General features: G+C 66.7%; 51 protein-coding genes (1 of these 51 only partly in view). 26 read left to right on the top strand and 25 right to left on the bottom strand.

Annotated features, from left to right (window positions below; translation table 11 throughout):
- Positions 1-811: the 3' portion of an aldose 1-epimerase family protein gene (locus tag CFB24_RS00485; protein WP_088518613.1), read on the top strand. 56 nt of this gene lie to the left of the window's left edge; 811 of the gene's 867 nt are visible here — the last part of the coding sequence; its start codon lies off the left edge, out of view; the stop codon is at positions 809-811.
- On the opposite strand, the gene CFB24_RS00480 is transcribed toward CFB24_RS00485, so the two are convergent.
- The 3 genes from CFB24_RS00480 to CFB24_RS00470 are packed head-to-tail and all read right to left on the bottom strand — an operon-like array spanning position 808 to position 4,377.
- Positions 808-2,304, bottom strand: a complete 1,497-nt coding sequence (locus tag CFB24_RS00480) for a malonate--CoA ligase (protein ID WP_088518612.1) — start codon at positions 2,302-2,304, stop codon at positions 808-810. The two genes, CFB24_RS00485 and CFB24_RS00480, sit on opposite strands and share 4 nt — an antisense overlap.
- Positions 2,305-2,342: 38 nt before the next feature.
- Positions 2,343-3,122 carry an exodeoxyribonuclease III gene (xth, locus tag CFB24_RS00475; protein WP_088518611.1) on the bottom strand — a complete coding sequence of 260 codons (780 nt, stop codon included), beginning with the start codon at positions 3,120-3,122 and terminating at the stop codon, positions 2,343-2,345.
- Between the two features lies 1 nt (position 3,123).
- Positions 3,124-4,377 carry an FAD-dependent monooxygenase gene (locus CFB24_RS00470; RefSeq protein ID WP_088518610.1) on the bottom strand — a complete coding sequence of 418 codons (1,254 nt, stop codon included), beginning with the start codon at positions 4,375-4,377 and terminating at the stop codon, positions 3,124-3,126.
- Between the two features lie 129 nt (positions 4,378-4,506).
- Here CFB24_RS00470 and CFB24_RS00465 point away from each other — a divergent pair, with 129 nt between their 5' ends.
- The 3 genes from CFB24_RS00465 (at position 4,507) to CFB24_RS00455 (ending at position 6,449) form a co-directional block, all read left to right on the top strand.
- Positions 4,507-5,058, top strand: a complete 552-nt coding sequence (locus CFB24_RS00465) for a redoxin family protein (RefSeq protein WP_088518609.1) — start codon at positions 4,507-4,509, stop codon at positions 5,056-5,058.
- Between the two features lie 149 nt (positions 5,059-5,207).
- Positions 5,208-5,504 (top strand): glycine zipper domain-containing protein, encoded by a 297-nt coding sequence (locus CFB24_RS00460; RefSeq protein WP_176440401.1) that lies wholly within the window; start codon positions 5,208-5,210, stop codon positions 5,502-5,504.
- Positions 5,505-5,591: 87 nt separating this feature from the next.
- Entirely contained in the window at positions 5,592-6,449 is an 858-nt protein-coding gene (locus tag CFB24_RS00455) for an N-acetylmuramoyl-L-alanine amidase (RefSeq protein WP_088518608.1), read from the top strand.
- Here the strand turns inward: CFB24_RS00455 and CFB24_RS00450 are convergent.
- Positions 6,374-6,979: a helix-turn-helix domain-containing protein gene (locus CFB24_RS00450; RefSeq protein WP_141098300.1), complete on the bottom strand. Its 606-nt coding sequence runs from the start codon at positions 6,977-6,979 to the stop codon at positions 6,374-6,376. The two genes, CFB24_RS00455 and CFB24_RS00450, sit on opposite strands and share 76 nt — an antisense overlap.
- A gap of 62 nt (positions 6,980-7,041) precedes the next feature.
- Positions 7,042-7,797, bottom strand: a complete 756-nt coding sequence (locus CFB24_RS00445; RefSeq protein WP_088518606.1) for a DsbA family protein — start codon at positions 7,795-7,797, stop codon at positions 7,042-7,044.
- Positions 7,798-7,869: 72 nt separating this feature from the next.
- On the opposite strand from CFB24_RS00445, the gene CFB24_RS00440 reads away from it, so the two are divergent.
- Positions 7,870-9,024 (top strand): pyridoxal phosphate-dependent aminotransferase, encoded by a 1,155-nt coding sequence (locus tag CFB24_RS00440; RefSeq protein ID WP_088518605.1) that lies wholly within the window; start codon positions 7,870-7,872, stop codon positions 9,022-9,024.
- A gap of 9 nt (positions 9,025-9,033) precedes the next feature.
- Here CFB24_RS00440 and CFB24_RS00435 read toward each other — a convergent pair whose 3' ends face one another.
- Both CFB24_RS00435 and CFB24_RS00430 read right to left on the bottom strand, forming a co-directional pair.
- On the bottom strand, positions 9,034-9,336 hold the full coding sequence (locus CFB24_RS00435) for a hypothetical protein (protein WP_088518604.1): 303 nt from the start codon (positions 9,334-9,336) through the stop codon (positions 9,034-9,036).
- A 327-nt stretch (positions 9,337-9,663) separates the two neighbouring features.
- On the bottom strand, positions 9,664-11,130 hold the full coding sequence (locus CFB24_RS00430) for a hypothetical protein (protein ID WP_088518603.1): 1,467 nt from the start codon (positions 11,128-11,130) through the stop codon (positions 9,664-9,666).
- A 389-nt stretch (positions 11,131-11,519) separates the two neighbouring features.
- On the opposite strand from CFB24_RS00430, the gene CFB24_RS00425 reads away from it, so the two are divergent.
- Together CFB24_RS00425 and CFB24_RS00420 are read left to right on the top strand one after the other, a co-directional pair.
- A complete protein-coding gene (locus CFB24_RS00425; protein WP_088519459.1) occupies positions 11,520-12,194 on the top strand; it encodes a PhoH family protein in 675 nt (224 codons plus the stop codon).
- An 81-nt stretch (positions 12,195-12,275) separates the two neighbouring features.
- On the top strand, positions 12,276-12,932 hold the full coding sequence (locus CFB24_RS00420) for a peroxiredoxin (protein ID WP_088518602.1): 657 nt from the start codon (positions 12,276-12,278) through the stop codon (positions 12,930-12,932).
- On the opposite strand, the gene CFB24_RS22365 is transcribed toward CFB24_RS00420, so the two are convergent.
- Positions 12,903-13,244 (bottom strand): hypothetical protein, encoded by a 342-nt coding sequence (locus tag CFB24_RS22365; RefSeq protein WP_141098299.1) that lies wholly within the window; start codon positions 13,242-13,244, stop codon positions 12,903-12,905. The two genes, CFB24_RS00420 and CFB24_RS22365, sit on opposite strands and share 30 nt — an antisense overlap.
- 6 nt (positions 13,245-13,250) lie before the next feature.
- Between CFB24_RS22365 and CFB24_RS22930 the strand changes: the two genes are divergently transcribed.
- The 3 genes from CFB24_RS22930 (at position 13,251) to CFB24_RS00405 (ending at position 15,341) form a co-directional block, all read left to right on the top strand.
- Positions 13,251-13,784: a hypothetical protein gene (locus tag CFB24_RS22930; protein ID WP_176440400.1), complete on the top strand. Its 534-nt coding sequence runs from the start codon at positions 13,251-13,253 to the stop codon at positions 13,782-13,784.
- 78 nt (positions 13,785-13,862) lie between these two features.
- On the top strand, positions 13,863-14,357 hold the full coding sequence (locus CFB24_RS00410; RefSeq protein WP_141098298.1) for a hypothetical protein: 495 nt from the start codon (positions 13,863-13,865) through the stop codon (positions 14,355-14,357).
- A gap of 111 nt (positions 14,358-14,468) precedes the next feature.
- Positions 14,469-15,341, top strand: a complete 873-nt coding sequence (locus CFB24_RS00405; protein WP_088518599.1) for a M48 family metalloprotease — start codon at positions 14,469-14,471, stop codon at positions 15,339-15,341.
- On the opposite strand, the gene CFB24_RS00400 is transcribed toward CFB24_RS00405, so the two are convergent.
- The gene (locus CFB24_RS00400; protein WP_088518598.1) at positions 15,329-15,817 is read right to left on the bottom strand and encodes a DUF3280 domain-containing protein; all 489 of its coding nucleotides are present in this window, start codon (positions 15,815-15,817) and stop codon (positions 15,329-15,331) included. The two genes, CFB24_RS00405 and CFB24_RS00400, sit on opposite strands and share 13 nt — an antisense overlap.
- 25 nt (positions 15,818-15,842) lie before the next feature.
- Positions 15,843-16,835 carry an N-acetyl-D-Glu racemase DgcA gene (gene dgcA, locus CFB24_RS00395; RefSeq protein ID WP_088518597.1) on the bottom strand — a complete coding sequence of 331 codons (993 nt, stop codon included), beginning with the start codon at positions 16,833-16,835 and terminating at the stop codon, positions 15,843-15,845.
- Between the two features lie 89 nt (positions 16,836-16,924).
- Here dgcA and CFB24_RS00390 point away from each other — a divergent pair, with 89 nt between their 5' ends.
- From CFB24_RS00390 to CFB24_RS00375, 4 genes are read left to right on the top strand one after another with little or no spacing between them, the layout of a single operon-like run.
- Positions 16,925-18,070, top strand: coding sequence for an MlaE family ABC transporter permease (locus CFB24_RS00390; protein ID WP_088518596.1), 1,146 nt, complete (start codon positions 16,925-16,927; stop codon positions 18,068-18,070).
- A gap of 19 nt (positions 18,071-18,089) precedes the next feature.
- Complete coding sequence (locus tag CFB24_RS00385; RefSeq protein WP_088518595.1) at positions 18,090-18,902, top strand: ABC transporter ATP-binding protein; 813 nt, start codon at positions 18,090-18,092, stop codon at positions 18,900-18,902.
- A gap of 22 nt (positions 18,903-18,924) precedes the next feature.
- Positions 18,925-19,821 (top strand): MlaD family protein, encoded by an 897-nt coding sequence (locus CFB24_RS00380; RefSeq protein ID WP_088518594.1) that lies wholly within the window; start codon positions 18,925-18,927, stop codon positions 19,819-19,821.
- Position 19,822: 1 nt separating this feature from the next.
- A complete protein-coding gene (locus CFB24_RS00375) occupies positions 19,823-20,344 on the top strand; it encodes an ABC-type transport auxiliary lipoprotein family protein (protein ID WP_088518593.1) in 522 nt (173 codons plus the stop codon).
- A gap of 281 nt (positions 20,345-20,625) precedes the next feature.
- Here CFB24_RS00375 and uvrA read toward each other — a convergent pair whose 3' ends face one another.
- Entirely contained in the window at positions 20,626-23,565 is a 2,940-nt protein-coding gene (gene uvrA / locus CFB24_RS00370) for an excinuclease ABC subunit UvrA (RefSeq protein ID WP_245295397.1), read from the bottom strand.
- A gap of 254 nt (positions 23,566-23,819) precedes the next feature.
- Between uvrA and ssb the strand changes: the two genes are divergently transcribed.
- Positions 23,820-24,341 carry a single-stranded DNA-binding protein gene (gene ssb / locus CFB24_RS00365; RefSeq protein WP_088518591.1) on the top strand — a complete coding sequence of 174 codons (522 nt, stop codon included), beginning with the start codon at positions 23,820-23,822 and terminating at the stop codon, positions 24,339-24,341.
- Positions 24,342-24,423: 82 nt separating this feature from the next.
- Here ssb and CFB24_RS00360 read toward each other — a convergent pair whose 3' ends face one another.
- Genes CFB24_RS00360 through CFB24_RS00350 form a run of 3 tightly spaced genes read right to left on the bottom strand, consistent with a single transcriptional unit; the run spans position 24,424 to position 28,178 of the window.
- Positions 24,424-25,656 (bottom strand): CaiB/BaiF CoA transferase family protein, encoded by a 1,233-nt coding sequence (locus CFB24_RS00360; protein WP_088518590.1) that lies wholly within the window; start codon positions 25,654-25,656, stop codon positions 24,424-24,426.
- Positions 25,657-25,660: 4 nt separating this feature from the next.
- Complete coding sequence (locus tag CFB24_RS00355) at positions 25,661-26,848, bottom strand: acyl-CoA dehydrogenase (RefSeq protein ID WP_088518589.1); 1,188 nt, start codon at positions 26,846-26,848, stop codon at positions 25,661-25,663.
- Positions 26,849-26,864: 16 nt separating this feature from the next.
- Positions 26,865-28,178, bottom strand: a complete 1,314-nt coding sequence (locus tag CFB24_RS00350) for an MFS transporter (RefSeq protein ID WP_170068163.1) — start codon at positions 28,176-28,178, stop codon at positions 26,865-26,867.
- Between the two features lie 138 nt (positions 28,179-28,316).
- Between CFB24_RS00350 and CFB24_RS00345 the strand changes: the two genes are divergently transcribed.
- Positions 28,317-29,243, top strand: coding sequence for a LysR family transcriptional regulator (locus CFB24_RS00345; protein ID WP_088518587.1), 927 nt, complete (start codon positions 28,317-28,319; stop codon positions 29,241-29,243).
- On the opposite strand, the gene CFB24_RS00340 is transcribed toward CFB24_RS00345, so the two are convergent.
- The 9 genes from CFB24_RS00340 to CFB24_RS00300 all read right to left on the bottom strand — a co-directional run bounded on the left by CFB24_RS00340 (position 29,225) and on the right by CFB24_RS00300 (position 40,734).
- Positions 29,225-30,607 (bottom strand): glutamine synthetase family protein, encoded by a 1,383-nt coding sequence (locus CFB24_RS00340; protein ID WP_088518586.1) that lies wholly within the window; start codon positions 30,605-30,607, stop codon positions 29,225-29,227. The two genes, CFB24_RS00345 and CFB24_RS00340, sit on opposite strands and share 19 nt — an antisense overlap.
- A 471-nt stretch (positions 30,608-31,078) precedes the next feature.
- A complete protein-coding gene (locus tag CFB24_RS00335) occupies positions 31,079-32,608 on the bottom strand; it encodes a sigma 54-interacting transcriptional regulator (RefSeq protein WP_088518585.1) in 1,530 nt (509 codons plus the stop codon).
- Positions 32,609-32,632: 24 nt separating this feature from the next.
- The gene (locus CFB24_RS00330; RefSeq protein WP_088518584.1) at positions 32,633-33,466 is read right to left on the bottom strand and encodes an ABC transporter permease subunit; all 834 of its coding nucleotides are present in this window, start codon (positions 33,464-33,466) and stop codon (positions 32,633-32,635) included.
- A complete protein-coding gene (locus tag CFB24_RS00325; RefSeq protein WP_088518583.1) occupies positions 33,463-34,377 on the bottom strand; it encodes an ABC transporter permease subunit in 915 nt (304 codons plus the stop codon). Before CFB24_RS00325 ends, CFB24_RS00330 begins: the two co-directional genes overlap by 4 nt.
- Positions 34,374-35,507, bottom strand: coding sequence for an ABC transporter ATP-binding protein (locus tag CFB24_RS00320; RefSeq protein WP_176440399.1), 1,134 nt, complete (start codon positions 35,505-35,507; stop codon positions 34,374-34,376). Before CFB24_RS00320 ends, CFB24_RS00325 begins: the two co-directional genes overlap by 4 nt.
- Positions 35,508-35,567: 60 nt before the next feature.
- Positions 35,568-36,671: a polyamine ABC transporter substrate-binding protein gene (locus CFB24_RS00315; protein WP_170068164.1), complete on the bottom strand. Its 1,104-nt coding sequence runs from the start codon at positions 36,669-36,671 to the stop codon at positions 35,568-35,570.
- Between the two features lie 160 nt (positions 36,672-36,831).
- Positions 36,832-38,217, bottom strand: a complete 1,386-nt coding sequence (locus tag CFB24_RS00310; RefSeq protein WP_088518580.1) for an aspartate aminotransferase family protein — start codon at positions 38,215-38,217, stop codon at positions 36,832-36,834.
- A 25-nt stretch (positions 38,218-38,242) separates the two neighbouring features.
- Positions 38,243-39,742 (bottom strand): aldehyde dehydrogenase, encoded by a 1,500-nt coding sequence (locus CFB24_RS00305; RefSeq protein WP_088518579.1) that lies wholly within the window; start codon positions 39,740-39,742, stop codon positions 38,243-38,245.
- 278 nt (positions 39,743-40,020) lie between these two features.
- Entirely contained in the window at positions 40,021-40,734 is a 714-nt protein-coding gene (locus tag CFB24_RS00300; RefSeq protein WP_088518578.1) for a GntR family transcriptional regulator, read from the bottom strand.
- Between the two features lie 280 nt (positions 40,735-41,014).
- Here CFB24_RS00300 and CFB24_RS00295 point away from each other — a divergent pair, with 280 nt between their 5' ends.
- Together CFB24_RS00295 and CFB24_RS00290 are read left to right on the top strand one after the other, a co-directional pair.
- Positions 41,015-42,403: a glutamine synthetase family protein gene (locus CFB24_RS00295; RefSeq protein WP_088518577.1), complete on the top strand. Its 1,389-nt coding sequence runs from the start codon at positions 41,015-41,017 to the stop codon at positions 42,401-42,403.
- Positions 42,400-43,122 (top strand): glutamine amidotransferase-related protein, encoded by a 723-nt coding sequence (locus CFB24_RS00290; protein WP_206605474.1) that lies wholly within the window; start codon positions 42,400-42,402, stop codon positions 43,120-43,122. The genes CFB24_RS00295 and CFB24_RS00290 overlap by 4 nt, the downstream gene beginning before the upstream one ends.
- 316 nt (positions 43,123-43,438) lie before the next feature.
- Here the strand turns inward: CFB24_RS00290 and CFB24_RS00285 are convergent, their stop codons facing one another.
- Positions 43,439-44,908 carry an NAD-dependent succinate-semialdehyde dehydrogenase gene (locus tag CFB24_RS00285; RefSeq protein WP_088518576.1) on the bottom strand — a complete coding sequence of 490 codons (1,470 nt, stop codon included), beginning with the start codon at positions 44,906-44,908 and terminating at the stop codon, positions 43,439-43,441.
- A gap of 77 nt (positions 44,909-44,985) precedes the next feature.
- Positions 44,986-46,287, bottom strand: a complete 1,302-nt coding sequence (gene gabT / locus CFB24_RS00280) for a 4-aminobutyrate--2-oxoglutarate transaminase (RefSeq protein ID WP_088518575.1) — start codon at positions 46,285-46,287, stop codon at positions 44,986-44,988.
- 136 nt (positions 46,288-46,423) lie between these two features.
- Here gabT and pdxR point away from each other — a divergent pair, with 136 nt between their 5' ends.
- The 8 genes from pdxR (at position 46,424) to CFB24_RS00240 (ending at position 55,960) form a co-directional block, all read left to right on the top strand.
- Positions 46,424-47,902, top strand: a complete 1,479-nt coding sequence (gene pdxR / locus CFB24_RS00275; protein WP_088518574.1) for a MocR-like pyridoxine biosynthesis transcription factor PdxR — start codon at positions 46,424-46,426, stop codon at positions 47,900-47,902.
- Between the two features lie 197 nt (positions 47,903-48,099).
- Entirely contained in the window at positions 48,100-49,278 is a 1,179-nt protein-coding gene (gene alr, locus CFB24_RS00270) for an alanine racemase (RefSeq protein ID WP_088518573.1), read from the top strand.
- Complete coding sequence (locus CFB24_RS00265) at positions 49,275-50,531, top strand: D-amino acid dehydrogenase (protein WP_088518572.1); 1,257 nt, start codon at positions 49,275-49,277, stop codon at positions 50,529-50,531. Before alr ends, CFB24_RS00265 begins: the two co-directional genes overlap by 4 nt.
- Before the next feature lie 72 nt (positions 50,532-50,603).
- A complete protein-coding gene (locus CFB24_RS00260; RefSeq protein ID WP_088518571.1) occupies positions 50,604-51,038 on the top strand; it encodes a MarR family winged helix-turn-helix transcriptional regulator in 435 nt (144 codons plus the stop codon).
- Positions 51,035-53,110 (top strand): FUSC family protein, encoded by a 2,076-nt coding sequence (locus CFB24_RS00255; protein ID WP_088518570.1) that lies wholly within the window; start codon positions 51,035-51,037, stop codon positions 53,108-53,110. Before CFB24_RS00260 ends, CFB24_RS00255 begins: the two co-directional genes overlap by 4 nt.
- Positions 53,107-53,319, top strand: coding sequence for a DUF1656 domain-containing protein (locus CFB24_RS00250; protein WP_088518569.1), 213 nt, complete (start codon positions 53,107-53,109; stop codon positions 53,317-53,319). The genes CFB24_RS00255 and CFB24_RS00250 overlap by 4 nt, the downstream gene beginning before the upstream one ends.
- A complete protein-coding gene (locus tag CFB24_RS00245; RefSeq protein ID WP_088518568.1) occupies positions 53,316-54,257 on the top strand; it encodes an efflux RND transporter periplasmic adaptor subunit in 942 nt (313 codons plus the stop codon). Before CFB24_RS00250 ends, CFB24_RS00245 begins: the two co-directional genes overlap by 4 nt.
- Positions 54,258-54,355: 98 nt before the next feature.
- The gene (locus CFB24_RS00240; protein ID WP_088518567.1) at positions 54,356-55,960 is read left to right on the top strand and encodes an inorganic phosphate transporter; all 1,605 of its coding nucleotides are present in this window, start codon (positions 54,356-54,358) and stop codon (positions 55,958-55,960) included.
- Positions 55,961-56,003 lie beyond the last annotated feature (43 nt).

Raw genomic sequence — 56,003 nt, 5'->3', positions numbered from 1 at the left:
CGGCGCCGAACTGGTGCGCCTGCAGGACGCGACCGGCGCCGACTGGCTGCATGACGGCGATCCCGTCTGGTGGAACGGCCGTTCGCCGCTTCTGTTTCCGATGGTGGGGCGCGCGACCGGCGACCGCATCCGCGTCGAGGGCGAGGCTTACGACTTGCCGCAGCACGGTTTCGCGCGGCGCTCGCTGTTCGATGTGGTCGAAGCCGCCCCGCAGCGCGCGCTGTTGCGGCTCGCTGACAGCGAAAACACCCGGCGCGGCTACCCCTTCGCCTTCCGCCTCGATCTCGCCTATGCGCTGGACGCCGCCACGCTGAACGTGGTCGCCACGGTGGTCAATGAAGACGCAAAGCCGCTGCCGTGCGCGTTCGGCTTCCATCCGGCGTTCCGCTGGCCGCTGCCGGGCGGCAAGGGCGCGCATGAGGTCCGGTTCGAGCGGCCGGAGCCGGCGCCGATCCGCCGCCTCGCCGATGGCCTGATCGACCCGCGCGAATTTCCCAACCCCGCCGCGAGCGGAACGCTGGCGCTGAAGCCCGGCCTGTTCGACGCGGGCGCGCTTATCTTCGACAAGCTCGACAGCCGCCGCGTGGCGTTCGGCCCGCCCGGCGGGCCGGAAGTCGCGGTGTCCTTCCCCGGCCTGCCGCATTTCGCGCTCTGGACCAAGCCGGGCGCGCCCTATCTGTGTCTGGAGCCGTGGCAGGGTTTCGCCGCGCCGGTCGGCTATGACGGCGACTTTTCCGAGCGTCCCGGCGTGGTCGTGCTGGCGCCGGGCGAACAGCGCCGCTTCATGATGGACGTCACGCTCAAGCTCTAGGCGTAGCTGTCGCGTAAAATATTCTTTTGCACCTTGCCCATGGCGTTGCGGGGCAGGGCGTCGACGAAATGCACGCGCTTGGGCTGCTTGAATTTGGCGAGTCGGTCCGCCAGCGCGGCGCGAATCTCGTCTTCGCCCAGCGTTGCCCTTTTTTCGCGCACCACCACGGCCACCACGGCTTCGCCGAAATCGGCGTCGGGCACGCCGATCACCGCGCTTTCGACCACGCCGGGCAGGGCGTCGATCTCGCCTTCCACTTCCTTGGGATAGACGTTCAGCCCGCCGGAAATGATCAAATCCTTGCCGCGCCCGACGATCTGCACATAGCCGTTGGCGTCGATGCGGCCGAGATCGCCGGTGATGAAGAAGCCGTCGGCGCGGAACTCGGCCGCCGTCTTGTCCGGCATCTGCCAATAGCCGCGAAACACGTTCGGCCCGCGCACCTCGATCATGCCGATGTCGCCGGCCTCGAGATCTTCGCCGGTGTCGGGATCGACCACGCGCAATTCCACGTCGGGCAGGGGCAGGCCCACCGTGCCGGCGATGCGGTCGCCGTCATAGGGGTTGGACGTGCTCATGTTGGTTTCGGTCATGCCATAGCGTTCGAGAATCGCGTGGCCGGTGCGTTCCCGAAAGGCGCGATGCGTTTCCGCCAGCAGCGGCGCGGAGCCGGACACGAACAGCCGCATGGCCGCGCAAGCCTCGCGGGTCAAACCGGGCTGCTCCAGCAGGCGGGTGTAAAAAGTCGGCACGCCCATCAGCACGGTCGCGCGCGGCAGGGCCTCCAGAATCTTTTCGGCGGAAAATTTCGGCAGGAAGATCATGCGGGCGAACGACAGCAGCGCGCAATGCGTCGCCACGAACAGGCCGTGGGTGTGATAGACGGGCAGCGCGTGGATCAACACGTCCTCGGGCGTGAAGCGCCAGTCATCCACCAGAGTCAGCGCATTGGACGCCAGATTGCCATGAGTGAGCATGGCGCCCTTGGAGCGCCCCGTCGTTCCCGACGTGTAGAGCAGCGCGGCGAGATCGCCTTTTTCGCGCGCCACATTGGCGAAGCCGTCCGCGCAGGCCTTGGCGCGTTCGAACAGCTCGCCGTCCATGCCCGCGCCATGGGTCAGCGCCAGCGCGCCCGCCTTGCGCGCGGCGGGCGCATGGGCCTCCGCCGCAGCGGGATCGCACACGAACACTTTTGGGCGCGCGTCGGACAGGAAATAGCCGACCTCATGCGGCGTATAGGCGGTGTTGAGCGGCAGGAACACCGCCCCGGCCCGGATGCACGCCAGATAGATGAACAGGACGGCCGGCGATTTCTCCATCTGCACGGCGACGCGGTCGCCCGGCGCCACGCCCGCCGCGACCAAGGCGTTGGCGTAGCGGGCGCTGGCCGAGAGCATTTGGCCGTAGGAGATGGTTTCGCCGCGCTCGGTCTCGATGAAAATCTTGTCGGGATCGACAATCCTGCCGGCGATCAGGTCGAATAGATGATTCATGAAAACCTCGATCCAACCCTTTTTCGCCTCGCCGGGATTCAGTCCCGCAACTCCACCCGCACCGGCGTATGGTCCGACGGCTTGTCCTTCGCCCTCATGTCGCGGTCGATCTTCACGCCGACGAGGCGATCGGCGGCTTGCGGCGACAGCAGCAGATGGTCGATGCGCAGGCCCTGATTCTTCGGCCAGCACCCCGCCTGATAATCCCAGAACGTATATTGCTTGGCCTCGTCCGTGGTGGCGCGCAAGGCGTCGGTGAAGCCGAGCGCCAGCAGCTCGCGGAACTTTTGCCGCGTCGGCAGGGCATAGAGCGCGTCGCCGGTCCACAGCGCGGGATCGTAAACGTCGCGCGCGTCGGGGATCACATTGTAATCGCCGGCCAGAACAAAGACTTCCTCATTCTTCAGCATCTCGCGCGCATGAAGAATCAGCCGGTCCATCCAGGCCAGCTTGTACGTATATTTCTCCGTGCCGAGCGGATTGCCGTTGGGCAGATAGAGACAGCCGACCCGCGCCGAGCCGGCGCCAAACGGGATCACCGCTTCAAGGTAGCGCGCCTGTTCGTCGGCCTCGTCGCCCGGCAGCCGGGCGGTCCATTCCATCGGCGCCTTGGAGAGTATGGCGACGCCGTTGTAGCTTTTCTGGCCGTGGACGGCGACATTATAGCCGGCGGTCTCGAACTCGCCGCGCGGAAACGCCTCGTCCTGACACTTGATCTCCTGCAGGCACAGCACGTCCGGCGCGACGTCGCGCAGATAGGCCAGCACATGCTCGACCCGCAGCCGGACCGAATTGATGTTCCAGGTCGCGATCCGCATGTCAGGACTGCGCCGGCGTCGGACGCCGAACCGGCGGCCGTTGGCGCATCAGTTTCGGCGTCGGCCCGTGCGGCGTCACGCCCTCGCGCATCAGCGCGCGGCGCAGCGGCCCGAAGGCCGAGAAGAAATTCAGCGCGAAGGCGCGGGCGAAATCCACCGGCAGCGCGTGAATCAGCAGCGAGCGGTTGAGCACGTCGATGCCGTTGACGCGGAAGCCGATGTCGCGGGCGCGGTCGCGCTCATAGGAGGCCAGCGCCCGCGAAATCACGTCGGCCTCGTCGAGATCGACATTTTCCAGGCAATCGACCAGGCTGGCGATATCGCGCAAGGTGAGGTTGAGCCCCTGCGCGCCGATCGGCGGGAACAGATGCGCCGACTCGCCGATCAGCGCCAGCCGCAGCCCCGTCACCTTGTCGGTCTTGAGCGCCCCCATCGGGAAGGCGCCGACCGGGCCGTCGAGTTCGATGTGGCCGAAACGGTCGTGCGACTGGTCCTGGATTTCGGACGCCAGCTCCTCCGGCGCCAGGGCCTGAAGCCGCACGGCCTCGCGCGGCGCCACCAGCCAGACCATGCTGGAGCGGTGCGGCGCGCCCTCGCGGCCCTGCAGCGGCACGAAGGTGAAGGGCCCCGAACGCTTGTGCCATTCGGTCGAAATATTATGGTGCGGCTTCTCGTGCTTGAGCAGCACGGTAAGCGCGACCTGCGGATAGGTCCAGGTTTTCACCGTGATGCCCGCGACCTGCCGCGCCTGCGAATTGCGGCCCTCGCCGGCGACGATGAATTTGGCGTCGATCCATTCGCCGGTCCCAAGCCGCGCCCGCGCGCCGGAATAGTTCAGCTCGAACCCGTCGAGCAGCCCCTCGATCAGCGTGATGCGCGGATGTTTGCGGGCCGCTTCCGCCAGTTCCGCCACCAGGACGTTGTTTTCGATGTTCTGGCCGAATGCGTCGAGGTCGATCTCGCGCGCGCGGAATTCCTTGGGCTGGGTCGGGAAGATCGAGCCGGTGTCGTCGATCAGGCGAATGCCCTCCATCGGTGAGGCGTGTTTTTCGCAAGCCTTCCAAAGTTTTAACGCGCGGAAGAACCGCAGGCTGCCCTCGAACAGCGCGACGGTGCGCCCCGCGAGGTGGGTTTCGACCTTGCCGACCACAATCACCTTGCGGCCCTGCGCGGCGAAAGCGTGGGCGGCGGCGAGTCCGGCGGCGCCGGCGCCGGCGACCAGCACGTCGCATTGATGGGGTATCGTCTCGCTCATGGCGTCTCGTCCCGAATTTTCCTTGAGCCGCAATGTAGGAGCTTTGCCAATGGGAGTTCAAGACCGCCGCGTTAACGCCGCGCGGATCCCGCACTTGCGCCGGGGCGGCTTTTGCGCGTTGATGGCGCCATGACCAACGTCCTTCTTTCCCGACGGTCCCTGCTCGCCGGCGCGACTCTGGGCGTCGCGGCGGCCGGCGCGCTGGCCTGGCGGCGCTACGACTTGGGCGGCCGGCTGTTCAATCCGCTGACGGCCGATCGCTTCGGCCTGCCGCCGGTTCCCGGCTTGACCGACGCGACGGGACAGCCAATTTCCGGCTTTTCCGCCGCCGACATCGCGGGCAAGGCTTTGTTTCTCAACACGTTCGCCTCGTGGTGCCCGCAATGCCGCGAGGAGCATCAGGCGCTGCTCGATTTCGCCCGCTCCGGGGCGATCATTTATGGCGTCGCCGCCCTCGACGATCCCGCCAACACGCTGGAATTCCTGCGCGCCCACGGCAATCCGTTCACGCGGGTCGGGGTTGATCGCAACGGCTGGCTCAACCGGGCGCTGGGCGCGCGCGGCGTGCCCGCGAGTTTCGTGCTGGCGCCGGCGCCGCGCATCGCGTTCCAGCATTTCGGCCCGATCACCCTGGCCGAGTTGCAGGCGAAAGTCCCGCCGGCCCTGCGGGCGGGCGCCTAAAGTTTGGCTGCTCAAGGCTTGGGCGCTCAAGGCTTGGGCGTTCAAAGCTTGGGCGGGTCTTGGATTCGCCGCCGTTAACCGTTACACGTTTTTGTGAGGACTCGCGCGGCCCGGGCCGGGCGCGCCACACGTCCGATGCGGAGGTCTGAATGAAGAAAGTGTTTCTGCTGGGCGTCGTCTTCGCCGGCGCGCTGACGCTTGGCGGTTGCGGCCACACACGTGACGAGCGCACCGTGAACGGCGCGGCGGTCGGCGCGGCGTCCGGCGCGGTGATCGGCGGCCTCGCCAGCCATAGCGCGGGCGGCGCGGTGGCCGGCGCGCTGCTGGGCGGCGCCGCGGGCGGCATTATCGGCGCCAACAGCAATCCCCCGCCGCCGCGTCGCCGTTGCGCCGAGTGGGAAGAAGATTACTACGGCCGCCGTCACTGCATCGGCTGGTACGATTGATCCGAACGGCCCCGCAAGGGGCCGCTCGCCTGCCTGCACACGCTCGTCTCTCCCGGCCGCAAAGGGAGAGGCGCTGTTCCGGTCGCCATGACGCCTCATCCCGACAGTCCGCTCGCCGAAAAATTCCATCCCTCGCCTAATCACGGCGCGCGTCTGGTCGGCCCGACCGACACGCTGATCCTGCATTACACGGGCATGCCGACCGCCGAGGCGGCGCTGGAACTGCTGGCCACCGAGCGGGGCGGCGTGTCCTGCCATTACTTTGTCTGGGAGGATGGCCGCATCTGGCGACTGGTGGCGGAAGACCGCCGCGCCTGGCACGCCGGCAAGAGCTTTTGGGCCGGCGAAACCGATCTCAACTCCCGCTCCATCGGCATTGAAATCGTCCATCCCGGCCACCCCAATTTAAGCGCGCCGCCCTACGCGACCTTCGGCGGCTGCGCGCCCTTTCCCGAACGCCAGATCGCGGCGGTGGCCGCGCTGTGCCAGGAGATTTGCCAGCGCCGCCACATCGCGCCGCAGCGGGTTCTCGCCCATTCCGACATCGCGCCGGCGCGCAAGGTCGACCCCGGCGAGACTTTTCCCTGGGCGCGGCTGGCCGAATCGGGCGTCGGCTTGTGGGTCGAACCCGCCGCCATTCGCCCCGGCCCGTGTCTGGAGCCGGGCGCGCTGGGACCGCCAGCGGCGGCCTTGCAGCAGATGTTGGCGGCCTATGGCTATGGCGTTGACATCACCGGCGTTTACGACGAGGCGACCCGCAATGTCGTCGCCGCCTTCCAGCGCCATTTCCGGCCGGCGCTGGTGGACGGACGGGCGGACGCCTCGACGGTCGAGACCTTGCAGGCGGTTTTGCGCGCGCGCGATTCGCTTCAAACGTCCGCTGCGCCTGGCGCCAGCCAGGTCGCGATCCGGTCCGCCAGCGCGGCGAGATCGTCCGGGCCATAAGCGGCGTTCTCGATGGCGCGCTGCACCAGATCGCGGAACGCCTCCGGCGATATCCGCACATTGGGCGCGTAATTGAGGGCGCAGGCGCTGACGATGCCGTGGATGATTCGCAGATCGTCGCGGCTGAGCGGCTCTTGCGCCCGTTCGTAGATCGCGACGCGCCCCGAATCTTGTCGGCCCGAATCTTGGCGCCCCAAATCTTGGCGCCCCAAATCTTGGCGTCCCGAATCCCCACGCCCTGCATCCGGCCGCGGGCCGGGTTGGGCGCGGGCGGCGGGTTCGGGGGCGGGCGGCTTTTCGGCGGCGAAAACCTCGGACGTCGCCGTGTCCGGCTCGTCGTCGAGCAGATCGCTCCAATCGATGTCCAGCGCCGGCGCCAGCCGTTGCGCCCAGGCGAGAGTCATCGGCTGCCCGCGGTTGAGCGGCCCTTTGCGCAAACGCCAGATTTCCAGTTCGGGGGCGCTCACCATTTCGGCGAGCGTCCGATCGTTAAGTTCTTTCGCGGCCATCAGCCGAGCAAGCTTCGTCATGCCCGCAAGTTAAGCCAAGGCGCGCGCCGCTTCAATCGGCGCGCGCACCAGCGGGGCGCCGTTTATTTGCGCAGCGCGTCGAGCTTGGCCTTCAGTTCGTCGTAGCCCACGGCCCCGACCACCACTTCGTCGCCGACGACATAGGAGGGCGTGCCGTTGATCGCCAGGGCGTCGCCGAGCTTCAGCACGCCGGCGAGCTTGTCCTTGATCTCGGGATCGGCGGCGTCCTTCTGCAGCTTGGCCATGTCGAGGCCCATCTCCTTGGCCGTCGCCAAAGCCTGATCCTTGCCGATATGGCCCTTGGCGGTCAGCAGCTTCTGATGGAACTCCCAGAATTTCTCGCCGGAAATCTGGTTGCGCGCGGCGGAGGCGATTTGCGCCGCTTCGACCGAATCGGCGCCGAGCACCGGGAAATCCTTGAGCACGATGCGCAGGTCCGGGTTGGCCTTCATCAGATTGGAGAGATCGCCGAGCGCCCGTTTGCAATAGCCGCAATTGTAATCGAAAAATTCGACCAGCGTGACCTTGCCGTTGGGATTGCCGATCACGGCCTGGAAATCGGAATTGAAAATGTCCTTGGCGGCATGGGCGATCACGGCGCGGCGCGCGTCGGTCTCCTCCACCTTCTGCTTGCGCTCAAGCTCGGTCGCCATGTCGCGCAGGATGTCGGGATGGGAGATCAGGTAGTCCTTGACGATGCCCTCGATCTCACTCTTCTGCGCCGGGGAAAATTCCGCCGCGCGCAGCGGCGTGGCGAGGGCCGTGACGGCCAGGACGGCGAGGGCCGCCGCCAAAAAGGTCTTGCGCGGATGCGACATGGACAACTCCAGGGGAAGGAACTAACCCTCCATAGCCTATTCCCGCTTTCGGGTCGACTTGGGTCTCTTTTCATGTCGGATTCGCCGTTTCTCACCCCCGCGCGCCGCGCGGCCATCGCCCCTTTCCTCGCCATGGACGTGATGCGCGAGGCCGCGCAATTGCGCGCGGGCGGCCGCGACATCATCCAGATGGAGGTCGGCGCGCCCTGCGCCGGACCGCCGCGCCGCGCCCGCGAGGCGGTGATGGCCGCGTTGGACGGCCGCGCCATCGGCTATACCGACGCGCTGGGCCAGACTTCGCTGCGGCAGCGAATCGCCCGGCATTATCGCGAAACCTATGGCGTCGAGATCGACCCCGAGCGGGTGGCGGTCACCACGGGATCGTCGGGCGGCTTCATCATGGCCTTTCTCGCCCTGTTCGACGCGGGCGCGCGCGTCGCGATCAACTGCCCGTCCTATCCCTGCTACCGCAACATTCTCGGCGCCTTCGGGGTCGAGACGGTGGAGTTGCGCGGCGTGGAGGGCGTCACGCCCGAACAGGTCGAGGCCGCCGACGACGCGCGGAAACTCGACGGCCTGCTGCTGATGAACCCGTCCAATCCGACCGGCGCGCTGCAAAGCGACGAGTCGATGCGCAAAATCGCGCAGATTTGCGAAAAGCGCGGCATCAAGTTCATTTCCGACGAGATCTACCACGGCCTCACCTACGAGCGCCCGGCGCAGACCGCGCTGGCCTTTTCGCAGGCGGCGGTGGTCGTCAACTCCTTCTCCAAATATTACTGCATGACCGGCTGGCGCGTCGGCTGGCTGGTGGTGCCGCCCGGCTTTTCCCGCGTGATCGAACGGTTGCAGCAATCGCTGGCGATTTCGCCGCCGACCCTGTCGCAAATCGCGGCGGAAGCGGCGTTCGACGCCACCGAGGAGCTGGAGGCGGTCAAGGCCGGCTACGCCCGCAACCGGCGTATTCTGCTCGACGCGCTGACCGGCATGGGGTTCGGCCTCGCGCCCGCCGACGGCGCCTTCTATGTCTATGCCGATCTCAGCCGGTTCTCCGACAATTCCCTGGAATTCTGCAAGAACTTGCTGGAGCGGGCCGGGGTGGCCGCGACGCCCGGCGTGGATTTCGATCCGAGCCAGGGGCGTCGCGCCCTGCGCTTCTCCTACGCCGGCGTCGAAGTGGACATGATCGAGGCGATGCGGCGGCTGAAGACGTTCCTCGGCCGCTGAGTCTTGACGTCAGCGCGGCGGCGGCGGCGGCGGCGGCTCCGCCGGCCCGCCGGGAGGCGCGACAGGCGGCGCAACCGGGCGCCCGCCGCCTTCCGTGCCGAGATCGGCGCCGCCTACGCCGCGCCGCGACGCCTCGCCGGGGCCGGCGCCCGAGCCCGTGTCCGGGCCGCCGGTGCGCGCGCCGCCGCCGCCGACGCGTGGATCGGCCGCGCTGCCGCCGCCGCCCTCGCCTTGGGCGCTTGCGGTCTGAGCCGCCGCCGCCAGCAGCACGCCGGCGGCAAGAGCGACGCTCTTGTATCGTTTGATCGCCATGAGACTCTCCTGCAAAGGCCTTGGGAAGGCCGGTCGGTCTATCGCGACGGGTTGGGGCTGTTCGGCTTTGTTCCAGGCTTGGGCCGGACCCGCTGGTCCGCCGCCGAGCCCGCCGCGAGGAGCGGCCACGGCGCCGGGGCGATGCTTTTCATCGTCATCGCCATGCTTGTCTCCGCATCGCGCGTGGCCATTCCCGAGAGGGGCAACCGCAATGCGGGGGCAACCGTTCCGAATTTCCTGCCACAAATGCAGAAAACGGCTCGGGCTTGTCAGTATAAACCGCTGGCATGGCGAATAGGGCGCGTCACGCAAAGCTTTGTGCGCGCTTCAGCCCAGCAGAGCGCCCCAGGCCGTGAACAATTTCTCCAGATCGGCCCGCAGCGGCCCGAACGCGAAATTCTGGTCGCCGATCTCGCGGTAGCGCCAGGCGAAGTCGACGATTTGCGGCGCGGACAGGCAAAGACGCAGCGCCTCGCGTCCGCCGATCGGCACGGTCTGGCCAAGGTGCAGGCCGCGGCGGCGCAACTTGCGCAGCGCGGCGTCGGCCGCGCCCTTTTCGGCCCCGCGCATCATGATCGGGATCAGCGTGGGCTCGCCGCCGCTCTCGTCCATCTCCAGGCCCGGCGTCATCAGGATCTGGCGGCGCGCCTCGCCCTGAAAACAGGCCTTGGCCATTTCGATCAGCGCGGGGTCGAGGGCGCAATAGGCTTCGAGTTCGGCGAGCGCCGCCGTCCAGCGCAAGCCGAGCCCGGAATTGCAGCGGGCGCCGAATGGGCCGGCGATCCGGTCGCGCAGCAGCGGCGGCCAGTCGAAATAGGCGAAATGATCGGCGAGTCCCTCGGGCCAGGGAATGTCCTGATCGCGCGCGGCCAGCGACTCGGCGAAGCCGCCGGGAACCAGCAGCGCGCCGGAAAAGGCCGGGCCGCCGAGGAATTTCGAGCCGGAAACCATCACCAGAAAGCCGGCGTCGAGATCGGCGCGCACCTGGGCGGGGGCGCAGCGCAACTGGCACGCGTCCACCACGACCGTCACGTCGTCGGGGTTGTCTCGCAGCAGCTTCGTGGCGCAATCGCGCGATATGGCCGAAAGGCCGGTCTTGGAGCTGTCGAGCAGATGCACCAGCGCATGGGCGCCGCGCGCGCGCGCCACGCGCACCAGGGCGCAGACCCGCGCGTCGATCTCGTCGGCGGGCAGCGGCGCGCCCGCGCCATTGCGCAGCGGCAGCGCCGCCAGCGCCGCCGCGCCTTCCCAGCCGTCGAGCGCGAAGCCGGCGCGGCCCGAGCCGAACGGCGCGCTGTTGAGGAAATGCCGGCCCGAGGCGGCGAGGGGCGCGCCGCGTCCGGTCTCCTCCGGCCCGACCAGGATGTTGACGATTTTCTGGCCGGGACGGGCGCGCGCGCCGGCGAGCGCCAGGGCGGCGTATTCGGCCTGGGTGCCCGAGGCGCAGAACACCGCCTGCGCGCCGGGGGGCGCGAGCAGGTTGAGCAGACGGCGGCGCAGGTCGGAAAACCAGTCCTCGCTCTCGCCGGCGCTGAAGGCGAAGGGCAGGGCGGCGCTGGCCGCCTGCCAGCCGCGCCGCGACACGCCCGAGGCGGTCGAGGAGGAAAACCAGATTTCGCCCGCCTCCGGCCGCGCCGAGGCGCCGTAGCGGTTGCGGCCGTCGGGGCCGGCGGCGATGCGCTCGTCGCCGCCGCTCGCCAGCATCATCGCCAGCAGCGGATCGCCCGCCGACGCCTTGAAAAGAGGCGCGAGAGTCGCCGGGCGGCCTGAAGGGCTAGTGTTGGGCTGGCTCATGAACTCCCCGCGATCTCAAAAACTTGCGTCACGTTAAGGCAGGTTCGCCTATTTGACGCGGCCCCTATTTTTTTGCGCGAACCTTGCCCGCAGGCGCCCAACCCGTTCGGTCGCCGAAAATATTTCCTTTCGGTTCATCGAGAATCGCATATCTTCAAGGTCAGCGAGGAGCGGCTCATGACATGCAAGTCTGGCAAAGGCCAAGTCAAAGCTCTCCCCGCGATTCCCTTCATTTTGCGTAAGCCTCCGTCGTGCTCTCCGCCCAAAGGTTCTCCGCCGAAGGGCGGCGGGCGCGCGAAACTCTCATCTTGAGGAGACAGCGCGTGGGTAAGCAACTTGCTCGAAAGCGGAGCCGAGGCTCCCGGGTTCAACAAAGGGACGCTGAAATCATCGAGTTCAAGGGGTCAAAATTTCATCACGACCGTAACCCGCCGCCGATCAAGGCTCTCAATTCCACCCAGGCCGACTATCTGGCCGCACTGACACATTCGCAGCAAATCGTCGTTCTTGGCCCCGCCGGGGCCGGCAAGACCTGGATCGCCGCCACTTACGCCGCCGATCTGTTCCGTCAGGGCCGCATCGAGCGCATCGTGCTCACCCGTCCCAACGTCCCCTGCGGCCGCTCGCTCGGCTTCTTCCCCGGCACATTGCAGGAAAAATTCGCGCCCTGGGCCGTTCCGATCGCCGAGGCGATCAAGGAGCGGATCGGCGAGGGCGCCTTCGACGTCGCCGTCAAGCGCGGCGACATTGAAATGGTGCCGTTCGAGGTGATGCGCGGGCGCACCTGGAAGAACGCCTTCGTGCTGCTCGACGAGGCGCAGAACACCTCGGTCATGGAGATCAAGACCTTCCTCACCCGCATCGGCGAGGATTGCATCTCGGTGGTCAACGGCGACGTCAGCCAGTCCGACATCCGCGAAGCCTCCGGCCTGCGCAAGATGATCGAACTGATCCGCAGCCATGGCCTGCCGGTGCCGGTGATCGAATTCACCCTCGACGACATCGTCCGCTCCGGCCTTTGCGCCATGTGGGCGCGGGCGTTCGAGGGCGAAGCCCGGATGTGAGCGGCGGCTTCAACAAGAGTTGATCGCGGCGCAGCTTTGCAACGTCCTCCGCCGCCGCCAGATGGGGCGGAGGAGGCGGCTATGGCTCTGAATATCAACGAGATCGCACCGGACTTCACGCAGGACTCCACGCAAGGACCCATCCATTTCCACGACTGGGCCGCGGGCGCCTGGGTGGTGCTGTTTTCCCATCCCAAGGATTTCACGCCGGTCTGCACCACCGAACTCGGCGCCGTCGCCCGATTTTCGCAACGCTTCGCCGAGCGCGGCGTCAAGGTTCTCGGCCTCTCGGTCGATCCGCTCGACGATCACGCCCGTTGGGCCGCCGACATCGCCGAAACCCAGGGCGCGGCGCCCGACTTTCCCATTCTCGCCGACGCCGACGCCAAGGTGGCGAAGCTCTACGACATGCTGCCGGCCACCATTTCAGGCGATCCCGCGCGCCGCACGCCGGCCGACAACCAGACCGTGCGCAACGTGTTCATCATCGACCCGCAAATGAGAATCCGGCTGGTGCTCATCTATCCGATGGCGGTCGGCCGCAATTTCGATGAAATCCTGCGCGCCATCGATGCGCTGCAACTCAGCGATTCTCACAAAGTGGCCACGCCGGCGGACTGGCGTCCCGGCGACGACGTCATCATCCAGAACAGCGTATCGGACGAGGAAGCCGGCAAGATGTTCCCGAAAGGCTTTGTCGCAAAAAAGTCATATATGCGCATGACGCCGCAGCCATGATTCGCGCCGAAAACTGGACCAAGAAGTAAAAAATGGGGTCGTCAGAACAAAATTTGTTGATTCGCGGACAAGCGTGACAATCACCTTTCGGACACTTTCTCTCTCTATTTCATGCGTCCCGCCGTTGGCGGCGTCGAGAAGAGAGGAAAGATCGTCATGATACATTCCGAACACTCGCAATCGAACGCATTCCAGAACCCGATACAGCAGAACCCACAGCTTTTGCAAAGTATAGCGCAGGCGTTGGCGCAGCAGTCCCAGAACCCGCAGGGCTTCGGGGCCGTTGGCCAGGGCCAAGGCGGCGTGGGGCAAGGAAGTTTGGGACAAGGCGCGTACGGCCAGGGCGTGTACGGCCAAGGCGGATTTGGCCAAGGCGGATTTGGCCAGGGCGGCTCGGGCCAGCAGGGTTGGGGCCAGCAGCGCCAGCTCAGCCAGCAGGACGTGAGCGCCATCCTGCAGCAGATCGCGCCGGTCCTGCCGCAACTCATCGCCCAGGCGCAACAGGGACAGGTTCAGCCGCTGGCCGCGTTCGGCGGCGGTTTCGGCCAGCAACGCACCCTGTCGCCCCAGGACGTCAACGAGATCGTGCGGCAGATTCTGCCGGTGATCCTGCAGTCCACCCAGCAGAATTCGCTGGGCGGCCAGCAGGGCTGGTCCGGCGGCGCCGGCCTCGGCGCCTATGGCAACGCCAACGCGCAGCAGCAGTCTCCCTTCCAGCAGACCGGATGGCAGCAGCAGCAGCGCGGGGGCCAGCAGGTCACCCAGCAGGACGTGCAGGAGATCGTCCGGCAGGTCAGCGAAGCTCTCTCGGGCGGCCAGGCCGGCCAGTCCGGCCAGCAGCGGCTGTTCTAAGCCGCGCTTCAGGCGGCGCGGGCGGACGGGATGCGTCCCGTCCGCTCCCGAACTCAAGCGGTGTGAAAGGAGCTATAGATGTCTCGTTCCAACGTCGAATCCGGTTCGCAACAGACGCCGTCGCGCCCGATGGAAAACGCGCATGAGGATCTGCGCGAACTCACGGCCGTGCTGCAGGAAATCATGCCGATTCTGGAGCGCATCCAGAACCGCTCGCCCCAGGCGGCCGCGCTCGGGGTTTACGGCCAATCCTCGGTCGAAACGCTCGCCGCCGTCGCGCTGGTCAGCGATCTCGGCGCCGACAGTCTGCGCCGGCTGACGGCCTATCTGGACGCCCATTCCGAAGAATTTTCCGACCTCGAAAATTGCGCGCCCCTGCTGGCGGGGGCGGCGCGCGCGCTGGCGGCGCGCGACTACGCGCAGGCGTTCACCCTGCTGTTCCATGTCTATCGCGCCATCACGATTCAGCGGCTGGAGGATCACCGCCTGCCGGCCCCGGCGTCCGTGCCGTCGCGCCTCGCCATCGACGCCGCGCGGCCGCCGCAGGACGAGGACCGGGTGTCACAGCATTGACACACGGCTCACAAAAAATTGAGCTTTTAACTCCGTAGCTTGCCTGATGGTGGCATGACGCTTGCTGAACTTTCAGTTGCTGTATAACAATACAGTGACTGGAGGTGAAGCATGCTCCAAGGCGTAGGCGCGCCGGCCCTCGATGCGCAGTCGGTTTTTCTCGCTGCGCGCGGCGCGGGCGACCCTGGGAAGCGGCCGCTGGCGCGGCCCTCCCGCCCGCGCGACGAGGCGGCGCTCATCCGCCGCGCCCTGCTGCATCTCAAACATTCCCATCAGAGCGATCAGATCAAGGCGGGGCTCGCCGGCCTGCTGGCTTTGTGCGCCAGCCAGCCCCGCGCCGGCTGCGCGCCCGCCCTCGTCAATCTGACGCGAACCTTGCAGGCGGCGGCGCGTCGCCCCGCTGACGCGCTGCGCGATTTCGGCGCCCGTCCGCTGCGTTGCGCCGAGGCGCCCGATCTTTACGCTATTCTGCTGGTCATCTGCCGCCGCGCCGGCCTGTCGCGCATTCCCGAGCTTTATCTGCTGCCTTTTTCCGGCATGAACGCCTATGCGCTAGGCAATCCGCGCAACGCCTGCATCTCGGTGACGCGGGATCTGCTGCGCGGCCTGTCGCGCGAGGAGATCGCCGGCATTTTCGCGCATGAGGTCGCGCATATCCTGCATTGCGACGGCGATTCCCTGAATTGGGCGGAACTGGTGCGGCAGGCCATCGCCGAACTGGCGCCCCGCGACGACGGCAACACGCTGCTCGCCCATGCGCCAATGCTGGCGCGTCTGCTGATTTCGGCGCTGTCGCGGGTGCGCGAACTCGCCGCCGACCTGCGCGCGCTCGACCTGATCGAGCGCCCCGGCGCGCTGGCCGACGCCCTGTGCAAGCTCGAACTGTTCCACACCGGGCGTGCGCCGCAGCCGATGGGCGCCCATGCCGGCAGCGCGCTCAACAGCCATCCCGAAACCTGGGAGCGGATCGCCTATCTCAGCTGAGGTTTCGCGGGCAAAACATATTCCTTGAGCAGATAGGCCAGGCCGCGCCGCCACGCCTCGTCGGTGTCGCCGCGAATATCGACGCTGCCCGCCTTGACCGCCTGTCCGGTCTCGACATCGGCGATGCGGACGTTGAGGTTGAGGATCAGGCTGCTGACCTTTTGCGTCCAGGCGACGACGGCGTAGCGGGCGCCGAGCTTTTTCGCCAGATCGACCTCGCAGCCGTTGCAATCGTGGATGTCGCGCACCCCCGCGAGATCGGCGGCGACGGGCGCGAGATCGACGGGCTGGAACGCGCCCGACTCCGCCAGGGCCTTGGCCAGCGCCGCATCCATCCGTTTGACGCGTTCGGTTTCCTCGGGCGAGGTCGGCTGCGGCGAGGAATTGATGAAGACGGCGGGAAAAACGGCGGCCGGCGCGGCGTGGGCGGGAATAGCGAAAGCGGCCAGCGCCAGCAGGCAAACCAATACGCGCATTCCTTCTCTCCCGTCCGTCGCGGCCTCATCCCCACAAACGCGCGTCGGGCGGATAGAGCACCGAGCCGTCGCAGCGCAAGCCCTCCGGCCGGTCCTCGGCCAGCAGCAGCGGCCCGTCGAGATCGACGAACCGGGCGCGCCCCGCCAGCAGCAGGGCGGGGGCCATGGCCAGCGAGGACGCCACCATGCAGCCGACGAACAGGCCGAAGCCGAGCTTTTCCGCCTCATCCGCCAGCGCCAGCGCCTCGGTGAGGCCGCCGGTCTTGTCGAGCTTGATGTTGACGAGGTCATAGCGGTCGCGCAGGGCGGCGAGGCCGGCGCGGTCGTGGACGCTCTCGTCGGCGCAGACCGGAATTTTACGCGGCCCGGCCAGCGCGGAATCGGCGCCGGCGGGCAGGGGCTGCTCGATCAAGGCGACGCCGGCCTGTTCGCAGGCGTCGAAGAATTCCGGCAGATCCTCCGGCCGCCACGCCTCGTTGGCGTCGGCGATCAGTTCCGCCTCCGGCGCCGCCGCGCGCACCGCGAACAGCCGCGCCGGATCGCCCGCGCCCGCCAGCTTGACTTTTAACACGGGACGGTCGGCGGCTTCCGCCGCCGCGCGCGCCATTTCCTCCGGCGTCCCCACCGACAGCGTGAAGGCGGTGACGCAAGGCGACAGCCGCGCCAGCCCGGCCACCTGCCACGCCGGCACGCCGGTCAGCTTGGCTTCGAGATCCCACAGGGCGCAGTCCAGCGCGTTGCGCGCCGCGCCCGGCGGCAGCAGATCTTGCAAGGCGAAGCGGTCGGCCCCGGCCTCCAGCGCCGCCCGAACCGTCTCGATTTGCGCCAGCACGCTTTCGACGCTCTCGCCGTAACGGGCGTAAGGCGTGCATTCGCCGCGCCCGCGCGCCGGGCCGTCGCTCAATTCGGCCACGACCACGCGCGCCTCGGTCTTGGCGCCGCGCGAAATGACGAAAGGTTTGGCGAGCGCGAAACTCTGCGCGGCGGCGGACAGGCGGCGGGGGGCGGTTGACGTCACGTTATGCGAACTTTCATTCCGGCGACTTTGCCAAACGGCGGCGGCTTGATGTATCTCTTGTGCGGGCCAGCAAATCAGAGTCGCGGCAAATGTCAAAGCCGGCGGAAAATCTCCCCGACTTCTCGGTCGAACGGGATGGGTCGAGCGCCCGCGTTCTCTTGCGCGGGGCGTGGACCATTGCGGCTTCGCGCGCGCTGGAGCGCGCGGCGCAAAAACTCGCCGCCGCCGCCAATGGCGCGCAGAGCGCCGAACTCGATTTCGCCGGCGTGACCCGGCTCGACACCGCCGGCGCCTGGCTGATCGACAAGGCGCGCCAGCAGATGGCGGCCGCGGGCGTCGCCGCGCGTTTCGCCGGCGCCAGCGCCGGGGACGCGATCCTGCTGCGCGAGGCGGCCTATGCGCCGCCGCAGCCCGAGCGGGCGGGGCGGGAAAATCCGCTGACGGCCCTGCTGGTCGCGCTGGGCGGCTGGACGGTCGGCATGGGCGAGGAGATCCTGCGCGGCGTGTCCTTTCTCGGCGAACTCGCCTTCAACGCCGTGCGCGTGGTGGCGCGGCCCAAGGCGATGCGGCCGACCTCGATGGTTTTCCATCTGGAGAATTTCGCGCTGCGCGCCGTGCCGATCATCGCCACCATTAATTTTCTGGTCGGCTGCATCGTGGCGCAGCAGGGCATTTTCCAGTTGCGCCGTTTCGGCGCCTCGACCTACGCCATCGACATGGTCGGCGTGCTGGTGCTGCGCGAATTGGGCGTGCTGCTCACCGCGATCATGATCGCCGGCCGTTCCGGCTCGGCCATCACCGCCGAACTCGGCTCGATGAAAATGCGCGAGGAGGTGGACGCGCTGCGCGTGATGGGCATTTCGCCGATGGAGGCGCTGGTGCTGCCGCGCCTGATGGCGCTGGTGCTGGCGCTGCCCATGCTGACGGTGATCGGCGACTTCGCCGCCCTGTTCGGCGGCATGGTCACGTCCTATTTCTATAATGGCGTCAGCCCGCAGGTGTTCGCCGAACGGTTGCAATTGGCGATCGGCATGAACACCTATCTCGTCGGTCTGATCAAGGCGCCCTTCATGGCGCTGGTGATCGGCATGATCGCGGCGATCGAAGGGTTCAAGGTGGAAGGTTCGGCGGAATCCTTGGGGCGCAGGGTGACGGCCTCGGTGGTCAATTCGATTTTCATGGTGATCTTTCTCGATGGTCTCTTCGCCATCTTTTTCGCTTCCATCAATTACTGACGGCGGGGGCGCAGCGATCATGAACGAGCCGGTCATCAGCGTGCGCGGCCTCGATGTTGCGTTCGGCGCGCGCAAGGTGCTGCGCGGGCTCGATCTCGATGTGGCGCCCGGCGAGGTGCTGGGCTTCGTCGGCGGCTCCGGTCAGGGCAAGTCGGTGCTGACGCGCGCCATTCTCGGCCTCAATCCCAAGCAGGCCGGGAAAATCCGGCTGTTCGGCGAGGATATCGACCGGCTGACGCCGAGGCGCCATCGCGCGCTGGAGCGGCGCTGGGGCGTGATGTTCCAGGGCGGCGCGCTGTTTTCCAGCCTGACCGTGCGGCAGAACATCCAGGCGCCGATGCGGGAATATCTCAAACTGTCGCAAGGGCTGATGGACGAGCTGGCCAGCCTGAAGCTGAAGCTTGTCGGCCTGCCGCCGGACGCGGCGGAGAAATATCCGTCGCAACTGTCGGGCGGCATGATCAAGCGCGCCGCGCTGGCGCGGGCGCTGGCGCTCGATCCCGAATTGCTGTTTCTGGACGAGCCGACCTCCGGCCTCGATCCGATCGGCGCCGCCGAATTTGATGACCTGATCGCAACACTCCAGAAAACATTGGGCCTGACGGTGTTCATGGTCACCCATGACCTCGACAGCCTCTATTCGATATGCGACACCATCGCAGCCTTGGCCGACGGCAAGGTGATCGCCCACGGTCCGCTCGATCTTATGCTCGCCTCGGATCATCCTTGGTTGCGCGCCTATTTCCATGGCAAAAGGGCGCGGGCGATTCGCCGGCCCGACGCGGTGGGGATTGAGGCGTCGGCGGCTTCCGACGCGTCAGCGCCGGCATGAACGGCCACGGGAGCACAAGCGCATGGAAACGCGCGCCAATTATGCGCTGATCGGCCTGTTCACGCTTGTCGTGATCCTCGGCGGCTTCGCCTTCGCCTGGTGGTTCTCCTCCGTGGGGAAGACCACGGCGCAGAGGGCCTATCAGGTGAATTTCTCCGGCTCGGTGTCCGGCCTCTCGGTCGGCGGCTACGTGTTGTTCAACGGCCTGCGGGTGGGCGAGGTGCGCGATCTCGGCTTGCGGCCCGACGATCCCACCAAGGTTTACGCGCGGATCGAGATCGACGCGCGCACGCCGGTCAAGGTGGACACCAAGGCGCAGCTGGAGATGGGCGGCCTCACCGGCGTCGCCGCGCTGGCGCTGCTCGGCGGCACCAAGGGGGCGGAGAACCTGCCGGAGGGCGCCGTGATCGACGCCGCGCCGTCGCAGTTCCAGGATCTGATGCTCGCGGCGCAGCGGCTCGCGGGCAAGGCCGACGAGTTCCTCGACCGGGCCACCAAGCTGATCGACGCCAATTCCGGCACGCTGACCGCGACCGCGAAAAACATCGAGGTTCTCACCGGCACCCTGGCCGAGGCCGCCCAGGGCGTGCGCAAGGCGCTAGACGCCATCGACCCCGACAAGGTGCGCTCCATCCTCGGCAACGCCGATTCCGCCGTCATCAAGCTCAACGGCATGTTGGGGTCGGGCGGCGGCAAGACGGTGCTGTCCGATATGTCGGAGGCGGCGCGCTCGATCAAGAAACTGGCGGACAGTCTGACGGAATTTTCCAAAACCGGCCTGAAACAATATGAAAATCTCGCCATTGACGGCCGGCGCACGCTGGACACCGTGGATCGCGCGGTGCGCCATCTCGACAAGGACCCGCAAAGCCTGCTGTTCGGCCCGAAACAGCCGCTGCCGGAATATCAGGGGCGCTGAGATGGCGACGCGGCTGTCTTTCCTGCTGGCTTTCGCGCTGGCCCTCGCGGGTTGCGCGGCGACGACCGCCCCGCGGACCTATGACTTGAGCGCCGCCGCCCCGGCGCTGCACGCGCGCGGGACGCTGGCGGTCGATCTCACCGCCGAACCGCCGCTCGACGGCGATCTCATCGTGGTCCGCACGGCGGATGGGCTGGAGCGGCTCGGCGGCGCGCATTGGGCGGAAATCCTGCCGCGCCTGGCGCAGAGCCGCGTGACGGAAAGCCTGCAGAACGCCGGTTGGCGCGTCGCGGAAGCCGCCGCCGTGCGGCTGCGCGTCTCCGTGCGGCGGTTCGAGGTCGATTCCGTGCGGCGCGAGGCTGTGGTCGAATTGGCGGTCCAGATCAACAGCGGCCCGGCGCGGGTGTTTTCCGCGCGCGAGGGCGTCGGCGAAATCACGGGCGCGGAGCCGGCCCAGGCGCTCGACCGCGCCTTCAGCCGTGTGCTTGGCGATCTCGCCCGCTGGACCGTTTCCAACGTCTGACCGGAAACGCCAGCCGGCGGATTAAAGATATCCTGAAAAGACAACGCCCGCCGGGGGGAGGAACCGGCGGGCGTATCTGCGAACGGGGGATGTCCACACCCGTTCGCTGGGAAACTGTTCCGGAACGTCAAATCTTCCGTAAGGACCATATTGATCGGACGTGAACTATTTTGAAACCCACAATTTTGCATTGCAGGACTGCGTCTCGCGCATGAAAACTTCGCGCGCGACGCGCATGAGCGTTGACGCGGCCCATCCCCTAGGCCGCCTTGCGGACGAATTTATGACGCCGGCCGGCGCTGCTGCGCCTCCTTCAGGAAGCGGCCGGTGTGCGAGGCCTTGGTCTTCATGATCGTCTCCGGCGGCCCCTCCGCGACAATGGTTCCGCCGCCGTCGCCGCCCTCGGGGCCGAGGTCGATCACCCAATCCGCCGTCTTCACCACATCGAGATTGTGCTCGATCACCACCACGCTGTTGCCCTGCTCGACAAGTTCATCCAAAACTTCAAGAAGCTTCTTTACATCGTGGAAATGCAAGCCAGTTGTCGGCTCATCCAGGATGTAAAGAGTCCGCCCGGTGGCGCGCCGGGACAATTCTTTCGACAGCTTGACGCGCTGCGCCTCGCCGCCCGACAGAGTGGTCGCCTGCTGGCCGACCTTGACGTAACCCAGCCCGACCCGCGACAGCGTCTTCATCTTGTCGCGGATCGACGGCACCGCCTTGAACAGCTCGCCGGCCTCTTCGACGGTCATGTCAAGAACGTCGGCTATGCTCTTGTCCTTGTAGCGAACTTCCAGCGTCTCCCGGTCATAGCGCTTGCCCTTGCAGACGTCGCAGGTGACGTACACGTCGGGCAAAAAGTGCATCTCGATCTTGATGACGCCGTCGCCCTGGCAGGCCTCGCAGCGTCCGCCCTTGACGTTGAAGGAGAAGCGGCCGGGGCCGTAGCCGCGCGTCTTGGCCTCCGGCAGATTGGCGAACCAGTCGCGGATGGGGGTGAAGGCGCCGATATAGGTGGCCGGGTTCGAGCGCGGCGTCCGTCCAATCGGCGACTGGTCGATGTCGATCACCTTGTCGATGTGATCCAGCCCTTCCAGCCGGTCGAACGGCGCGGGCTGCTCCAGCGCGCCATTGAGCCGCCGCGCCACCGCCTTGTAGAGCGTGTCGATGACCAGGGTGGACTTGCCGCCCCCCGACACGCCGGTGATGCAGGTGAACAGCCCCAGGGGGATCTCGACGTCGACATTGCGCAGGTTGTTTCCGCGCGCCCCGAACAGGCCCAACATGCGTTCGGGGTCTGGCTTGCGCCGCGTTTTCGGCGTCGCCACCTCCTTGCGCCCGGTGAGATAGTCGCCGGTCAGCGAATTAGGATCGGCCATGATATGCGCCGGCGTGCCCTGCGACACGATCCGGCCGCCATGCACGCCGGCGCCGGGGCCGACGTCGACCACGTAATCGGCGAGCCGGATGGCGTCCTCGTCATGCTCGACCACGATCACGGAATTGCCGAGGTCGCGCAGCCGCTTCAGCGTCTCCAGCAGCCGGGCGTTGTCGCGCTGGTGCAGACCGATCGACGGCTCGTCCAGCACATAGAGCACGCCGGTCAGCCCCGAGCCGATCTGCGACGCCAGCCGGATGCGCTGGCTCTCGCCGCCCGACAAGGTGCCGGAATTGCGCGACAGCGTGAGATAATCGAGGCCGACATCGACCAGAAAGCGCAGACGCTCGTCGATTTCGCGCAAAATGCGGCCGGCGATCTCGTTGCGCTTGGAATCGAGCTTTTCGGGCAGCGCGGCGAAGAATTTTTGCGCATCGCGCACCGAAAGCTCGGACACCTCGCCAATGTGTTTGTGATCGACCTTGACCGCCAGCGCTTCCGGCTTGAGCCGGAAGCCGGAACAGGCCTTGCAGGGCTTGGCCGTCATGTAGCGGCCGATTTCCTCGCGCACCCAATCGCTTTCCGTCTCGACGATGCGCCGCTCCAGATTGCGGATCACGCCTTCGAACGGCTTTTTCACCTCATAGGAGCGGTTGCCGTCGGAATATTGAAACAGAATGTCCTGCTCGCCGGTGCCGTAGAGGATCATCTCCTTGGCGACGGGCGACAGTTTGGACCAGCGGTCCTCGACCCGGAACTTGAAGGCGCGGCCCAAAGCCTCCAGCGTCTGGCCGTAATAGGGCGAGGGCGACTTAGCCCAGGGCGCGATGGCGCCTTTTTTCAGCGTCAGTTCGGGATTGGGAACGATCAGGTCGGCGTCCACCTTCTGTTCAAAACCGATGCCGCTGCATTTTGGGCAGGCGCCGAACGGATTGTTGAACGAAAACAGGCGCGGCTCGATCTCGGGAATGGAAAAGCCGGACACCGGGCAGGAAAATTTCGACGAAAAGACAATCGGCTCCTTGCCTTCGCTGTCCGCGAACTCCACCACGGCGATGCCGTCGGCCAGTTCGAGCGCCGTCTCAAAACTTTCCGCCAGCCGCGCGGAAATGTCGGCGCGCACCACGATGCGGTCCACCACCACGTCAATGTCGTGCTTGAGCTTCTTGTCGAGCGTGGGGACGTCGGCGATGTCGTAAAACGCGCCGTCGATCTTCACGCGCTGAAAGCCGCGCTTCAAAAATTCGGCGATTTCCTTGCGATATTCGCCTTTTCGCCCGCGCACTACCGGCGCCAGCAGGTAGAGGCGGGCGCGTTCGGGCAGGGCGAGCACGCGGTCCACCATCTGGCTGACCGTCTGGCTCTCGATCGGCAGTCCCGTGGCCGGCGAATAGGGAATGCCGGCGCGCGCCCACAAAAGGCGCATGTAATCGTGGATTTCCGTCACCGTGCCGACGGTCGAGCGCGGATTCTTCGACGTGGTCTTCTGTTCGATGGAAATCGCCGGGGACAGGCCCTCGATATGGTCCACGTCCGGCTTCTGCATCATTTCCAGAAACTGCCGCGCGTAAGCCGACAGGCTTTCGACATAGCGGCGCTGCCCTTCGGCGTAGATCGTGTCGAAGGCGAGCGAACTCTTGCCGGAGCCCGACAGGCCCGTGAACACCACCAGCTTGTCGCGGGGAATGGTCAGGTCGACGTTTTTGAGATTGTGCTCGCGCGCGCCGCGCAGCGCGATCACCCGGCCTTCGCCGACGCGCAGCGCGATCTGTTCCGGCGTTTCGGCCGCGGCGGGGGCGGACGTCCGGGGCTTGCGGGCGGGCGTTTTCGTTTTCTGATCCATGGTCATGTCCGGCGGATTTCTCCGACTATTTAACCCGCGCCCGCGCTTTCGCCAGTCCGATCCGGAGGCGGCGTCCGGTTTTCGCCTCAAGCGCGGCGCGGCGTCCTGTGGCGCGTTCTTGCACATTTCGCGCCGTCTTGCTAGAACAGAAAAAGAACGTCGGCCTGAGAGCATCTGTGGAAAAGCAAAAACCGGACGCGCGTCAGGCGCGCGATCCATATAAGATGCGCCGCCAGTAAGTAAGGGAAGAACATATGTCGGGAAGCGTCAACAAGGTCATTCTCATCGGCAATCTCGGCCGCGATCCCGAAACGCGCCGCACCGGCAATGGCGATCCCGTTGTGACCTTTTCGCTCGCCACCACCGAAAGCTGGCGCGACAAGGCCACGGGCGAGCGCCGCGACCGCACCGAATGGCACAATGTGGTGATCTTCAACGAGAACCTGGGCAAGATCGCCGAGCAATATTGCAAGAAGGGCGCGAAGATCTACCTGGAAGGCCAGTTGCAGACCCGCGAATTCACCGACAAGGAAGGCAACCAGCGCAAGACCACGGAGGTGGTGTTGCAGCGCTTCCGTGGCGAGCTGACCCTGCTCGACAGCCGGGGACGCGGCGGTGAGGAAGGCTCCTATGGCGGCGGCGAAAGCTTTGGCCGCTCCTCGCCGATGCAGCGCGGCCCGTCGGGCGGCCAAGGCGGCGGTCAGGGCGGCGGTTTTGGCGGCGGTTCGGGCGCCGGCCGCACCTCGGATACGCTGGACGACGACATTCCGTTCTAATCAGCGGCGCGACCGGCTTTGTCGCGCCCGCGCCTGAGCGCGGGCGGCGGTCAAACCGTCCGGCTCCGCCCATGAAGCCGGCTCAGGCGCGGCGGCCCACAACGCCGCGCGCCTCCAGATCGTCCATGTCGGCTTCGGCGACGACGCCCAGTCCCGCCAGCACCTCGCGCGTATGCGCCCCGAGATCGGGCGGCGCGCTGCGATAGGCCGCCGGCGTCTCCGACAGCCGGATCGGATTGGCCACGGTCGGTACCGAGCCGAGCCTCTCGTGCGGCAGTTCGCGCGCCAGTTCGCGGGCCTGCGCCTGCGGGTCGGCGAACACGTCGCGCAATTCGTTGATCGGCCCGCAGGGCACCCCCGCCTTTTCCAGCGTCGCGATCCAGTCCTTGGTCGTGCGCGTGACGGTGAGGGCGCGCAGTTTTTCCACCAGTTCGTCTCGGTTGGCGACGCGCGCCGCATTGGTGGCGTAACGCGGGTCCGCCGCAAGGTCGGCCGCGCCGGCCTCGGCGCAGAAGCGCGCGAATTGCCCGTCATTGCCCACGGCGAGAATCATGTGGCCGTCGGCGGTGGGGAAATCCTGATAGGGCACGATGGACGGATGGGCATTGCCGAGCCGTCCCGCGCCGGGGCTTCCAACCAGCTGATTCAGGCTGCGATTGGCGAGGCAGGCGACCTGCACGTCGAGCAGGGCGAGGTCGATGTGCTGGCCCTTGCCGGATCGCTCGCGCCAGGCCAGCGCCGCCAGAATGGCGTTGGAGGCGTAAAGGCCGGTCAGCACGTCGGTGAGGGCGACGCCGACTTTCATCGGGCCGCCGCCGGGCGCGCCGTCGGGATGGCCGGTCAGGCTCATCAGTCCGCCCAGCCCCTGAATGAGAAAGTCATAGCCGGGGCGTTTCGCATAGGGGCCGGTCTGGCCGAAGCCGGTGATCGAGCAATAGACGAGACGCGGATTGACCTGCGACAGGCTGGCGTAATCCAGCCCATATTTGGCGAGGCCGCCGACCTTAAAGTTCTCGATCAGCACATCGGAGCAGGCGGCCAGCTTGCGCACGATCTCCTGACCCTCGGGTTTGGAAATGTCCAGCGCGACCGATTTCTTGTTGCGGTTGGCGGCGAGGAAATAGGCGGCGATGTCGCTGTCCGCCCCCTCGGGCGTTTTCGCATAGGGCGGCCCCCAGGCGCGCGTATCGTCGCCGCCATTGGGGTTCTCGATCTTGATGATCTCCGCGCCGAGATCGCCGAGCAACTGGCTGGCCCAGGGGCCGGCCAGCACGCGCGACAGGTCGAGCACGCGCAGGTGGGACAGCGCGCCCATCGGGCTAGTTCGCGAAGGCCGCGAGGCCGGTGACGGCGCGGCCGATGATCAGGGCGTGAATGTCGTGGGTGCCTTCATAGGTGTTGACGACCTCCAGATTGACCAGATGCCGCGCCACGCAGAATTCGTCGGAAATGCCGTTGCCGCCGAGCATGTCGCGCGCGGCGCGGGCGATGTCCAGCGCCTTGCCGCAGGAATTGCGCTTGACGATGGAGGTCAGCTCAACCGGGGCGTCGCCCTCCTCCTTCAGCCGGCCCAGCCGCAGGCAGAGCTGCAGGCCGAGCGAAATCTCCGTGATCATGTCGGCCAGCTTCTTCTGGATCAGCTGGTTGGCGGCGAGCGGACGGCCGAACTGCTTTCTGTCGATCGTATAGGAGCGCGCCGTCTCGTAACACGCTTCGGCGGCGCCGAGCGCGCCCCAACCGATGCCGAACCGGGCGGAGTTGAGGCAGGTGAACGGGCCTTTCAGCCCCTTGACCTTGGGCAGCATCGCGTCTTCCGGCACAAAAACCTCGTCCATCACGATCTCGCCGGTGATCGAGGCGCGCAGGCCGACCTTGCCATGGATCGCCGGGGCGGACAGGCCTTTCATCCCCTTCTCAAGAACGAAACCGCGAATGTCGCCCGCGTCGTCCTTGGCCCAGACCACGAAGACGTCGGCGATGGGTGAATTGGTGATCCACATTTTCGAGCCGGACAACGAGAATCCGCCGGGCACTTTTCGCGCCCGCGTCGCCATCGAGGCGGGGTCGGAGCCATGGTTCGGCTCGGTCAGGCCGAAACAGCCGATCCATTCGCCGCTCGCCAGTTTCGGCAGATATTTGCGCTTCTGTTCCTCCGAGCCGAACTCGCAGATCGGAACCATCACCAGCGAGGATTGCACCGACATCATCGAGCGATAGCCGGAATCGATCCGCTCGATCTCGCGGGCCACCAGGCCGTAGGAGACATAGCCGAGGCCGGCGCCGCCGAATTCCTCGGGAATGGTCGGGCCGAGCAGGCCGAGTTCGCCCATTTCGCGGAAGATCGCTACATCGGTCTGCTCATGGCGAAAGGCGTTTTGCACGCGCGGCGCCAGTTTGTCCGTGGCGTAGCGTTGCGCGGTGTCGCGGATCAGACGCTCGTCGGCGGTGAGTTGCGCATCGAGCGCGAACGGATCCTGCGCATTGAAGGGGACGCGGGTGGACGACATGGGGCGTTCTCCAAAGTTATTTTTCGATTTTCGACACGGCCATCGGGTCCTTCATGAAGAGGGACACGATGAGCGACAGCCCGGCGCAGGCGCTGACGTAATAATAGAACCAGACCTCGTGGCCGATGCTCTTGAGCCAGAGCGCGAGATATTCCGCCGTGCCGCCGAACAGCGACACGCCCACAGCGAAGGGAAAGCCGACGCCGAGCGCGCGAATGTGGACCGGAAACAATTCCGCCTTGAAGATGGCGTTGATCGACGTGTAGCCGGTGGTGATCAGCAGCGCGCAGCCATACCAGATCAGCGCCGAGCCAAAGCTCTGCTTTTCCGCCAGCGCCGTCAGCAGGGGAACCGTGCAGGTCGCGCCCAGCGCGCCAAAGCCGATCAGCATGGCGCGGCGGCCGATGAAATCCGACAACATCCCCGCCAGCGGCTGTATGACCATGAAGAACAGCAGCGCGAAGGTCGAGATCAGCGTGGCGTCGTCTTTGGAAAACCCCGTCGTGTTGACGAGATATTTCTGCATATAGGTGGTGAACGTGTAGAACGACACAGTGCCGCCGGCGGTCAGGGCGAGCACGACGCCGACCTCGCGCGGATGCCGCGCCAATTCGCGAATGTTCGACCGTTTTGGCGAACTCGACGTGTGGTCGGTGAAGGAGTCGGTTTCGGCCATGCCGCGCCGCAGCCAGATCGCGCCGGCGGCGATCAGCGCGCCGACGAAGAACGGAATGCGCCAGCCCCAGGCGTCCAGTTGCGCCGGGGTCAGCAGCACGCGCTGCAGGGTCACGAGGATCAGCAGGGCGAGCAACTGGCCCATGATGATCGTGACATATTGAAAGCTCGAATAAAAACCGCGCCGGCCCGGCGTGGCCATTTCGCTCAGATAGGTCGCGGACGAGCCATATTCGCCGCCGAGGCTGATCCCTTGCAGCAGGCGCGCCAGCAGCAGCACGATGGGCGCGGCGACGCCGATGGTTTCATAAGTCGGCGTGCAGGCGATCACCAGCGACCCGCCGCACATCAGCCAGACCGACAGCATCAGCGCCGCGCGTCGCCCCTTGCGGTCGGCGTAGGAGCCGAGCAGATAGCCGCCGAGCGGGCGCACCAGGAAGCCGACGGCGAAGATCGCCGCGCCGTTCATCAATTGCGCGGTCGTATCGCCGGATGGAAAGAATTTCGGCGCGAAATACAGCAGGAACGCCGAATAAACATACCAGTCGAAATATTCGACGAGATTGCCGATCGAACCCCGAAAGATCGACTGCAATCGCATCCGGTATTTTCGATCCGATTGCGTTTGTGGACGCGCGGCCTCCGTCGCAACCATGTCCTCTCCTCCCCAGGCTTTTTATTGTCAGATCCCGATTAGAGCGCCGCTCCCCCGCGCACAAACGACAAATCGACACTGACTTGTGCGCGATTGTCACAGATCGCGGCCTCGCTTACGTTGGGCGCGGGAGGGGGCATGCGACGGAAAATTCCAAACCTGGGCGCGCTTATGGCGTTCGAAAGCGCCGCCCGCCACGACAGTTTCACCAAGGCGGCGGAGGAGTTGGGCCTGACGCAGGGCGCGGTGTGCCGGCGCATCGCGCAGCTCGAAGATCATCTCGGCGTGCCGCTGTTCGTGCGCCTGCCGCGCGGCGTCAAATTGTCGGAGGCCGGCGAGTCCTACAGCCGGCGCATCGCCCTGCGCCTTGACGAGATCGAGCGCGACACGCTCGCGTTGATGTCGCAACCCTCGCGCGGCGTCACGCTGGAGCTGGCGGTGATGCCGACCTTCGCGACGCGCTGGCTGCTGCCGCGCCTCGCCCGGTTTTACGCGCAAAATCCCGACATCAGCCTCAACCTCTCGACCCAGACGCGGCCCTTCCTGTTCGACGGCAGCGGTTTTGACGCCGCGCTCTATTTCGGCTTGGCGGGCTGGCCCGGCACCCAGGCGCATCTGTTGATGCACGAGGACTCTTATCCGGTCTGCTGCCCGTCGCTGTTGAAGCGGCGCAAGAGCCTGACGCCCGAGCAGATCGCCGAACTGCCGCTGATCCAGCAGGCCACGCGCCCCTACGCCTGGCGCGACTGGTTTTCCGCACGGGGGCTGTTGGTCCCGCGCGACATGATGGGCATGAGAATGGAGCTGTTCTCCATGTCGGCGCAGGCGGCGATGTTGGGAACGGGAGTCGCGCTGATTCCCGCCATGCTGATCGAGGAGGAATTGCGCGAGGGGCGGCTGGCGATCGCCAATGCGCACGCGCATCGCGACGACAAGGCGTATCACCTGATCGTGCCGGAGCACAGCGCCGCATCGGAGCCGCTGGCGCGCCTGCGCGACTGGCTTCTGGAGGAGGCCCGCGCGGAGGCGCCGCGCGGGCCGAATTCTTACGCGTTGCGCAAATAGGCGTCGTATTCGACGTCGGTCACGCGCTGGCGGAACTCGTCGAGTTCCTGCTTCTTGCAGGCGGCGTAAAGCCGCTGGTAGTCGGCGCCGAAATAGTTGGCGATGAAGTCGGACTCCTCGAACGCCTCGATGCCGTCGTCCCAATTGCTCGACAGCCGCTCGAACACGTCTTCGAGATCCTCGGGCAGGCCGCTCTTGGCGGCGGGAATCGGCGGCGGCGCCAGTTCGTTCGCAAACCCGTGGTGCATGCCGGCGAGAATGGCGGCGATGGCCAGATAGGGATTGACGTCGGCGCCGCAGACCCGGTGCTCGATGCGCGACGCGGACTTGCTGGCGGTGATCAGGCGCACCGCCGCCGTGCGGTTGTCGTAGTCCCACGACGCATAGAGCGGGGCGTGGGCGCCGGGCGTGAGCCGGCGATAGCTGTTGGCGTGCGGCGCGAACACCGCCATCGACTCGCCCATGGTGGAGACGAGGCCGCCGACCGCATGCAGCATGGCGGCGCTGCCCTTGCCGTCCTCGCTGGCGAAAATGTTGCGGCCGGCCTTGTCGAGCATGGAGATATGCACGTGCATGCCCGAACCCTCGCAATCGCCATAGGGCTTGGCCATGAAGGTGGCGTCGAGCCCGTTGCGATGCGCGACGCCCTTGACCACGCGCTTGAGCAGCACGGCGTGGTCAGCCGCCTTCAGCGGGTCGGCGACATGCTTCAGGTTGATCTCATACTGGCCGGGGCCGTTCTCGCGCAGGGTGGCGTCGACCGGAATGCCTTGCAGTCGGGCGCAGCGGGTGATCTCGGACAGCAAGCCCTCGAACTCGTGCAATTCCGACACAGATAGCACCTGGGTCTGCCAGCCCTGCCATCGGCCCGCGCGCGATTTTGGCGGCCGCACCGGATCCGTGGCCGATCTCGTCGCGTCGATCAGGTAAAATTCCAGTTCGGCGGCGACGACCGGCCGCAGGTCGAGTGCGGCGAAGCGATCGCAGATGCGGGACAACACGCCGCGCGGGTCGGCGTAGAAGGGCTGGCCGCGCGAATCGCGCATGGTCATCAGGATTTGGGCGGTGGGGCGGTCGAGCCAGGTGGCCGGGGCGAGCGTGCCTTCGACCGGCATGCACAGGCCGTCGGGGTCGCCGGTGCCGGTGGCGAGGCCGGCTTCATCGACGTCGCGGCCCCAGATGTCCAGGGCGAGCGCGGAGCGGGGCAGGGCCATGCCCTTTTGCAGAACTTCGGCGGCGCGGTCGCGCGGGATCCACTTGCCGCGGGCGACGCCGTTCACGTCGATGACAAAGGCTTCGAGAACTTCGATCTCAGGCCATTGCGTCAGGCTCGGAGCGATGGAAAGTTTTTGGTCAACGATCATTATCCACCAGGGTTGAGAGGTCGCGCGGGGGCGACTCTTGAGCGCGACGGCTTAAGCGCATTGGCGCGGCGGCGAGCCCGGCGCAGGAACCGTAAAGCGTTCTTGCGTTGAAAATATGATCACATTTGCCTTTGAATCTGCCAAGGGCAATTTGAGATCAACTCTGCTCAAAGAAGCGGCGGACGCAGCCTTGTTCTTGGGCAGAGGGGCTTGAAATGAAGGGCCGGACGCCTCTCCCTCTCCCCGCGCGCAAATCGGGTTTACCCGATTTGCGCCACTTTATGAGGACGAAGTCGGCAAAAGCCGACTTCGTTGGGGGGAGAGGGCAGGAGTGAGGGAGGGGCGCTGGCTTCAACGTCGTCAGGAAAGCCATTTCACACACCGGGGCTAACGCCAGAATCCCCCTCACCCTAACCCTCTCCCCGCGCGCGGGGAGAGGGAGCAGGCGCGCCGCAGCGCAGCATTTTATGATCACAAATCCCGGCCGCCGCCGGTCAGGCCGTATTGCTGGAGCTTGCGCGCGATCATCGTGTGCGACACGCCGAGTCGCTCCGCTAGCTTGCGGCTGGAGGGGAAACGCGGCAGCAGCCGCGTCAGCAGGCCGCGTTCGTAAGCCTCGACGCCGCTGCGCCAGTCGGCGGGCTCGTCGCCCTCGCGCGGCGTTTCGGCGCGGCGCGCCTCCTCGCCGATCTCGATTTCGGCGTCGTCGCTCAGCGCCACCGCGCGGAACAGCAGGTTTTCCAGCTGCCGCACATTGCCGGGCCAGTCGGCGGCGCGCAACGCCGCTTCGCCGGCCGCCGACAGCCGCGCGCCGGAGCGTCCGGTCTGCGCCGCCGCCCGTTCGATGAAATGCCGGGCCAGCAGCAGCACGTCGTCGCCGCGCTCGCGCAGCGGCGGCACGTTGAGGCGCAGCACGTCGAGCCGGTAATACAGGTCTTCGCGGAAGGCGCCGCTCGCCACCATGGCCGACAGATCGCGGTGGGTGGCGGAAATGATCCGCACGTCGACGCGCAATTCGCGGTCGCCGCCGACGCGCCGGAACGAGCCGTCGTTGAGAAAGCGCAACAGCTTGGCTTGCAGATACAGCGACATCTCGCCGATTTCGTCGAGAAACACCGTGCCGCCCGCCGCCATTTCCAGCAAGCCCGGCTTGCCGCCGCGCGAGGCGCCGCTGAACGCGCCGGGGGCGTAGCCGAACAGCTCGCTCTCGGCGAGATTTTCCGGCACCGCCGCGCAATTCAGCGCCAGGAAAGGGGCGCGCCGGCGCGGGCTAAGATGGTGGCAGGCTTGCGCCACCAGCTCCTTGCCGGTGCCGGTCTCGCCGAGGATCAGCAGCGGCGCGGATAAAGGCGCGAGTCGCGCCGCCCGCTGCTTCAGCGCGTTCATCGCGGGCGAGGCGCCGACCAGCGCGTCCAGCCCTTCGGCGGGGGCGCGCAGCGCCTGCATGCGCGCGCCGATCCGTTCCGGCGAATAGAGCGTCAGCACGCCGCCGGCGGCGCGGCCATCCTCCGACACCCCGGCGATGTCGAGCTGGAAGGCGCGCCCGCGCAAGATGACTTCGCGCGAGGGGGCGTCAAATCCGGTTTCGGTCAGTTCGCGCTGCAAGGCTGCGTCGTCGAACAGCGCGCCAATGCTCAGGCCGGTCAGATCGACGTCGCCGCGCCCCGCCGCGCGCCGCGCCGCCTCGTTGACGGCGAGCAGCGCGCCCTCGGCGTCGGCCAGCAGCACCGGGTCCTTCATCGCCGCCATCAGCGCGTCGAGATGCAGCCGCTGCCGCGCGCCGGGCAGCATGTCCACGATCAGCGCCTCGGCGACGCCCGGCACATCTTTCAAGTTCGCGCGTAAAACGCTCCATTGGCCCGGCGCCAGTTGCGGCGCCTCGATGAAGACGTGCGGCGGCGCGACTTCCACCGCCGTCAGATTGAGGTTCTGCGCCGCCAGCCGCGCCAGGATTTCCTGCGCGATGCCGACGCGGTCGCGGAAGCGGACGTCAATGCGCATGAGCCGCCCTCCGCAGCGCGGGACTCAGGCCGTCGCCGTCTCCACCTTCCGCTTGCCGCGCCAGTCGGCGAAAATGGTGCGGAAGGTGGCGATTGTGGCGATGACGCCGACGAACAGGATGATCAGCGCGCCCAACGCGTTGATCTCGGGATTGAGACCCAGGCGCACCTTGGAGAAGATCACCATCGGCAGCGTGGTCGAACTCGGGCCGGAGACGAAGGAGGTGATGACGAGATCGTCGAGGCTGAGCGAAAACGCGAGCAAGAAACCCGACATCAAAGCCGGCGCGATCAGCGGCAGCGTGACGAGGAAGAACACCTGCAACGGCCGCGCGCCCAGATCGGCCGCCGCTTCCTCGATCGAAACGTCGATCTCGGACAGCCGGCTCTGCACCACGACGGCGACGAAGGCGGTGGCGAAGGTGATATGCGCCATCACGATGGTCTGGATGTCGCGGTGCGGCCAGCCGATGGCGGCTTCGAGCGCCACGAACAGCAGCAGGGTGGAAATGCCCATGATGATTTCCGGCATCACCAAAGGCGCCATCACCAGGCCGGAGAACAGCGTGCGGCCGGGAAAGCGCCCGAACCGCGACAGGATGTAGCCGGCGAAGGTGCCGAGCACGGTGGCCCCCGTTGCGCTCAACAGCGCGACTTCGATGGAGATGCGCGCGGCGCGAAGAATCTGGTCGTCGTGCAGCAGCGCGGCGTACCATTTGGTCGAAAACCGCGACCAAACCGTGACGAGTTGCGATTCGTTGAAGGAATAGATGACGATGGAGACGATGGGCGCGTAGAGAAACAGCAGCGCCAGCACCGACATCGCCACCAGCAGGAACCGGCTTTGCGCGGCGTTCATGGATGCCCCCCCGTGCCCTGTTGACGTTGCAAGATCATGAGCGGTCCGACCAGCAGCACCACCAGCGCCACCGCGACCGTCGAGGCCACCGGCCAGTCATGGTTGCTGAAGAATTCGTTCCAAAGCGCCGCGCCGATGGTCAGCGTGTCGGGACCGCCGAGCAGCGTCGGGATGATATATTCGCCGACCGCCGGGATGAACACCAGCAGGCTGCCCGCGACAATGCCCGGCATCGACAGCGGCAGCGTCACCTCGCGGAACACCCGCGCCGGCCGCGCGCCGAGATCGTTGGCGGCTTCGAGCAGCGACCAGTCCATCTTTTCCAGATGCGAATAGAGCGGCAGCACCATGAACGGCAGGTAGGCGTAAACCATGCCAAGATAGACGGAGAACTGGTTATTGAGGATTTCCAGCGGCTTGTCGATCACGCCCAGCCAGATCAGCGTCGAATTGATGACGCCGTTGGGCTTCAGGATGCCGATCCAGGCGTAGACGCGGATCAGGAACGAGGTCCAGAACGGCATCATCACCAGCATCAGCAGCGGCGCGCGCCATTTGGCGCTGCGCGAGGCGATGAAATAGGCCAGGGGATAGCCGAGCAGCAGGGTGAAGATCACCGTCACCGCCGCATTGCGCAGCGAGGAGGCGTAGGCGATCAGATAGACGGAATCGCTGAAGATCAGCTTGTAATTGGCGATGTGCAGCGTCAGCACCAGCGCGCCGTCATCGGCCCAGCCGACCAGCGGCTCGTAGGGCGGAATGGCCGTCGCCGCCGTGGACAGGCTGATCTTGGCGACGATCAGGAACGGCGCCAGGAAGAAGGTGATGAACCAGGCGTAGGGAATGGCGACCGTGAGAAAGCGGCCGAAACTGCGCGTCTGCGCGTTGGAGAAAATCGGCTCGCCGCTCATTTGTCGATCGCCACGCCAGCGGAAGCGTCGAAGCCGATGCGCACCGGCTCGTCCGCCGAGAACCACACGCCGAGATTCTGCGCCGCGACCTTGACCAGCAGGCCGCTCGGCAATTGCACGCGATAGAGCATGGAATCGCCGAGATAGGCGATCTCCTTCACCACGCCGTCCGCAATATTGTCGGCGGTGAAGGCGAACTCGTCGGCCCGCGCCAGGCGGATCTTTTCGGGCCGCACGCCGATGGCGACGTGGTGGCCGGACAGGGCGGTCAAATCCTGCGCGACGCGAACCGGGCCGCCCCATTGCGCGCAATCGACCCGCGAGCCGTCGGCGCCGCAATCGACCACCGGCCCTTCCAACAGGTTGATCGAGCCGATGAAGGTGGCGATGAAGCGGGAGCGCGGATATTCGTAGATTTCGCGCGGCTCGCCGACCTGGATCACGCGGCCCTTGTCCATCACCGCGATGCGGGTGGACATGGCCATGGCTTCGTCCTGGTCATGCGTGACCATGATGAAGGTGACGCCGACCTGCTTCTGAATGTTGATCAGTTCGAACTGGGTGGCCTCGCGCAGTTTCTTGTCGAGCGCCGACAGCGGCTCGTCGAGCAGCAGCACGGTCGGGCGCTTGACCAGGGCGCGGGCGAGCGCCACGCGCTGGCGCTGGCCGCCGGACAGCTGGTTGGGCTTGCGCTCGGCGAACGCCTCCAGTTGCACCAGCTCCAGCGATTTCTTGACGCGCTTCTCGATTTCGTCGGGACCCAGCCCCTCGTTGCGCAGGCCGAAAGCGATGTTCTTCGCGACGTTCATGTGCGGGAACAAAGCGTAGTTCTGGAACATCATGTTGAGCGGGCGCTCGTAGGGCTGCAGCTTCAGCAGATCGAGGCCGTCGACCGAAATGCCGCCCCGGTCGGGAAACTCAAAGCCCGCCAACATGCGCAGCAGCGTGGTCTTGCCGCAACCGGAGCCGCCGAGCAGCGAGAAAAATTCGCCGCGATAGATGTCGAGGCTGACGTCGTTGACGGCGGTGAAGCCGTCGAACGTCTTGACGACGTTCCTTATGCACAGTTGCGGCGCCACTTTCTTGTCGGCCCAGGGCTGCAGACCGTCTTCACGCAACAACACGTTCACGATTAAGCCTCGTCTAAGATCGGGGAAGAAAAAGGGCCGCGCGGGCGCAGCCCCGGAACCTCAATGGCCGGTCTTGATTTCCGTCCACAGTCGGGTGCGCAGTCGGTCGGTGGCGGCGTCCGAACCGGTGATGGTGTAAATGGTCTTTTCCACTTCCGGCGGCGGGAAGATGGTGGGATCGGACGCGACTTCCGGCGCGACGAACGGCTTGGCGTCGGCGTTGCCGCTCATCACGTAGATTTTCGAGGAGGTCTTGGCGATTTCCTCGGGCTGCATCACGAAATCGATGAATTTCAGCGCGGCCTCGGCGTGCGGCGCGTCCTTCGGAATCGCCAGCACGTCGATGTAGCGTTGCGCGCCTTCCTTCGGGATGACGACATTGATGGCGACGCCCTTGCCGGCCTCCTGCGCGCGGTGCTTGGCCACCTGCATGTCCGACGAATAGCCCCAGGCGATGCAGATGTCGCCATTGGCCAGCGCGTTGATATATTCGGCGCTGTCATAGCGGCGCACCGACGGGCGCGTCTTCATCAGCAAGGCCGCCGCCTTCTTCAGATCCTCGGGCTTCTTGGAATCGGGGTTGAGGCCGAGCGAGATCAGGGCGGGCGGGAACACCTCGGTCGGCGAATCCATGATGGAAATGCCGCAGCCCTTGAATTTGGCGGCCACCGCCGGATCGAACAGCATCTTCAGGCTGTCGACGGGCGCGTCGGGCATGATCTTCTTGATCATGTCCACGTTGTAGGCCATCACCACCGTGCCCGACATCCACGGCACGAGATAGGAATTGCCCTCGTCCTGCGTCGCCATGCGCGCCAGCAGGTTCTTGTCGAGATGGGCGTAGTTCTTCAGCTTGGACTTGTCGAGCTTCTGGTAAAATCCGCCCTTGATCTGGCGCGCCGCGAAGGGAATCAGCGTCGGCACCACGATGTCATAGCCGGAGCCGCCGGCGGACAGCTTGCCTTCCAGCGTCTCATTGGCGTCGTAAAGATCGTAGGTGACCTTGATGCCCGTCGCCTTTTCAAAAGCGGGCACGGTGTCGGGCGCGATATAGTCGTTCCAGTTATAGATGTTCAGCGTCGTGTCGGCGGCCGCGACCGGCGCAGCGCCGATCAGCAGGGCGGCGCCGGCAAGAAGCATCTGGCGGAATGTGTTCGATTTCATGATCCGACCTCGTTTCATCTTCTGGAATGATTCCGGCGAACGCCTCCGTTTCAGCTCCCAACTTAAGGGATAGCCGACCGTGCCGCGAGCGCGATTTTTTGGCTTTGTGGTCGCAGGCCGGCAAACCGGCCCGCGCGCCTGTGGATGGCGTGAAGCCGCGTCAGACCCCGCCGATTTCGGCGAGCGTGAGATCGAGCGCCTGGCGCACGATGCGCACGAGGTCGTCCACTTCCTCATGCGAAATGACCAGCGGCGGCGACAGCGCCATGCGGTCGCCGACCGCGCGCATCATGAAGCCATTGGCGATGGAATGATCGCGCACGCGCATGCCGGCCTTGGCGGCGCTGTCGAAGAAGGTTTTGGGCGCCTTGCTCTTCACCAGCGCGATGCCGGCGATCAGGCCGACGCCGTCGATACGCCCGACCAGCGGATGATCGAGCAGCGTGCGCAGGCCGTTCTGGAAGTACGGCCCGATGTCGTCGCGCACGCGCTCCACCAGTTTTTCATTCTGCATGATGTCGAGCGTCGCCACCGCCACCGCCGCCGAGGCCGGATGACCGGAATAGGTGAAGCCGTGGTAGAATTCGCCGCCGTTCTCGATCAGCATGTCGGCGACCCGAGTGCCGACGGCCACGGCGGAAATCGGCAGGTAGCCGGACGACATGCCCTTGGCCATGGTCATCATGTCGGGCGTGAACCCAAAAGTCTGGCAGCCGAACCACGAGCCGGTGCGGCCGAAGCCGCAGATCACTTCGTCGGCCACCAGCAGCACGTCATATTTGCGGCAGATGCGCTCGACTTCCGGCCAGTAGGTTTTGGGCGGCACGATCACGCCGCCGGCGCCCTGGATCGGCTCGCCGAACACGGCGGCGACGCGGTCCGGCCCAAGCTCCAGGATCTTTTCTTCGATCAGCCGCGCCCGGGCGAGGCCGAACTCGTCCTCGCTCATGCCGTCGCCCTCGCCGTACCAATAGGGCTGCGGCACATGGGCGATGTCGCCGAGCAGCGGGCCGCCCTGCTTGCGCATTTCCTTCTGGCCGCCAAGCGAAGTCCCGGCGATGGTCGAGCCGTGATAGGAATTGTCGCGCGCGATCAGCCAGGTCTTTTCCGGCTTGCCCGCCGCCTGCCAGAAGAACCGCGCCATGCGCATGGCGGTGTCGATGGCCTCCGAGCCGGAATTGGCGAAGAAGATGTGGTCGAGGCCCTCGGGCGTCACCTCCGCGATCCGCGCCGCCAGCTCGACGCTGGGCGTGTTCGCGGTGCTGAAGAAGTTGTTGTAATAGGGCAGCGCGCTCAGTTGGTTGGCGGCGGCCTCGACCAGCTCCTTGCGGTTATAGCCCAGGTTGACGCACCACAGGCCGGCCATGCCGTCGAGCAGCTTCTTGCCTTCGGCGTCCACGATGTGGCAGCCCTCGCCGCGCGTGATGATGCGCGCGCCCTTGGCGTTGAGCGCCTTGGTGTCCGTGAACGGATGCAGATGATGGCGCCGGTCGAGGTCCTGCCAGATGGCCTGACTGTTGGGAGCGCCCTTGTCGATGTGATTCATCGTCCTCACCTTATGTTCGCGCGCGTCAGGAGACGCGCAGCCAGGTTGTCTTCAGCTCGGTGTATTTTTCCAGCGCGTGCAGCGACTTGTCGCGGCCGATGCCGGATTGTTTGAAACCGCCGAACGGCACCGTCATGTCGTCGGCGTCGTAGCAATTGGCGTAGATCATGCCGGCCCGCAGCTTTGCCGCGGTGGTGTGCAGTTCGCGCACGTCGTCGCTCCACACGCCCGCAGCGAGGCCGAAATCGCTGTCGTTGGCGACGGCCGCCGCCTCCGCCGGGCTGTCCACCGTGATGATCGACAGCACCGGGCCGAAAATCTCTTCGCGGGCGATGCGCATGGAATTGGAGACGCCGTCGAAAATGGCGGGCGTCATATAGGCGCCGCCGGTTTCCTGTCTTGCGCGCGCGCCGCCGGTCAGCAAAGTCGCCCCCTCGGAGCGGCCGATCTCGACATAGTTCAGCACGCGGGCGAGATGGTTTTCCTCCACCAGTGCGCCCATGCGCGTCGCCGGATCGAGCGGGTCGCCGGGCTGATAGTCCCGCGCCAGGGCGACCAGCCGCTCGACCACCTGGTCATGCACGCCGCGCTCGACGATCAGCCGTGATCCCGCCGTGCACATTTCGCCCTGGTTGAAGAAAATGGCGCCCGCCGCCGCCGCCGCCGCGCGGTCGAGCTGGCGGCAGGAGGCGAGGATAATGTGGCCGCTCTTGCCGCCGCATTCCAGCCCGACGCGCTTCATGTTGGAGGCGCCGGAATAGGTCAGGAACAGTTTGCCGACTTCGGTGGAGCCGGTGAAGAACACGCCGTCCACATTCTTGTGCATCCCGAGCGCGGCGCCGGCGACCTGGCCGACGCCCGGCGTGACGTTGAGCACGCCCGCCGGCAGGCCCGCCTCCAGCGCCAGTTCGCCAAGGCGCAAAGCGGTGAGCGAGCTTTGCTCGGCCGGTTTCAGGATCACGCTGTTGCCGCTTGCGAGCGCGGGGGCGATCTTCCACGCCGCCATGATCATCGGGAAGTTCCACGGCGTCACCACCGCGACCACGCCGAGCGGTTCGCGCGTGACGGTGGCGAGCACGTTGGCGGCGGTCGGCGCCACCTCGCCGTAAACCTTGTCGATCGCCTCGGCGTACCAGCGCAGGCAGCGCGCGGTGGCGCCGACGTCGATGGCGAGCGCGTCGGAAATCGGCTTGCCCATGTCGAGCGTTTCGAGCAGCGCCAGTTCATGCTCGTTCTGCTCGATCAGGTCGGCGAAGCGCAGCAGGGTCTGCTTGCGATGCGCCGGGGGCAGGGCGCGCCAGCGGCCGTCCTCGAAGGCGCGGTGGGCGGCGGCCACGGCGCGGTCGATGTCGGCGGCGCCGCAGGCGGCGATCTCCGCCAGCTTCGCGCCATCGACCGGGCTGACGCAATCCATCGTCGCGCCGTCGGCGGCATTGACATGCGCGCCGTCGATCACGGCGAGGCTGGGAAATTTGAGCGCGGCGGCTTTTTCGACCACTTCGGCGCGGCTGAGAAAAGGCGGCATGATCTCCCTCCTTTTGTGATCACATTACCGAAATGTGATCACACGGCCGAAGGGCTGTCAACCGGCGGGCCGAGGCCGCGCGCCCTGGCGCCGGGCGCCGCGCCGCATCGGGCGCTGATGCTGCGATTCTTTCGTGATTTCAGGAGAATAGTGCGGATTCTCCTGGGGGTGGCGCCGGCGCCTCTGACGCTGGCCTTGCGTCAGGCCGTCCGAATCGTCATCGTCTTGACGCAAATTTCAGCAACGCCCGCACAAACTTCAATCAGCGGGCGCGCGGTTCATGCGATGCTGTCGGGGCTTTCGACATAGGCCTTCAGCAATTCATTGGTGCCGACATGGGTCAGGGCGTCGCGAATGTCGGCCTCCATGGCGATGCGCAGGCCGAGCGGATCCTGCCGCCGCAGCGCCGCCATCGCCTCGGAATGGCGGTCGACCTGATAAAAATCCTTGAGCCGCGACAGGGCGAGTCGCACAAAGGGGCCGAGTTGCAGCCACACGCTCTCCACCAGCGGCATCACCGTCTGGTGGGGGTTGGCCTCATAGATGAAGCGATGAAACTGTTGGTTCAGCGCGATGATTCGTTCGCGGTCGCCGGCGTCGTTGGCGTCGTCGAGCCGCTTGTCGATCGCCGCGAGTTCGTCCAGCTTGGCGCCGTGCATATAGGGCATGGCGCGCTCGGCGGCGTGACATTCCAGCGCGATGCGCAGTTCGCACAATTCGCGGAAGCGCGCCGCCGTCATGTTGGGCACGAGGATGCGGCGGTTGTCCAGTTCCTCCAGCGCCTGTTCCGACGACAGCCGGCGCAGCGCCTCGCGCACCGGCGTGGTGCTGACCTCCAGAATATTGGCGACGTCGCGGATGGTGACGGGACGGCCGGGCGGCACCAGACCGAGCATCACCGCCTGCCGCAGGCTGCGATAGACCCACTGGTTGGTTGTTTCCTTGGGCAATCTTTCCAGCGCGGGCAGTTTGAGCGAAGCTGCGGCGGCCATGTCGTCTCCTTGCGCTTTGTGACGCTTTTCGCGCCATCGGCGCTGTTCCTGACGTTTTTCGCGCCATGGGCGCGCTTTCTGATGCTTTTCGCGCCATGGGCGCGCTTGCGAAGGTCGAAGCGTTGACGCTGCCGCAAGAATGTGATCAAAATAATCTCGTTCTTGACCAACGCAACACGAAATTGCGCTGGACTCAAGCCCCGTGTCCCCAGCCCTTGCCAACGGCCCATCGGCTCGCCGATGGCGCGCGTGCGCCGCAAGCCGTGCGAGAGAGGTCCGAATGTCCCAGTCCCCGTCCGCCCCCCTGACGCTGGAAAGCGCCCTTCGGGAGCTCGACCGCCATCCGCAAGCGGCCGAAATCGATCTGCTCGCCTGCGACCTCAACGGCATTTTGCGCGGCAAGCGCATCCCGCGCGAGGCGCTCGGCAAGATTTTCTCGGACGGGCTGAAAATGCCGCGCTCGGTGTTGTGCCTGGACATATGGGGCCATGACGCCCACGACAACGGCCTCGTCTGGGAGTCGGGCGACGGCGACGGTTCTTGCAAGCCCTGCGGCGAAGGTCTGGTTCCCGTGCCCTGGAGCCCGAGGCCGCGCCTGCAACTGCTCACCATGATGCAGAATCTCGACGGCACGCCGTTCTCTTGCGATCCGCGCCAGGCGCTGGCCGCCATCGTGAAGCGTTTTCACGCGCTCGGCCTGACCCCGGTGGTGGCGAGCGAGCTGGAATTTTATCTGATGGCCGGCGACAGCGCCGGCGGCGGCCAGCCGCGCCCCCCCGCCGCGCCAAAATCCGGCTATGCGCTCGACGCGCCCCGCGTGTATGCGCTCGACGAACTCGATGAATTCGACGTCGTGCTCACCGCGATTCGCGACGCCTGCGCCGCGCAGAACCTGCCGAGCGAGGCGATCAGCGTCGAGAACGGACGCGGCCAGTTCGAGGTCAACCTGCTGCATGTCGCCGATCCCTTGATCGCTGGCGACCATGCGGTGATGTTGCGCCGCCTCGTGCGCGGCGTCGCCCGCGCCCATGATTTGCACGGCACGTTCATGGCCAAGCCGTATGGCGATTCCGCCGGCAGCGGCCTGCATGTGCATTGCAGCCTGCTCGACAAGGACGGCCGCAACGTGTTCGACGACGGCGGCGACGCCGGGACCGACCTGCTGCGCCACGCCATCGCGGGCATGATCGAGACCATGCCCGAGGCCATGCTGATGCTGGCGCCGAATCTCAATTCCTATCGTCGCCTGCTGCCGGGCCAGCACGCGCCGGTCGCGGCCTCCTGGGCCTATGAGAATCGCACCTCGGCGCTGCGCATCCCCGCCAGCGGGCCGAAGGCGCGCCGCTTCGAGCATCGCGTCGCCGGCGCCGACGCCAATCCCTATCTGGTTCTCGCGGCGATTCTCGCGGGCGCGCTGCACGGCATCGAAACCAAGGCGAATCCGCCCGCGCCGGTCGCCGGCAACGGCTATGCCGACGGCGCCGCCGCGCTGCCGCTGCCGACCACATTTGAAACGGCGGTCGAGGCGTTCGAGCAGGGCAAGATCCTGCGCAAATATTTCGGCGAGGCGTTTATGCGCGCGTTTGGGGCGGTGAAGCGGCAGGAGATGGAAGAATTGCGCCGCCGCGTCACCGACGTCGAATATCAGACCTATCTGGGCTTTCTATGATGCACATTGGCGTATTGGAAACCGGGCGCCCCGCGCCGCAGCTCGTTGCGGCGCATGGCGATTATGTCGATATGGTCACGCGGCTGTTCGCGGGAGAAAGCGACATCCGCTTCAGCCGTTATTGGCTGCAAGAGGAGCCGCTGCCCGCGCTTGAAGCCTGCGACGCCTATGTCATCACGGGCTCGCGCTGTTCGGTGCTGGACGAGGCGCCGTGGATGTTGGCGCTGGAGGACTTTTTGCGTCGCGCTCAGGCCGCGCGCCGCCGTGTGATCGGCATTTGCTTCGGCCATCAGATTCTCGCCAAGGCGCTAGGCGGCCGGGTGGAAAAAGCCGCCGCCGGCTGGCGTCTCGGCCTCAACTCCTACGCGCTCTATGGCGCGCCGGACTGGCTGAACGGAGCCAAAGTTCTGCGCATCAACGCCATTCATCAGGATCAGGTGGTGGTGGCGCCCGAGGGCGCGCGAAAATTCGCCACTGGCGTCGATTGCCCGGTGGCTGCGCTGGCCTATGACGATTGGGCGGTGAGCGTGCAGGCCCACCCGGAATTCACCATGGAGTTCGAGCGGTCGCTGCTGACCACGCTGCGCGGCGTGACGCTTTCGGAAGGTTTGGCGGATCAGGCGCTGGCGACGCTCGACGCGCCCGGCGCGCAGACCGATTCCGCCGACATCGCCAAGGGGTTCGCGGCGTTTTTGCGAAAGGGCCAGCGCGCCGATTGAGCGCGCCCGCCCTCGCCAGCGCAGCGATTCCGTCCAGAATTCTCTCAGGCGGCGATGGCGTGTTTTTGGGCGGCGATGCGTCAGACGGAAACGCCTGGATGGATTCGGCGTCGCGGACCCACGCCCGTGATAGCGAGCGAAGCGAAGCAATCCACCCTGCGATAGCGCGCGACATCCTCAGGACTTCGCGGCCACCGACTGTCGGCTTCGGGAGCGCCGATGAGTGGATTGCTTCACTTCGCTCGCTATGCGCTGGAAATGTGTCGTGGGAATGTCAAGGCGGCGCGCAGGGCGCCGCCTCGAAGCGTTTCGTGCGTTACAGCCCGGCCATCGCCAGCATTTTCACGACGAGATATTCCTCCACGCCGAGCCGCGAGCCTTCGCGGCCGAAGCCGGACTGCTTGACGCCGCCGAACGGCGCGACTTCGTTGGAGAAGGCGCCGGTGTTGATGGCGACCATGCCGTAATCCAGCGCCTCCGCCACCCGCCAGACCCGCCCGATGTCGCGGGCGAAGAAATAGGCGGCGAGGCCGTACTCCGTGTCATTGGCGAGGCGGATCACCTCGGCTTCGTCGGAGAAGCGGAACACCGGCGCCACCGGGCCGAAAATCTCCTCCTTGGCGAAGCGCATGTCGGCCTTGGCGTCGGCGATCACGGTCGGCGCGAAGAAATTGGCGCCGGCCGGATGCGGCGCGCCGCCGGTCACGACGCGGCCACCCTTGTCGCGGGCGTCGGCGACCAGCGCCGTCACCTTGGCGATCGCCGCCGCATTGATCAGCGGCCCCTGGGTGACGTTGGGTTTTGCGCCTTCGCCAACCACAAGCTTGCCCACGGCCTCCGCGAATTTCTCGACGAAGGCGTCGTAGATTTTATCCTGCACATAGAACCGGTTGGCGCAGACGCAGGTCTGGCCGGAATTGCGGAATTTCGACGCGAGCGCCCCGGTCACGGCGGCGTCGAGATCGGCGTCGTCGAACACGATAAACGGCGCGTTGCCGCCCAACTCCAGCGACAGCTTTTTCACCGTCGGCGCGCACTGAGCGTACAAAAGTTTGCCGGTCTGCGTCGAGCCCGTAAAGCTGAGTTTGCGCACGGTGGGATTGGAAGTGAGTTCGCCGCCGATGCTCTTGGGATCGCCGGTGACGACCTGGAACAGGGCGCCGGGAATGCCCGCGCGCTCGGCCAGCACAGCCAGCGCCAGCGCGGAAAACGGCGTGGCTTCCGCCGGCTTGACGATCATCGGGCAGCCTACGGCCAGCGCCGGTCCGACTTTTCGCGTGATCATCGCCAGCGGGAAATTCCACGGCGTGATCGCGGCGCACACGCCGATCGGCTCGCGCAGCGCGATCAGGCGACGGTCATTGGTCGGGGAGGGAATGGTCTCGCCATAGACGCGCTTGGCCTCCTCGGCGAACCAGTCGAGGAACGAGGCGGCGTAGGAAACTTCGCCGCGCGCTTCCGCCAGCGGCTTGCCCTGTTCCGCCGTCATGATCTGGGCGAGATCCTCGGCGTTTTCCAGCATCAGGTCGCGCCAGCGCAGCAGCAGGGCGGCGCGCTCCTTGGCGGCGCGTTTGCGCCAGTCGGGGAAGGCGGCTTCGGCCGAATCAATGGCCTGTTTCGTTTCGGCGGCGCCCAGCAGCGGAACGTGGCCGATCAGAGCGCCGGTCGCCGGATTATGCACGGCGAAACGCTCGGCGCCCTGAATCCAGGCGCCGGCGACATAGGCGGCTTCGCGCAGCAGAGTGGGGTCGCGCAAGGCGAGGGGAGGCGTGACGGGTGAGTTCATGATGCGCTCGGCGGTTTTGTTCGAGAATTAGCTATATAGGCGCCCTCGCGCCTTTCGGCATGAGGGCGCCCAAATTGTCAGGCCTGCGCCAGCGCGGTGGTCAGAATGTCCAGCGCTTCCGTGAACACCGCGTCGGGCGTGGTCAGCGGATAGAGGAAGCGGATGACATTGCCGTACGTGCCGCAGGTCAGCAGGATCAGCCCGCTCTTCAGCGCGGCGGCCTGCACCTTCTTGGCGATCGCCGGAGCCGGCTCATGGGTCTTGGGGTCGACGAATTCGACCGCCACCATAGAGCCGAGGCCGCGCACGTCGCCGACCGCCGGATGCGCCGCCGCGCGCACCGCGCTCTTGAGGCGCTCGCCCAGCTCATTGGCGCGGGCGACCAGTTTTTCCTCATCGATGATGTCGATCACCGCATGGGCGGCGGCGACGGCGAGCGGGTTGCCGGCATAGGTGCCGCCGAGGCCGCCCGGGCCGGGCGCGTCCATGATTTCGGCGCGGCCGACCACGCCCGACAGCGGCATGCCCGCCGCGAGGCTCTTGGCGAAGGTCATCAGATCGACCGGCACGCCGAAATGCTCGACGGCGAAGAACTTGCCGGTGCGGGCGAAGCCGCTCTGCACTTCGTCCGCGATCAAGAGGATGCCATGCTCATCGGCGATGGCGCGCAGGCCCTCGACGAATTCCTTCGACGCCGGCACAAAACCGCCTTCGCCCTGCACCGGCTCGAAAATGATCGCGGCGACGCGCTGCGGGTCGATGTCGTTCTTGAACAGCTTTTTCAGGCTCGCCAGCGAATCCGCGACGCTCACGCCGTGCATCGCGTCGGGATAGGCGGCGTGGTAAATGTCGCCGGGGAAGGGGCCGAAGCCGATCTTGTAGGGCGCCACCTTGCCGGTGAGGGCCATGGTCAGCGAGGTCCGGCCGTGGAAGGCGCCGCCGAAGGCGATCACGCCCGGACGGCCCGTGGCGAAGCGGGCGATCTTCACCGCATTCTCGACCGCCTCGGCGCCGGTGGTGAGGAAAATGGTCTTCTTGGCGTGGGCGCCCGGCGCGCGCGCGGCGATTTTCTCCGCCAGCGACACATAGGAGGAATAGGGCGCGACCTGGTAGCAGGTGTGCAGGAACTGATCGATCTGCGCCTTGATCGCCGCGACCACGCGGGGGTGGCGATGGCCGACGTTCAGCACGGCGATGCCGGCGGCGAAGTCGATGTAGCGCTTGCCTTCGATGTCCCAGATTTCGGCGTTTTCGGCGCGGTCGATGTAGAAGTCGCCGAGGACGGACACGCCGCGCGGGGTGGCGGCGAGGCGGCGGGCCTCCCAGTCCGCATTGGTTTCAGCGGGGGCGGCGGCGCGCAGGGCGGAAGACTGGGGCATAATCAGCTCATGTGAATGGAGGACAGGGCCGCAAGTCGCGGCATGAGTCGAATCTAGCGCAAAGTGGTCCTGTCTCGAAGGGCCACTTGTTGAAATAAGATGGCGCCACTATTGTGCCGCTCAAAAGGGAAAGACGATGAGCGGAGGGGCGTTATCGGATTGGTTGCAGCAGGGGCTCGACCGCGCGAGCGACCAGCCGCTGTACCGGCAATTGCGCGATCTGCTGCTGCAGGCGGCGATGCAGGGGCGGTTGCCGGCCGGCGCGAAAATGCCGTCGTCGCGGGTTTTGGCGCGCGAGCTTGGCATAGGGCGCAACACCGTCACGGAAGTTTATGAGACGCTGATCGCGGAAGGATGCCTGCACGGGCGCGGCGGCAGCGGCACCTATGTCGCCGATCTCGCGGGCGACCGGATGCCGGAGCCGGAGGTCGCCGCCTCCGTCGAGTCGGAGGCGCCGCCCGCCCTGTCGCAGCGCGGAAAATTGTTGCGAGAGGGGGCGGGGTTTTCGCCGCATCAATGGGGCGCCTTCATGCCCGGCGTTCCCGATGTCAGCGAGTTTCCGGCGCAGGTTTGGGGGCGGCTGCTCAGCCGCGCCTGGCGCCGCCCGCCGCCCGAGCGCATGACCTATGCGCCGCCCGGCGGATTGCTCGAATTGCGCGCCGCCATCGCCGCGCATTTGCGCGACGCGCGCTCGCTCAATTGCGCGCCGGAACAGGTGGTGATCACCACCGGCAGCCACCAGTCGGTCGATCTCGCCGCGCGCATGTTGCTCGATCCCGGTGATTGCGTCTGGCTGGAAGACCCGTGCTACTGGGGCCTGCGCAGCGGGCTGCAATCGCTCGATCTCGACCTGCGCGCGGCGCCGGTCGATGGCGAGGGGCTGAATTGCGCCCTGGCCGAACATCTGCCGCCGCCGCGCATGGTGATCGTCACGCCGTCGCATCAATATCCGCTGGGCTCGGTGATGAGTCTGGCGCGTCGGCAAACGCTGCTGGAGCGGGCGCGGCGCTGGGGCGCCGTCATCGTCGAGGACGATTACGACAGCGAGTTCCGCTATGGAACCCGGCCGATTCCCTGTTTGCAGGGCCTCGATCGCGGCGGCCGCGTGATCTATGTCGGCAGCTTCTCCAAAACCCTGTTTCCGGGCCTGCGCGTCGGCTATCTGGTGGCGCCCCCCGCTTTGGCCGAGGCGCTGGCCGACGGCTCGGCGGAGCTTTACCGCGAGGGCCAGCAGATCACCCAGGCCGTGCTGGCCGATTTCATCCGCGAGGGCCATTTTGGCGCGCATATCCGGCGGATGCGCGGGCTTTACGGGTCGCGCCGGCAAATTCTGCGCGACGCCATCGAGAAGGAGTTTGGCGGCGCCTTGCAGGCCAGCGGCGACAACGCCGGGCTGCACCTGATCCTGCGCCTGCCCGACGGCGCCGACGACCGACGCATCGCCGCCGAAATCCTCGCCGCCGGGTTGTCCACGCGGCCGCTGAGCCGCTATTTCGCCGATCCGCACACGGCGCCGTCCGGTCTGCTGCTGGGCTATGCCGGCGTGAAAGAGGAGGCGATCGGGCCGGCGTTTTCGCGGCTGGCCGAGGTGCTGCGGCGTCATCTGGTGTTATGAAACTGTTACAGTGTAATTAATTTGATACATACTATAAGGCTATGTAATTAAACGATCTTTTTCGTTGATGTGGAAAGCCGTTCCAAACCGTTGGCGCCCCTGCCGTGTCGGGTTTTTCTAACTATCTGAATTAAAACAACAATTTTTCCGGCACGCTTCCTGCGACGTGGGTCCCGACACAGCCGCAGGGAAGGCCGATGAACCAGATCACCTCGATATTTTCCGCAACGCGCCGGACCGCGCCGGCCAAAGAAGCCGTTCGCGCCGGCGTGGGCGCCGCGCTCGACATTGATCTCGACGCCATCGTCGCCAACCGCCGCCTGCTGATCGCGCGGGCCGGGGGCGTGGACAGCGCCGCGGTGGTCAAGGCCGACGCTTACGGGCTTGGCGCGCAGGCGGTCGCCGCCGCGCTGTCTGCTGATGGCTGCCGCAACTTTTTCGTCGCGCATATCGAGGAGGGCGTGGCGCTGCGCGCCGCCGTTCCCACCGCTTCGATTTTCGTGCTGCATGGCGTCGCGCCCGGCGCCGAGGGCGCGATGTGCGCCTATGGCCTGATCCCCGTAATCTCCACGCTCGCGCAGATCTCCCTGTGGCGCGAGCGCGCGGCGCGGCGCGGCAAGGCGCTGCCGGCGGCGCTGCATGTCGACACCGGCATGGCGCGGCTCGGCCTGTCGGAAGTCGAGGTCGACGCGCTCGCGGCCGATCCGTCCTTGCTTGCGGGCCTCGATCTGCGGCTGGTGATCAGCCACCTCGCCGCCGCCGAGGAAAAGGACAATCCGTCCAATGAGGCGCAGCGAGAAAGATTTGAAATCCTGCGCAAGCGTCTGCCGGCGGCGCCGGCCTCGCTGGCCAATTCCTCCGGCGTGTTTCTCGGCGCCGGCTATCATTTCGACCTGCTGCGCCCCGGCGCGGCGCTCTACGGAATCGCGCCGCGCGTCGGCGAGCCGAATCCGCTGGCGCCGGTCGTCAAACTGTCGGCGCGGGTGCTGCGGGTGGACACGCTGCCGGCGCACACTGCGGTCGGCTATAACGGGCGCCATGTCACGACGGCGCCGAGCCGCATCGCCACGCTGTCGCTCGGCTATGCCGACGGCTTTTTCCGCGCGCTGGGCAACGCCCGCGCCAACGCCGGTTTCGCCGGCCAGAAACTGCCGATCGTCGGCAATGTCTCCATGGACATGATCACGGCGGACGCCACCGCGCTGCCGGAAGGGCGGCTGCGCGAGGGCGATTTCGTCGACGTGATCGGCGGCGACGCTGATGGCGTCGATGCGCTCGCCCGGGCCGCCGGAACCATCGGCTACGAAATTCTCACCGCGCTCGGCGCGCGGCTGCAGCGCCGCCATTTCTCCAGCAACGAAGGACGACTCGCATGAAAATCCTGGTTCTCGGCAGCGGCGTGGTGGGAACCACCACCGCCTATTATCTCGCCAGGGCGGGCCATGAGGTCGAGGTGATCGACCGCCAGCCGGCCTCGGCGCTTGAAACCAGCTACGCCAACGCCGGTGAGATTTCGCCCGGCTATAGCGCGCCCTGGGCGGCGCCGGGCATTCCGTGGAAGGCGGTCAAGTGGATGTTCGCCGCCCATGCGCCGCTGGCGATCCGGCCCAAGCTCGACCCCGCGATGTGGCGCTGGATGGGCCAGATGCTCGGCAATTGCAACGCCAAGGCCTATGCGGTCAACAAGGCGCGCATGGTGCGCGTCGCCGAATACAGCCGCGACGTGCTGAAGGCGCTGCGGGCCGAAACCGGCATCGCCTATGACGAGCGCGCGCGCGGCACGCTGGAGGTGTTCCGCAACCAGAAGCAGATCGACGGTCTCGCCAAGGATCTGGCGGTGCTGGATTCCTTCGGCGTGCCCTATGAAATGCTCGACCGCGCCGGCTGCGTCGCGCACGAACCCGCGCTCGGGCTGGTGTCGGAGAAGATTCTCGGCGGCCTGCTGCTGCCGGGCGACGAAACCGGCGATTGTTTCCTGTTCACCCAGCGGCTTTCGGCGCTGGCGCAGGATCTCGGCGTAAAATTCAGCTATGGCGCCAGCGTGTTCGGGCTGGTTGTGGACGGCGGCCGCGTCACCGGCGTCGAGACGTCCGAGGGCGTGCGCAAGGGCGACGCGGTGGTGGTCGCGCTCGGCTCCTATTCGCCGCATCTGGTGCGTCCGCTGGGGATTTCCCTGCCGGTCTATCCCGTCAAGGGCTATTCGCTGACCCTGCCGATCACCAACCCCGACGGCGCGCCGGTCTCGACCGTGATGGACGAGGCGTACAAGGTGGCGGTCACCCGGCTCGGCGACCGCATCCGCGTCGCCGGCATGGCCGAGATCTGCGGCTTCGACCTCGAATTGCGCGAGAAGCGCCGCGCCACCATCGCCCATGTCGTCTCCGACCTGTTCCCCCAGGGCGGCGACGTCGATACGGCTGAATTCTGGTGCGGGCTGCGGCCGATGACGCCCGACGGCTCTCCGGTGATCGGCGCGACCGGCGTCAATGGCCTCTATCTCAACACCGGCCACGGCACACTCGGCTGGACCATGGCCTGCGGCTCCGCGCGCTTCCTCGCCGACGTGGTGTCGGGACGCGCGCCGGAAATCTCGTCGGAGGGGCTGGGCGTCGACCGCTACGCTGCCTGAACGGCAGGGGGGTTGATCGTCGGACCGGATCGGTCTATGTCGTTCGCATCCTATCTATTAGCAAGCGAACGAATGTCGTCCGACTGGTTCTTCGAGCAGGCGTTGGTGCTGCCGCGCCGCGCCCGCGTCCTCATCAACGCTCAGGTCGAGAGCCTGGGCCTCACCAGCGCCACCGCCCGGCCGCTCTATTTTCTGGGGCGGCTCGGCGACGGCGTCCGCGCCAAGGATTTGGCCGAGGCGCTGGAGCTGGAGCGGCCGTCGCTGGTGGCGCTGCTCGACCGTCTCGAAGCGGGCGGGCTGATCGAGCGCCGCGAAGACCCGGTCGACCGGCGCGGCAAGACCCTGCACCTCACCCCGCACGGCAAGGCGATCTACCTCAAGGCCGACGCCTTGGTGCGCGAGGTGCGCCGCGCCATCCTTGAAGGCGTGGCGCCGGAGGATCTCGAAGCCTGCCGCCGCGTGTTCGACCGCGCCTTCGCTAATTTCGAGAGGCTGCGCGGCGCATGATCGCGTGGGTGCTCGAAAAACTGATCGTCGTCCGGGATTTCATGGCGCGGCCGGCGCTGCTCGCCCATGCGGCGCGCACCACGCTGGCGGCGCTGCTCGCCCTCTATCTCGCCTTCGCGCTGCAGCTCGACACGCCCTATTCGGCCATGGTCACGGTGATGATCGTGTCGCATCCGGTGCAGGGCTCGATCCTCGCCAAAAGCCTCTGGCGGCTCGGCGGCACGCTGCTCGGCGGCGCGGCGGCGGTCGTGCTGATGGCGCTGGCGCCGCAGACGCCCTGGCTCTATCTGGCGGGGCTGGCGGTCTGGGTCGGCCTCGGCGCCGCGGCCTCGACGCTGCTGCGCGGCTTCCGCTCCTATGGCGCGGTTCTGGCGGGCTATACGGTGGCGCTGATCCTGCCCTTCGCCGTCTCCGATCCCAACAGCATTTTCCTGGTGGTCACGCGCCGCGTCGCCGTGGTTTCGCTCGGCATCGTCTGCTCGGCCTTCGTCTCCGCCGCGCTGGTGCGCCCCACGGCGGAGCGCGGCCTGGAGCGCCTGCTCGCCGGCCTGCTGCGCGATCTCGTCGCCTATGCGCGGATCGGGCTCGATCCGGGGCAGGGCGAGGCGCTGCGGCCGTTGCGCAACGCGCTGGGCGCGAAAATCGGCGCGCTCGAAACCGCGATCCAGTTCGCCGCCGCCGAAATGCCGGAGCGGGCGTTGCAAGCGACCGCGCTGCGTGAGGCCGCCGCCGGCATGTTCGGCGCGATCACCGCCGCCGCCGCGCTGACCGAGGCCCCGCCGGCGCATGGCCCGGCGCTGTCGGCGCTGCTGGCGGAAACCCGCGAAGCGCTCGATCTGGCGGCGCAAAGCCTTGCGGGCCAGGCGGGTCCGGCCCAAGAGGGCGGCGCGCGAGACGGCGCGGGATTAGGCGGCGCCATCGACCGGCTCGACGCGCTGCGCGTCCGCACCCAGGCGGCGCTGGTCGCCCCCGAATCCCTCAACGATTCCGATGCGCTTCTCGTGGGCGACCGCCTCGCCGACCTGCTCGGCGAGCTGGTGCGCGCCCTGTCCGGCCTCGATGTGTCGCGCCACGGCATCGTGCGCGAGGGGCCGCAGCGCAACGCCATCCATCTCGACACCGAATGGGCCGTGCGCAACGGCGTGCGCGGCGCGCTGGCGGTGATGCTCGGCGGCGCGATGTGGTTCGAGACCGCCTGGCCCTCGGGCGCGATGATGCTGGCGGGCCTGACTCCCAACGTCGTGCTGCTGTCGCTGCGCGAGCGCCCGTCGAGCGATGCGATCCATCTGCTGTGGGGCATCGCGCTGGGGTCGCTGCTCGGGCTGTTCTACCTGCTGTGGGTTCTGCCGCAGATCACCGACTTTCCGCTGCTGGCGCTGTGGCTGGCTCCGCCGGTGTTCCTCGCCGCCGCCGCCATGACCGCGCCGCCGACCATGTTCTACGCCATCGGCTTCATCGTGTTCTTCATCACCCTGCTGATGCCGAGCAATCCGATGGTCTACGACCCCGCCTTCTTCCTCGACTCCGCCTTCGCCACCCTGGTCGGCGCGGCGCTCACCGTGCTGGTGCATCGCTACATTCTGCCGGTGGATTCGCGCGCCCTGCGCCGGCATCTGCTGTCGGAGATTTCCGCCGATTTCGCCCGCGCCTTCGCGGCGCAGGAGCCGGAGGCGGTGGCGTGGGAGACGCGGATGCACGACCGCATGCGCCTGCTGGCCGCGCGGCTGCGCGCCGCCAACGTGCCCGCCGAACTCACCCTGCGCAACGGCTTCGCCGCGCTGCGCCTGGGCCGCGACGTGCTGCGGCTGCGCTTCCTGCTGGCCGGGGACGCCTGGGCGACGCAACGCGTGCTCGACGCCATCGTCGCCCGCATCGCCGGCGAGCGGGCGGCGCTGGCCAACGCCGCTTTGTTCCTGCACGCCCGCGCCGACCTGCCCGACGAGGCCGAGCGCGCCGCCGGACTGCGCCGCGCCGCCGCGTTGCTGCCCGCGGTCGAGTCGCTCGCCCGGCTGCACCGCCATTTCTTCCGCCAGGCTCTCTCTCGCGAGCCTCTGCCGAAAGCTTCGTCATGATCCATGAACTCAACCTGTTCGGCGTCTATCTCGCGCCCTTTGTCGGCGATTACGCCCTCGCCCTGCTGCTGTTTCTGCCATTGCGCGCGCTCGCCGCCCGCGTCGGCGCGCTGCGCCTGTTCTGGCGCCCGGTGTTCGCCGAAATCCTGCTGTTCGCCTGTTGCCTCGCCCTGATCGCCTTCCTCCCGAAACCCCAAGCCGCCTTATGACCATCGACGCCAAATTCTTTCGCCGCTTCCGCACTTTTGCGCTTTCCGGCGCGGCCCTGCTCGCCGCCGTGCTGCTCGCCACCGCGCTGTGGCGGCACTACATGATCTCGCCCTGGACCCGCGACGGCCGCGTCCGCGCGGAAACCGTCAGCATCGCGCCCGAAGTGGCGGGAACTGTCACCGACCTGCGCGTCAGCGACAACCAGGGCGTCCACAAGGGCGACGTGCTGTTCGTGATCGACCCGCGCTCGTACAGAATCGCCGTGGACGCCGCCAAGGCCGCGCTGGAGGCCAAGCAGCACGCCGCCGACCTCGCCGAGGAAAAGGCGAAACGCCGGGCGCAGCTGAGCGATCTGTCCGTCTCCACCGAGGAGAAGCGGCAGTACCATCTCGATTCGCGCGCCGCCGCCGCGAGCGTGGACGAGGCGCGCGCCGCGCTGGCCGCCGCCGAACTCAATCTCGAACGCACAGTGGTGCGGTCGCCGGTCAATGGCGTGGTGACCAACCTGCATCTGCGCCGGGGCGACTTTCTCGGCGCCGGTCAGGCCAGCCTCGCCGTCATCGACAGCGAATCCTACTGGCTCGCCGGCTATTTCGAGGAGACCCAGCTCGCCGCCATCCATCCCGGCGACGAGGCGCATTTCGTGCTGATGGGCTATCCCGACCGGGTGTTCGGCGGCAAGGTGGACAGCATCAGCCGCGGCATCGCCGACCAGGACGGCGGCGCGGGCGGCGCCGCGCTCGCCAACGTCAATCCCGTCTTCACCTGGGTGCGGCTGGCCCAGCGCATTCCCGTGCGCATCGCCTTGGGCGAGGTGTCTGACGAAACGCCGATGCGCGCCGGCCTCACCGCGACCATTTCCATCGGCCCGCGCGAAACGCTCGGCGCGGAACTCGCCTGGGCGTGGCGGTTCTGGACGCGCGGCTGGCGCTATTGATTTCGTGGGGAAACTGCGGCAAAAATACGGCCGTGTCATACAAACGTAATGTGCTTGACGATAGTGCAGGTCCACATCCTTATGAAAGGACATGGACCATGAGCATCGCGTCAGCCGCGCCCGACCAGGTGGTCGAGCGTCCCCAGCTCGACCATCCCTCCGAGACCAAGACGATCTACATCCTGTTCGCCATCGGCGTCGCCGGCCTGCTGTTCGCGGCGTGGTCGATCTATTCCGATCTCGGCCCGAACACGTCGGTCGCCCATTTCTGGCCGTTCGCGCTGCTGGGCGTGGCGCTGGTGATCGCCCTCGGCTTCGAGTTCGTCAACGGCTTCCACGACACCGCCAATGCGGTGGCCACCGTGATCTACACCCACTCGCTGCCGGCGCCGATCGCCGTGGTCTTGTCCGGTTTCTTCAATTTCGTGGGCGTGCTCACTTCGGCCGGCGCGGTCGCTTTCGGCATCGTCTCGCTGCTGCCGGTCGAGCTGATCCTGCAGGTCGGCTCGGAAGCCGGTTTCTCCATGGTGTTCGCGCTGCTGATCGCGGCGATCATCTGGAATCTCGGCACCTGGGCGATGGGCTTGCCAGCCTCCTCCTCGCACACGCTGATCGGCTCGATCATCGGCGTCGGCGTCGCCAACGCGCTTTTGCGCGGCCGCGATGGGACGTCGGGCGTCGATTGGGGCAAGGCGATGGAAATCGGCCAGGCGCTGATCCTGTCGCCGCTGGTCGGCTTCGTCGCCGCCGCGCTGCTGCTGAAGCTGATGAAACTGGTCGTCCGCAAGGCGGAACTGTATCAGGCCCCGAAGAACGGCGCCAAGCCGCCGCTGTGGATCCGCTGCCTGCTGATCTTCACCTGCGCCGGCGTCTCCCTCGCGCATGGGTCGAACGACGGCCAGAAGGGAATGGGCCTGATCATGCTGATCCTGATCGGCACGGTCCCGACCTCCTACGCGCTCAACAAGTCGCTGCCGGCCAGCCATATCGCGCAATTCGTGCAGTCCTCGACCGCCGCCTCGCAGGTGGTGGACTCCAAGGCCTCCGGCTACAACATCATCGGCGACCCCCGCCCGGTGGTGACCGCCTATATTTCGCAGCATGAAATCTCCGGCGGCACCTATCCGGCGCTGTCGGTGCTGGTGAAGGACATCGCCCATCAAGTCGAAACCTATGGGTCGATCGACAAGGTGCCCTACGCCCAGGTCGGCAACACCCGTAACGACATGTATCTGGCCTCCGAGGCGATCCGCTTCCTGATGAAGGACAAGCAGTCGGAACTGTCCGCGCAGGACGTCGACACGCTGAAAAAATACAAGGGCTCGATCGACCAGGCCACCAAGTTCATCCCGGCCTGGGTGAAGATCGTGGTCGCCATCGCGCTCGGCCTCGGCACCATGGTCGGCTGGAAGCGCATCGTCGTCACCGTCGGCGAGAAGATCGGCAAGACCCACCTGACCTACGGCCAGGGCGCCTCGGCCGAACTGGTGGCCATGTCCACCATCGCCGCCGCCGACAGCTTTGGTTTGCCGGTCTCGACCACCCACGTGCTGTCGTCGGGCGTCGCCGGAACCATGGCCGCCAATGGCTCGGGCCTGCAGGGCGGCACGCTGCGCAACATCGCCATGGCCTGGGTGCTCACCCTGCCGGCCGCCATGCTGCTGTCGGGCGGGCTGTACTGGCTGTTCCGCGCCATCTTCTAAGGCGAGAAGGGCCGCCCTCGGGCGGCCCGCTTTCGCGGCTTTC

The sequence above is a fragment of the Rhodoblastus acidophilus genome, assembly GCF_900187365.1.
Taxonomy (GTDB): domain Bacteria; phylum Pseudomonadota; class Alphaproteobacteria; order Rhizobiales; family Beijerinckiaceae; genus Rhodoblastus; species Rhodoblastus acidophilus.
This window is presented reverse-complemented; position numbering and strand designations above follow the sequence as displayed.

Coding starts and splice junctions, on each gene's coding strand:
- CFB24_RS00300 (WP_088518578.1), bottom strand. CDS start 40,734: ATGGCCGCCGCAGCTTCGCTCAAACTGCCCGCGCTGGAAAGATTGCCC.
- CFB24_RS00330 (WP_088518584.1), bottom strand. CDS start 33,466: ATGAACGCCGCGCAAAGCCGGTTCCTGCTGGTGGCGATGTCGGTGCTG.
- CFB24_RS00355 (WP_088518589.1), bottom strand. CDS start 26,848: ATGTCGTCCACCCGCGTCCCCTTCAATGCGCAGGATCCGTTCGCGCTC.
- CFB24_RS00380 (WP_088518594.1), top strand. CDS start 18,925: ATGGAAACGCGCGCCAATTATGCGCTGATCGGCCTGTTCACGCTTGTC.
- CFB24_RS00240 (WP_088518567.1), top strand. CDS start 54,356: ATGAGCATCGCGTCAGCCGCGCCCGACCAGGTGGTCGAGCGTCCCCAG.
- uvrA (WP_245295397.1), bottom strand. CDS start 23,565: ATGGATCAGAAAACGAAAACGCCCGCCCGCAAGCCCCGGACGTCCGCC.
- CFB24_RS00260 (WP_088518571.1), top strand. CDS start 50,604: ATGTCGTCCGACTGGTTCTTCGAGCAGGCGTTGGTGCTGCCGCGCCGC.
- pdxR (WP_088518574.1), top strand. CDS start 46,424: ATGAGCGGAGGGGCGTTATCGGATTGGTTGCAGCAGGGGCTCGACCGC.
- CFB24_RS00405 (WP_088518599.1), top strand. CDS start 14,469: ATGCTCCAAGGCGTAGGCGCGCCGGCCCTCGATGCGCAGTCGGTTTTT.
- CFB24_RS00310 (WP_088518580.1), bottom strand. CDS start 38,217: ATGAATCACATCGACAAGGGCGCTCCCAACAGTCAGGCCATCTGGCAG.
- CFB24_RS00375 (WP_088518593.1), top strand. CDS start 19,823: ATGGCGACGCGGCTGTCTTTCCTGCTGGCTTTCGCGCTGGCCCTCGCG.
- CFB24_RS00255 (WP_088518570.1), top strand. CDS start 51,035: ATGATCGCGTGGGTGCTCGAAAAACTGATCGTCGTCCGGGATTTCATG.
- CFB24_RS00410 (WP_141098298.1), top strand. CDS start 13,863: ATGTCTCGTTCCAACGTCGAATCCGGTTCGCAACAGACGCCGTCGCGC.
- CFB24_RS00295 (WP_088518577.1), top strand. CDS start 41,015: ATGTCCCAGTCCCCGTCCGCCCCCCTGACGCTGGAAAGCGCCCTTCGG.
- CFB24_RS00290 (WP_206605474.1), top strand. CDS start 42,400: ATGATGCACATTGGCGTATTGGAAACCGGGCGCCCCGCGCCGCAGCTC.
- alr (WP_088518573.1), top strand. CDS start 48,100: ATGAACCAGATCACCTCGATATTTTCCGCAACGCGCCGGACCGCGCCG.
- CFB24_RS00450 (WP_141098300.1), bottom strand. CDS start 6,979: ATGACGAAGCTTGCTCGGCTGATGGCCGCGAAAGAACTTAACGATCGG.
- CFB24_RS00460 (WP_176440401.1), top strand. CDS start 5,208: ATGAAGAAAGTGTTTCTGCTGGGCGTCGTCTTCGCCGGCGCGCTGACG.
- CFB24_RS00430 (WP_088518603.1), bottom strand. CDS start 11,130: ATGAGCCAGCCCAACACTAGCCCTTCAGGCCGCCCGGCGACTCTCGCG.
- CFB24_RS00345 (WP_088518587.1), top strand. CDS start 28,317: ATGCGACGGAAAATTCCAAACCTGGGCGCGCTTATGGCGTTCGAAAGC.
- CFB24_RS00435 (WP_088518604.1), bottom strand. CDS start 9,336: ATGGCGATCAAACGATACAAGAGCGTCGCTCTTGCCGCCGGCGTGCTG.
- CFB24_RS00470 (WP_088518610.1), bottom strand. CDS start 4,377: ATGAGCGAGACGATACCCCATCAATGCGACGTGCTGGTCGCCGGCGCC.
- CFB24_RS00350 (WP_170068163.1), bottom strand. CDS start 28,178: ATGGTTGCGACGGAGGCCGCGCGTCCACAAACGCAATCGGATCGAAAA.
- CFB24_RS00245 (WP_088518568.1), top strand. CDS start 53,316: ATGACCATCGACGCCAAATTCTTTCGCCGCTTCCGCACTTTTGCGCTT.
- CFB24_RS00385 (WP_088518595.1), top strand. CDS start 18,090: ATGAACGAGCCGGTCATCAGCGTGCGCGGCCTCGATGTTGCGTTCGGC.
- CFB24_RS00465 (WP_088518609.1), top strand. CDS start 4,507: ATGACCAACGTCCTTCTTTCCCGACGGTCCCTGCTCGCCGGCGCGACT.
- CFB24_RS00360 (WP_088518590.1), bottom strand. CDS start 25,656: ATGGGCGCGCTGTCCCACCTGCGCGTGCTCGACCTGTCGCGCGTGCTG.
- CFB24_RS00390 (WP_088518596.1), top strand. CDS start 16,925: ATGTCAAAGCCGGCGGAAAATCTCCCCGACTTCTCGGTCGAACGGGAT.
- CFB24_RS00400 (WP_088518598.1), bottom strand. CDS start 15,817: ATGCGCGTATTGGTTTGCCTGCTGGCGCTGGCCGCTTTCGCTATTCCC.
- CFB24_RS00340 (WP_088518586.1), bottom strand. CDS start 30,607: ATGATCGTTGACCAAAAACTTTCCATCGCTCCGAGCCTGACGCAATGG.
- CFB24_RS00305 (WP_088518579.1), bottom strand. CDS start 39,742: ATGCCGCCTTTTCTCAGCCGCGCCGAAGTGGTCGAAAAAGCCGCCGCG.
- CFB24_RS00420 (WP_088518602.1), top strand. CDS start 12,276: ATGGCTCTGAATATCAACGAGATCGCACCGGACTTCACGCAGGACTCC.
- CFB24_RS00250 (WP_088518569.1), top strand. CDS start 53,107: ATGATCCATGAACTCAACCTGTTCGGCGTCTATCTCGCGCCCTTTGTC.
- CFB24_RS00440 (WP_088518605.1), top strand. CDS start 7,870: ATGTCGGATTCGCCGTTTCTCACCCCCGCGCGCCGCGCGGCCATCGCC.
- ssb (WP_088518591.1), top strand. CDS start 23,820: ATGTCGGGAAGCGTCAACAAGGTCATTCTCATCGGCAATCTCGGCCGC.
- CFB24_RS00445 (WP_088518606.1), bottom strand. CDS start 7,797: ATGTCGCATCCGCGCAAGACCTTTTTGGCGGCGGCCCTCGCCGTCCTG.
- CFB24_RS00285 (WP_088518576.1), bottom strand. CDS start 44,908: ATGAACTCACCCGTCACGCCTCCCCTCGCCTTGCGCGACCCCACTCTG.
- xth (WP_088518611.1), bottom strand. CDS start 3,122: ATGCGGATCGCGACCTGGAACATCAATTCGGTCCGGCTGCGGGTCGAG.
- gabT (WP_088518575.1), bottom strand. CDS start 46,287: ATGCCCCAGTCTTCCGCCCTGCGCGCCGCCGCCCCCGCTGAAACCAAT.
- CFB24_RS00325 (WP_088518583.1), bottom strand. CDS start 34,377: ATGAGCGGCGAGCCGATTTTCTCCAACGCGCAGACGCGCAGTTTCGGC.
- CFB24_RS00265 (WP_088518572.1), top strand. CDS start 49,275: ATGAAAATCCTGGTTCTCGGCAGCGGCGTGGTGGGAACCACCACCGCC.
- CFB24_RS00480 (WP_088518612.1), bottom strand. CDS start 2,304: ATGAATCATCTATTCGACCTGATCGCCGGCAGGATTGTCGATCCCGAC.
- CFB24_RS00335 (WP_088518585.1), bottom strand. CDS start 32,608: ATGCGCATTGACGTCCGCTTCCGCGACCGCGTCGGCATCGCGCAGGAA.
- CFB24_RS00315 (WP_170068164.1), bottom strand. CDS start 36,671: ATGAAATCGAACACATTCCGCCAGATGCTTCTTGCCGGCGCCGCCCTG.
- CFB24_RS00455 (WP_088518608.1), top strand. CDS start 5,592: ATGACGCCTCATCCCGACAGTCCGCTCGCCGAAAAATTCCATCCCTCG.